The organism is Pseudomonas sp. UBA4617, assembly GCF_002386445.1.
Classification (GTDB): Bacteria; Pseudomonadota; Gammaproteobacteria; order Pseudomonadales; family Pseudomonadaceae; genus Aquipseudomonas.
Map to the genome: position 1 here is coordinate 1 of NZ_DGIR01000005.1, position 55888 is coordinate 55888.

The following is a 55888-nucleotide window of genomic DNA, read 5'->3' on the forward strand; positions in this document are numbered from 1 at the left end:
ATCTTCGGCGAAGCGCTGGCCACCAGTACGGTCGAAACCATCTTCAGCGAAGCGCTGGCCACCAGTACGGTCGAAACCATCTTCAGCGTAGGTCGCGGATTGGCTCTGTGCCGCTGCGAAGGTGTGAGCGCTGGTGCGGTCGAAGCCATCTTCGGCGAAGGCGCCAGCAGCGAAAACCGAGAGGGCCAGGGAGAGAATCAGTTGGTTTTTCATGATCGTTGCTCCAGTGGGTTCGAGAAGTTGGTTGTTTCCATAGGGTTAATGCTACGCCTACTAATTAGATAAAAAAGCGCAAAAAATAGCGTTCAAGTATCTACTTATTCGATGTGTTGAGGTGCACACAGTGTGAGCAGGCAGTGTTCATGCCCCCTTGAGGCGCTGTCTTCGCGGCAACGCCTTGGCAGCCATTGCAGCTTGGAAGGGAAGAATTAATGGGACGTTAAAAAAGAAAAGCGCCTGGCCCGGCGCCTGAGCGGTAACCCGCTGGAGGCCACCCGCATCAGCAAGGGCGAGCTGTTCTACCGGGCTGGTACTGCCTTGGGCGATTACCTGGCAGACGATTCGGAGCTCGGCTTGGCCGACGGCGCCCTGCTGATCCGCAGCGCCAGCGCTCGATGGTCAGCGCCGTGTACCGCGTCAGGCGTTGGAGATGTGCAGAACTGGGTGATGAAAGGTCGGTGCATGGTGAGTGACGAACGAAGAAGGGCGCCCCGCCAACGGTGCGCCCTTCTTCATTACGGCAAGCTCACGCTCATTCGGTGGTAATCCGCGAGTGCTGCTTGGTGTCTTTCATGGTTGCGTATACCAGCAGCGAGCAGGCGATGCAGGCGGTGACATACCAGTAGAAGCCGCTTTCCATGCCAATGCTCTTGAACCACAGGGCCACGTACTCGGCGGTGCCGCCGAAGATCGACACGGTCAGGGCGTACGGCAGGCCCACGCCCAGGGCGCGGATTTCGGTGGGGAACAGCTCGGCTTTGACCACGGCGTTGATCGAGGTATAACCGCTGACGATGATCAGTGCGGCCATGATCAGGAAGAACGCGCCCCACCAGGTCTGGATGGTGTGCAGGGTGCTGAGGATCGGTACGGTGAACAGGGTGCCGAGTACCCCGAAGGCGATCAGGATCGGGCGACGGCCGATCTTGTCGGACAGCCCGCCGATCACCGGCTGCAAGCACATGAACAGGAACAGCGTGGCGGCCGAGATGGTGGTCGAGTCGCTGATACTCATGCCCACGGTGTTGACCAGGTATTTCTGCATGTAGGTGGTATAGGTGTAGAAGGCCAGGGTGCCGCCCATAGTCAGGCCGACCACGGTCATCAGCTCCTTGGGATGCCGCAGCAGGGTGCGCATCAGGCTTTCCTTGGCCTTTTCCTTCTTGGTGAAGGAGGCGGTTTCTTCCATGCCGCGACGCAGGTACAGGGCCACCACGGCGCACAGCGCACCGATCACGAAGGGTACGCGCCAGCCCCAGGCATACAGTTGCTCGGTGGTCAGGGTCTGCTGCAGGACGATCAGTACCGCCAGGGCGATGAGCTGGCCGGAGATCAGCGTCACGTACTGGAAGCTGGAGAAGAAGCCACGGCGGTTCTTGCTGGCCATCTCGCTGAGGTAGGTGGCCGAGGTGCCGTATTCGCCGCCCACCGACAGGCCCTGCATCAGACGTGCGACGACCAGCAGGATTGGCGCGGCGACACCAATGGTTTCGTAGCCCGGGGTAAGGGCGATGACCAGCGAGCCGGCACACATCAGCAGCACCGAGGCCATCAGCGCGGCCTTGCGGCCTTTGCGGTCGGCGTACAGGCCCATCAGCCAGCCACCGATCGGGCGCATGAGGAAGCCCACGGCGAAGATCGCGGCGGTATTGAGCAGTTGTGCGGTGGCGTCGCCGGCCGGGAAGAAGGCCTTGGCGAAGTACAGCGAGAATGCTGCGTAGACGTACCAGTCGTACCATTCGACCATGTTGCCGATGGACCCGCTGAAGATCGACTTCAGGCGGCTGGCGGTGGTTTTTTCCGCGGCGGGCGCAGTGGCCGCCCCGGCGGGCAGGGTGGTGGCGTTATCCATCAGGGGATACCTTCTCGTTGTTTTTGTGGAGCGCGCCGAAACGCGACTTGCACAGGCAATTGCAGAAGGTGTGCCAAATGGGGGCGTGCTGATCCAGATCGGGGCGCTTGGCCCTTCGCGGGCCTGCCCGCTCCTGCGAAGACCGCGTCACGCTTGGGTGCGCGTTTTTCATGTGGACGCGGGCGGGCTCATCAAGGGCTGCAACGCAGCCGCAAAAACAACTCGCCGTGAGCGGTTTTTTGCTTATGCGCACAAGTCGATAAGCGGATTTCCGCTCATTCCCGCCCGATAAAGTCCTCACGCACCAACCCGTGCCGCTGCATCTTCTCGTTAAGGGTGCGCCGGGGCAACTGCAACGCCTCCATCACTGCCTTGATCTCGCCGCCATGCTGGCGCAGCGCCGCCCGCAGGCATTGCGCCTCGAACGCCTCCATCTGCGCGCCCAACGATTGCCCGGCCGGCGCCGCCTCGCTGCTCGGCGAGCCCAGCCCCAAGGCGTGGCGTTCCGCCGCATTGGCCAGTTCGCGCACATTGCCCGGCCAGTCATGCGCCAGCAACTGCGCCAGTTGCACGCCCGACAAGGGCGGCGTCACACGGCCAAGTTTTTCCGCGGCGGCACGGGCAATGTGCTCGAACAGCAGTGGGATATCCTCACGCCGCTCACGCAGCGGCGTCAGGCGCAGCTCGGCCACGTTCAGGCGATAGGCCAGGTCTTCCCGGAAACGCCCGGCGCGGGCTTCCTCAAGCAGGTCGGGCTTGGTCGCGGCGATGATGCGCAAATCCACGGTGATGCTCTGGTTGGCCCCGAGCCGCTCCAGCTTCTGCTCCTGGATGACCCGCAACAGCTTGGCCTGCTGCGCCAGTGGCATGCTCTCGATTTCGTCGAGGAATACGGTGCCACCGTTGGCGTATTCCAGTTTACCGATGCGTTTGCCCTGGGCACCGGTGAAGGCGCCGCTTTCATGACCGAACAGTTCGGCTTCGAACAGCGTTTCGGGGATGGCCGCGCAATTGAGGGCTACGAACGGCTTGCCCGCGCGTGGGCCGAAATCGTGCAGGCAACGGGCCACGCGCTCCTTGCCGCTGCCGGTTTCGCCACGGATCAGTACATTGACTGGCAGGTTGGCCAGGTCCAGCACTTGCCGACGCAGCTGTTGCAGGCCCTGGGACATCCCCAGCAGCGTGCCTTCCAGGCGTGACTTGAGGTCGGCCTGCTCGTGCAGCCTGCGGTTCTCCAGCACCAGCTGGCGTTTTTCCAGGGCCCGGCGCAGGCTGCCCAGCAGGTGTTGCGGGGTGAAGGGTTTTTCCAGAAAGTCGTAGGCCCCGCTGCGCATGGCTTCCACTGCCATGGGCACGTCGCCGTGGCCGGTCAGCAGGATTACCGGCAGGTCGGGGTCGTCGGCCTGCAGGCGTTCGAGCAGTTGCAGGCCATCCATGCCGGGCATGCGCACATCGCTGACGACCACCCCGGGAAAGTGCCGTGGCAGGTGTGCCAGGCATTCTTCGGCGCGGGCGAACAACTGCACGCTGAAGCCGGACAGGCTCAGCCATTGTTCGACCGCCGTGCGGATACTGGCTTCATCGTCGACAACCATCACCGAATTCAACATACAGGCTCCAGGTCTCGGGGCAGGGTAAGGCTGAGGCGCGCACCGCCGGGCAGGTTTTCGGCCTGCAGTTGGCCACCTGCCTCGTGGACGATGCCATAGGAAATGGCCAGGCCGAGTCCCAGGCCTTCACCCACCGGCTTGGTGGTGAAGAATGGGTCGAAGACCTTGGCCAGGTTGGCCTCGTCAATGCCGCCGCCGGAATCCAGCACGCTCAGGCGCCACAGCTCGCCGTCGGGCTCGATGCGGATCTCCAGGCGTTTGTAGCGTTTGTCGGCCATGGCGTCGAGGGCGTTGCGCAGCAGGTTGATCAGCACCTGCTCGAGGCGAATGGCATCACCGCGTACCCAGGCCGGGCGCGCCAGGTACAGGGCCACTTCCACAGCTTCGCTGCGCATTCGCGCGTCCAGCAGGTGCAGAGCCTGGTCGACCACGGTGGCAAGGTCGAGGCGCTCGCGCAGCCCGACCGGGCTATTGCGGGCGAAGGTTTTCAGGTGGCCGGTGAGCGCAGCCATGCGCGTGAGCATCTGCTCCAGCGGTTCCAGGGCTCGGCGCGCTTCGTCGTAGCGGCCATGATCGAGCAGCAGGCGCAGGGTTTCCAGTTGCATGCGCTGGGTGGTCAGCGGCTGGTTGATCTCATGGGCCATGGCCGCCGACATCTGCCCCAGGGCGGCCAGCTTGGCCGACTGCACCAGGCCCTCCTGGGCCGTGCGCAGCTCGCGGGTGCGTTCTTCGACCTGACGCTTGAGTTCTTCCCGGCTGCGCTGGCGCAGGCGAGCCAGGCGCAGGCGCTGGCTGAGGAACAGCGCGGCGAAAACCAGGCTCAGCCACACGGCGGCGGCGGCCAGCGCCGCATTACGGCCGTCGGCCACTACCTGTGGCTTGCGCAGCAGGTGCAAGGTCCAGGCCTCACTGCCCAGCGGCAGGCTTTCCCACAGGTATTCACCAGTGCCCGCCGGGCCGTGCACGCGGCTGAGGGTGCTGTTTTCGGCAAAGCGGGTCAGCACCTCATGCTGTAGCGGCACCAGGGGTTGCTTGTCGTACTGACGGGTTTCGGCCAGCTCGGCGCGATCGGCGCCGCCAAGCGGCTGCAGCTCGCGGTAGCGCCAGCCGTCCTGGTTGGCGATGAAAGTGATGCCGCGGGCGTCGCTGACCAGCAGGATGTCGCTGCCCTGGCGCCACTCGCGTTCCAGTTCGGGAAACTCCAGCTTCACCACCATCGCGCCAAGGAAGCGGCCGTGCTCATCATTCACTGCGCTGGCGAGGAAGTAGCCCGGTACTCCGCTGGTCACCCCGACGGCGTAGAAGCGGCCACTGCCCTGGCTGCGGGCTTGCTTGAAGTAGGGCCGGAAGCCGTAGTTGGAACCCACGTAGCTGCTGGGCAGGCGCCAGTTGCTGGCAGCGATGGCCAGGCCGGTGCGGTCGAGCAGTTCGAGGGTGGAGGAGTTGGCCGCGCCATTGATACGCTCGAGCTTGCGGTTCAGGGCGTGCTGCAGCGGTTCGCTGACCGGGCCCTGCAGGGCGGCGATCAGCTCCGGGTCCAGCGCAAGCACGGCGGGCAACGCGCGATAACGGTCAATCAGGGTGTGCAGGGCATTGGCATACAGGCCCAGCTGCTGGCTGGCGCGCCGCGCGTCGGCGGCCATGGCCTGGCGCTTGGCCTGGTGCATGGCCCAGCCGGCGCTGAGGGCGGTGCCCAGCACGATCAGCAGCGTGATCAGCCCCAGACGCAGGGCGCGAAAGGAAAAGGGCATGGGGTGGATCCGGGTGATTGGATATCGGGGCCGGCCCGTTTCGCGGGGTTACCCGCGAAAGGGCCGGCACAGGCGACTCAGTTACAGCAGTTGAAAACTCTGCTGCTGCACCGCCTGGGAGTCCAGCCCCACCTGGACATTGAACTCGCCTGGCTCGGCCACCCGCTGCAGCTGGCCATTGTAGAACTTCAGGTCTTCCTCGCTGATGCGGAAGCTCAAGGTGCGCGACTCGCCCGGCTTGAGCATGAGTTTCTGGAAGTTCTTCAGCTCCTTGACCGGCCGGCTCATCGACGCCGACACATCCTGCAGGTACAGCTGCACCACGGTCTCGCCTGCCAGCTTGCCAGTGTTCTTCACCGTCACCTGGGCCTGCAGCGTGTCGCCACGCTTGAGGTCCTTGCTCGACAGCTTCAGGCCCGACAGCTCGAAGCTGCTGTAGCTCAGGCCATAACCGAAGGGATACAGCGGGCCGTTGGGTTCCTCGAAGTACTGCGAGGTATAGTTGCCGGGCTTGCCCGGGGTGAAGGGGCGGCCGATACGGGTGTGGTTGTAGTACATCGGGATCTGCCCGACCGAGCGCGGGAAGGTGATGGCCAGTTTGCCGGACGGGTTGTAGTCACCGAACAGCACGTCGGCAATCGCATTGCCGCCTTCGGTACCGGCGAACCAGGTTTCGAGAATTGCATCAGCCTGCTCACGCTCCCAGCTGATCGACAGCGGACGGCCGTTCATCAGCACCAGCACCAGCGGTTTGCCGGTGGCTTTCAGGGCCTTGATCAGCTCACGCTGGCTGGCCGGGATTTCCAGGGTGGTGCGGCTCGACGACTCGTGGGACATGCCGCGCGATTCGCCGACTACTGCGATTACCACGTCGGACTGCTGCGCCGCCTTCACCGCTTCGTCGATCAGCACCGCAGGCGGCCGTGGGTCATCGACGATTTCCGGGGCATCGAAGTTGAGGAAGTTCAGGTAATCGAATATCGCCTTGTCGCCGGTGATGTTGGAACCCTTGGCATAGACCAGCCTGGCCTTGCCTTCGACGGCGCGGCGCAGGCCTTCGCGTACGGTCACCGAGTGCTTGGGTTGGCCGTCAGCTGCCCAGCTGCCCATCATGTCGATCGGCGCATCGGCCAATGGGCCGACCAGGGCAATGGTGCCGGCCTTTTTCAGCGGCAGGGTCTGGTTGCGGTTTTCCAGCAGCACCAGGCTGCGACGCGCCACGTCACGCGCGGCTTCGCGGTGCAGGCGGTCGTTGCCGTAATAGTCCTTGAGGTCGCTTTCGGCCTTGCCGATGCGCACGTATGGGTCCTTGAACAGGCCCATGTCGTACTTGGCACCCAGCACTTCGCGCACCGCCTGGTCGAGTTCGCGCTGGGTCACCTCGCCGGACTTCAACAAGCCTGGCAGCTCTTCACCGTACAGCGTGTCGTTCATGCTCATGTCGACGCCGGCCTTGATCGCCAGCTTGGCGGCTTCGCGACCGTCGCGGGCGACGCCGTGGCGAATCAGCTCCTCGATGGCGCCGTGGTCGCTGATGGTCACACCCTTGAAGCCCCACTCCTTGCGCAGCAGGTCATTCATCAGCCAGGTGTTGGAGGTGGCTGGCACGCCGTTGATCGAGTTCAGCGCCACCATCACCCCGCCAGCACCGGCGTCCAGCGCGGCGCGGTAGGGCGGCAGGTAATCGTTGTACATCTTCGGCAGGCTCATATCGACCGTGTTGTAGTCGCGCCCGCCTTCCACGGCGCCGTACAGGGCGAAGTGCTTGACGATGGCCATGATGCTGTCGGGGTTGGCCGGGCTGCTGCCCTGGAACGAGCGGACCATTACCTGGCCGATCTTCGAAGTCAGGTAGGTGTCCTCGCCAAAGCCTTCGCTGGTGCGGCCCCAGCGTGGGTCGCGGGCGATGTCGACCATCGGTGCAAAGGTCATGTCGAGGGCGTCGGCCGCTGCTTCGATAGCGGCCGTGCGGCCTACCTTGGCCACGGCGTCCATGTCCCAGGTCGCGGCCATGCCCAGGCCGATCGGGAAAATGGTGCGCTCGCCGTGGACGGTGTCGTAGGCGAAGAACATCGGGATCTTCAGCCGGCTGCGCATGGCCGCGTCCTGCATGGGGCGGTTTTCCGGTGCGGTGCGCGAGTTGAAGGTACCGCCGATGCGCCCGGCGGCAATTTCCTCGCGGATCTTCTCCCTGGGCATTTCCGGACCAATGCTGATCAGACGCAACTGGCCGATTTTCTCGGCTTCGGTCATCTGGCTGATCAGATGGTCGATGAACGCCTGCTTGTCCTGCAGGGGCGGAGCGGAGGGGGCGGCGAGGGCCGCCTGACTGGCAAGGCCCATGGCCAGGCCCAGCAAAGACAGTTTCATCATCAATTCCGTTTTGGGGCCTCTGCCGTATCGACAGTGATACGCGCGCGGCCGAGGTTTTCAGGCGGCTATTGTTGTACGATTCGCAAGCATATTTTCCTGCGGCGGATTATGCCTGAATCTGTCGCCAGCGGACGAAGCCCCGAATGCCGGGACAACAACTATAAGAATGCGCAAGAGACCGACGGCATGACTCCCCTTGACGAATACCATCAGCGGCTGGTTGCCGAAGCCATTGCCCGTGCCGAAAGGCGCACCGATGCCGAACTGGTGACGGTGCTGGCCCGGCGTGCCGACGATTACGCCTATTGGCCTCTGTTCTGGGCGGCGGTGCTGGCGCTGGTCGTGCCGGGCCTGCTGCACTGGCTGCTGGGCTGGCCCGGGGGGCGCGGCTTGCTGGTGGCCAACGTGGTGCTGTTCGTCGGCTTGTGCCTGTTGCTGCGTAACCCGCGCCTGGCCGGCTGGCTGATCCCCCGCGCGCTGCGCCGTTGGCGAGCGTCGCGCCTGGCCCGACAGCAGTTTCGCGAACAGAACCTGCAGCGCACGGCAGGTGCGACGGGGGTGCTGATCTTCGTCTGCGAGGCGGAGCGGCATGTCGAGATCCTGGTCGACCGCGGTATCGAGCACTGCCTGGATGCCACGGCCCGCGCGGCCATCGTCGCCCGGCTTGCCGAGCAGGTGCGCCAGGGGCGGACTTTGCAGGGCTTTGTCGAGTGCATCGACGCGTGCGGCGAACTGCTCAGCGAACATGTGCCGCCGACCCATGCACGCAATGAGCTACCTAATCGCCTGGTGATTCTCGATTGATGGGGGACTCGCCGCCAGTCCGTGTTCCCACAGGATCGGTACCACCCTGTAGAATGCGCGCATTGCGCCCTGCGCTTCCCGCTATCCGAGGCACCGCTTTCCCATGTCCGCCAGTCCTTCCTCCCCCGCCGCGCCGGATGCCCGCGCCCAGTTTCTCGACCTGCTGAACACCGCCCTGCAGGGCAAGACCCTGGTCAAACTGGTGCTGGCGCGGCATGTCGGTACCGACCAGACCCTGCAACGGATCATTGCCAAGCCGCTGCAGGTCAAGGGCCAGGCGTGCCTGTCGCTGGTCTATCGCCACCAGACCCGTGACATCACCCGTAACCTGGCGCTGGAGCAGGCCCAGGCACTGGTTGCCGAACTGCTGCCGGGCAGCTTCCGCAACGCCCACCTGTTCGACGGCGACGGCGAAGTGCAGCTGACCTTCAGCAAGAAGGGCAAAGCCATGCTCCAGCGCCACGGCGCGCAGGCGCCACGCGAGGCGGCCAGCAGCGGCCATGACCGCGAGAAGAAGCGCTACCTGGAGCTGTCGCGGCCATTTCTGCGTGACCTGGGCGTGACCGACGGGCAAGGCGCGCTGATTCCGTCCATGTCGCGCAAGTGGAAGCAGATCAACAAGTTCATCGAGGTCTTCGACCATGCCCTGGCCAGCGCGCCGGTGGCCGCAGAGCAGGCGCTGCGGGTGGCCGATTTCGGTTCTGGCAAGGGCTACCTGACCTTCGCCATGCACGATTACCTGCGCAACAACCTGGGCCGCGAAGCCCAGGTGACCGGGGTTGAACTGCGCCAGGACATGGTCGACCTGTGCAATGCCGCCGCCTCGCGCCTGGAACATCCCGGCCTGGAGTTCCAGTGTGGCGATGTCCGCAGCGTGGTGCCGGAGGCCATCGACGTGATGATCGCCCTGCATGCCTGCGACATTGCCACCGACTACGCCATCCATACCGGCATTCGCTGTGACGCCGCGATCATCATGTGCTCGCCGTGCTGCCACAAGCAGATCCGCCCGCAGCTGCACAGCCCGGGGTTGTTGCAACCGATGCTGCAGTACGGCCTGCACCTGGGCCAGCAGGCCGAAATGCTGACCGACAGCCTGCGCGCGCTGTACCTGGAAGCCTGCGGCTATGAAACCAAGGTGTTCGAGTTCATCTCGCTGGAGCACACCAACAAGAACAAGATGATTCTTGCGGTGAAGCGGCGGCAGGTGGCGGAAAACACGGCATTGCTGGAGAAGATCGGCCAGCTCAAGGCGTTCTATGGGGTGCAGGAGCACTGCCTGGAGACCTTGTTGCGGGCGGACGGGTTACTGCCGGGCGCATGATCGGTCAGCGGGGCTGTGAAACGGCGTATTGGGTAATGCGCTGTGCAATACCCGCGCAAGTGCGCTCTACAGTTTTTCCGCAGCCCAATCGAACCGTTGCGCGCCTGGGAAAACCTGAACAGGGTCCAGCAGGTGCGGCAGATTCGCCAGTTGGGCGGCAATGCAGCAGTGGCAGAGCCCGTTGCGGTGGGCCCGGTGGTGCAGGTGACGACCGCATCGGCGCCCTGAGGGGCGTGTGGTCAGCGGGTTGACGGCAACCCTGTCGCCAATTCCGCGTCACCCAACGGATGCGTACCGGCATCGAAGAAATGCAGATCCGTGCCAGGCAAATCCCCCAACCGATCGACGAAATGCTGCTTCTGGTTGATCACCGAAGCCTCGCTCAATGGCCGTATTGCCACCGCCAGCTGCTTCGGCCTGGCTTGCCGAATGGCTTCGAGCAGGTGCTGGTCAGTGCTGTCCAGATGCTGCCCGAACAGGCACAGCCCCTGGCTTTCCCGGGCCAGTTGCCCCAGGCACCAGCTCAGGTAGTCCGAGTTGCGGATCGCGCGCAGTTTCTCGTCGCTGCGGTCTTCGTTGACGAACAGCGGTACTTCGCCGGGGATGTTCACGGCAAAGCCTTCGAGCAGTTCGGCGCTGTCGGCGCTGCGCTGGCGGGTGCTGCCGTCGGGCAGCTTGAGCAGGTGCAGGCCGCCGTGCAGGTACAGCAGCCGGGGGCCCTCACTGTGGGTGCAACGCACGTCGAAGAAACCTTGCTCGTCGAACAGTTCGGCGAAGCCGTCAGGTGCGTGTTGCACGGCCCATGGCAGCAGCAGGTCGTAGTTGCTGGTATAGATGCTGCGGTAGCCGCGCAGGGCCTGGTTGAGCGCTGCCAGGGTGGCGACCGGCATGCGTGGCCACGGCAGATGGACGGTGCGAACGGCGTGGATCAGCGCTTCCTTGATCGAGTAGTAGCGGTTCAGCGGCGCAGTGGAATTGATGGCCAGCGCGGCATTGGCCCGTACTGTGGTGTTGAGGGTGCTGAGCACGGGCTCGAACAGTTCCGTGCCCAACGACTTGAACAGGGCCTGGTCGCTGACGGCCAGGCCTTTCTTGCGGCCGGCGCGCTGCGCTTCCTCGAACAGCGAGAAGTAGCCGAACGGCTTCCACAGCGCCCGGCTGAGGCCATTGCCCAGCAGCAGGGCGTCACAGGGATGGCGGGCGGCGAGGGCTGGCCAGGGGGTGAGGGCGGCGTCGAGTGCGGGCATGCTGGGGTCCGTTGGGTGGAGCGGGAACGGGGGCGACTTTAGCATGTCCTGCACGCTGTGTAGCTTGTACCGGCCCTGTCGCCGGCAGCAGCCACTCGACGGTTCAACCTTGCGCAGCCACCTGCACACGGCGATTGCGGTTACGCCACACCCTGTACGCGCGGATGCCCGCCCGGACCGAACCGAACAGCAGCTGGTCTTCCATCTCCCGTGCCATTCCCGAGCGCACCAGCATGCGCAGGAAGGTGCCGCGGGCCCTGGCGATCGCAAACAGGATGCCCTGGGCTGCCAGGGTGTCGCGTACCTCACGCAGGGCGGCGATGCCGCTGACATCAATGCTGGTGACCGCTTCGGCATCGAACAGCACGGCCTTGGGGTGTGCCTGGCTTTGCACGGCTTCGAGCAAGCGCATCTTGAAGTAGTCGGCGTTGAAGAACAGGATCGCGTCGTCGAAGCGGTATACCACCAGGCCTGGCACGGTGTGCGCATCCTTGTGCTTGCGGATGTCCACCTGGCCTTCGGTGCCCGGCAGCCAGCCCAGCACCGCGTCGGTGGGTTGGTAGATGCTGTACAGCAGGCGCAGGATCGCCAGGGTCACGGCAAACACGATGCCGGGCAGCACGCCCAGGCCCAGCACGCCCACCGTGGTCAGCAGGCACAGCCAGAACTCGAAGCGGCTGAGGCGGCGGATGTGCCCCAGCGACCTGATGTCGATCAACCCCCAGCCGGCCATCAGCAACACGGCACCCAGCGCGGCCTGCGGGATCCACGCCATCGGCGCGGTGAACAGCAGCAGGATCAGGGCGATGACCAGCGCGGCGATGATACCCACCAGCTGGCTTTTGCCACCGACCATGTCGTTGACGGCGGTACGCGAGTCGGCGCCGCTGATGGCGAAACCCTGGGACATTCCGGCAGCCAGGTTGCTGACGCCCAGGGCGACGAATTCGTGGTTGGCATTGATGGCGTAGCCATGCCGGGCGGCAAAGCTGCGTGCAGTGAGCATGGCGCTGCAGAAACTGACGGTGGCGATACCCAAGGCGTCGCGCAGCAGGCTTTTCATTTCTGCCAGGTTACTGTGTGGCCAGGCCAGTTGCGGCATGCCGGCGGGCACCGGGCCTAGGATGGCGACACCGAAGCGGTCGAGGCCGAACACGCCGACCAGCAGCATGAACAGCGCCACGACGGTAAGTGCCGCCGGCAGGCGCGGGTAGCGTCGTGGCAGCCATATCAGCAGGCCCAGCGCGCTCAGGCCGATGAAGAGCGTTACCCAGTGGATTTCCCCCAGGCGTTGGAAAAAGTCGATCACGCTGAGAATGAATCCGTCGCCTTCGATCCTGAACCCCACCACCTTGGACAGTTGCCCGGCGATCAGGCTCAGGCCGATGCCGTTGAGGTAGCCGATCAGGATCGGTCGCGAGAAGAAGCTGGCGATGAACCCGGCCCGGGCCAGGCCTGCGGCAATCAGCATCACCCCGACCAGCAGGGTGACGATCACCGACAGCTCGGCAATCCGCTGCGGCTCGCCCATGGCCAATGGTGCCACGGCGCCGGCGATCATGGCGCAGGTGGCGGCATCGGGGCCGACCATCAACTGGCGCGAGCTGCCGATCAGGGCGTAGACCATCATCGGCAGCACACAGGCGTACAGGCCGTACTGCGGCGGCAGGCCGACGATCTGCGCGTAGGCGATGGCGATCGGGATCTGGATCGCGGCCACCGACAGGCCGGCCTGCAGGTCGGCGTGGAACCACTCGCGGCGGTAGTGCAGCAGGTTGGCAAGGCCCGGTAGCCAGCGGGAGAGAAACATGCGTCGTCCTTTCGAAATGTTCCACGGAACCCTCTGCGCATTGAAGCGGATCAGCGGGCAAATGGCCATGGTGCAAGTCAAGGAAGAGCAGAAACGAAAAAAGGAGCCGAGGCCCTTTTTGACAGCGATGACGTTGCTGGAACGGCATGCGGAAATGCGATGTGGAGCGGGTAGAGGGAATCGAACCCTCAACTAAAGCTTGGGAAGCTTTCGTTTTGCCACTAAACTATACCCGCGTCTGCGCAGAGCTTTTTACCAGAACCCTCCACGAATTAGAAGCCCGAGTTATAAAAAAGCTTGTCGGCACCCCATAGCTGCGGGTATCGGCTACAGGGCGCCGAAGGCGCTCAAATGGCAAATGCATGTTGCCCCTGTTGTACCGGCTGGTAGTGTTGACGCGGTTCGCGCATGGTCGGCTTGAGGAAGTTGAGCAGGACACTGCGGGTGTCTTCGGAAGCGGCCTTGTGTTCCATGTCGAGGAAATGGCCAGCTTCACGTATCACGCTGAACTGGCTCCTGCCTACATGCTTGCTGAACTGCCGGGCATCTTCGACGGTGGTGTACTCGTCGCGTTCGCCGTTGATGAACAGCACCGGAATGTCGATATGGCGCGCGCCGTTCAGGGCCCGTTCCAGGTCATGCTGCAGCACTTCATTGATGTGGAAGTGCATCTGCGCGTACTCGTGGCTGTCCAGGCTGCTGACGTGCCGGTAGTTGAAACGCTTGAACAGCGACGGCAGGTACTTGCCAATGGTGTCGTTGACCAGGTTGCCGACCTGATAGCGATCACAGGCGGCCAGGTACTGGCAGCCCCGCTCCAGATAGTCGCGCATCGGTTCGTTGATCACGGGCGAGAACGAACTCACCACCGCTTTCCTGACCTGCCGCGGCCGGTGCGCCAGCGCCAGCAACGTACTTGCGCCACCCCACGAGAACGACATCACGTGGTCTGCCTGGAAGTGCTCGATCAGCTCCAGCAGGATATGCGCTTCGGTCTCTTTGCTGATCAGGCGTTCGTGACGGTTGTGCGGCTTGGACTTGCCAGCGTAGGGCTGGTCGAACAGTACCACGTTGAACTGCGGGTGCAGGTTACGTACCGTCTGGGCGAACGATGCGGTGGTGGCCAGCGAGCCGTTGATCAGGATGATCGTTTTTTCGGCCGCGTCAGCGCGATAGAACTCCGTGTAAACCCGATACTGACCTTGGATATCAAGTACAGCAATTTCTGGCCTCATCTCATCGACTCCTGGCGCAAAAAGGGTATTCGCGTCACCTAGGGTGCACGTTCTTTATGACAGGTAGGCATTTGCCTGAAGAGAAACCGGGGCCCTGTGTCGATCCTTGGCACGTGTGTCGACGGGTGTTGTTTTTTGGCGGGCAATTTGCCGTGCCCCAAGGCATCGAGGCTCTGGGTGGCCGGCAAAAGGCGTCTTCGTCCACAAGTGTGACTTGGTAGTCACGTGCAGACTGACGTTTTCGATTCAAGCAGCGGGTAGCGGATCCTGCAAGTGCCGTTCGGGGGGAAATGTGACTTTTCTCGCTGAGCGGTCGTGTGGCGATGCTGGACTGCCTGTCGCAGCCTAGACCGTGGCTATTTCATCCGCCGTCAGCTCGCGAAACGCCCCTGGTGCCAACCCCGGGTCCAGGTGGATGGCGCCCATGCGCTCACGGTGCAACCCCACCACCTTGTTGTCGAAATGGCCGAACATGCGCTTGACCTGGTGATAACGCCCTTCGACGATCGTCAGCCGCGCCTGACGCGGGCCCAGGATATCCAGCCGGGCAGGTTGCGTAGTCAGATCCTCGAAGGCGAAGTAGAAGCCCTCGCGGAATTTGGCCACATAGTGCTCGCCGATCTCGTCCTCGGTTTCCACCAGGTAGTGTTTGGGCAACTTGGTCGCGGGCTGGGTAAGCCGCCGTGACCATTGGCCATCGTTGGTCAGGATCATCAGGCCCGTAGTGTTGAAGTCCAGGCGCCCAGCTATGTGCAGGTCTCCACGCAGCGCAGCGGGTAGCAGGTCAAGCACGGTGCGATGCTGCGGGTCCTGGGTGGCACTGACGCAGCCCGCAGGCTTGTGCAGCATCAGGTAGCGCGCCGGGCGGCCGGCTTGCAGCAACTGCTGGTCCAGCTCGACGCGGCTGAACTCGCGAACCTCGGTCAGCGGGTCGCTGGTCGCCTGGCCGTCCACACGCACGCGGCGTTGCGCCAGCATCAGACGCACTTGCTGGCGGTTGTAGCTGGGCAGGTTGGCAAGGAAGCGGTCGAGACGCATTGGGGACTGTCAGTCGGCGGATGATCGAAGTTGTTCTTCAACAGCCGCGCAGCGCGGGCAAAGGCAGGCTTTGTCGCGCAGTTCGGCGGGCAGTGCCTGAAGCACGGCCGGGTCGATGGTCACGGCGTAGCACCAGCAGGCCTGGGTAGCGCGGCGCGGGTCGGCAAGGGCGCACTGGTTGGACGCGCCACAGGCGGGGCAGTGTTGGGTATCAGGCATGGCTGCCGCTCAGCTGTGTCAAATTGTTGCAGAAATGGCACTGCACCTCGGCGCCACGGTCTTATCACATGTCGATGATCGCATTTCGTGTCGACGCTCGCCAGCGCCGCTGTTCGGGCACTCCAGCGGTCCAGGAGGCCGCCATGTCCTATCGAATCCTGTTGATCGCCCTGCTGGGGCTGATGACTGCCGGCTGCGTTCCGTACTACGAGAGCGGGGGCTACCATCGCTCGGATCACTACTACACCGACCGTTACGTATCGCCCGGTTATTACCGTCATGACCGCTATTACGTGACGCCACAACCGCGCTATTACTACCAGCCGGCGCCGCGTTACTACTACCGCTCGGCGCCAGCGCCGTATTACCGCTCGCCGCCGCCGCCAGCGATGCGGCAGTGGCATGGCAACCCACGCTATGACTATGGCAACCGCCAGCGCTACGACTATGGGCGCGACCGGGACCGCCATGACTATCGCGGTGGTAGCCAGCGCTACCAGCAAGATCGATGGCATTCAGACAGGCGAGGGGATGGTGGCCGTCGCTGGGATGGGCGGCGTGGGCAGGGGGGGAACTGGCAGCGGTAGGTGGATTGAAGCGGGGGCGCATTGCGCCCCTTTTCACCACGGGCGTGCAAAACGCGCGCTCTCGCCGCTAACCCATATCAGCCAGCGGGTGGCGCCCTTCCCAGACCTTGGCAAAATGCGCCTCGACCACCGCCGCCGGTACCTGCGTCACGTCGGGCCAGTGCCAGCGCGGCTGGTTGTCCTTGTCCAGCAGCCGGGCGCGTACCCCTTCGCTGAATTCCGGATGGCGACAGCAGTTCAGGCTCATGCTGTATTCCATCTGGAACACCTGCGCCAAAGACAAATGGCGAGCACGGTGGATCTGCTCCCACACCAGGTGTGCCGTCAGCGGGCAGCCTTCATGCAAGCGCTGGCCGGCCTCTGCCAGCAGCGGGTCGTCGTCCTGCTTGAGCCCTTCCAGTGCACGCCACGCAGCGGCAGCATCGGCCACATCGAGCAATTGATCGATCGCTGGCCGCAGCGGCAACCATTGGGCCTCGGGCAGCTCGGCGCAGGCACGGCGCTGTTCGGCCTTGAGCAGGCTGTTCAGTTGCAGTGCGGTCTGCTCCTGCCAGTTCAGTTGCAGCAGTTCCTCGATCAGCGCTTCCTGCTGGTTCTCGCCCAGGAAGCGGTCGGCCAAGCCCAGGTCAAGGGCGTCGTGGGCATTGATCGGCGCGCCTGTCAGGCCGAGGAACAAGCCCAGCTTGCCCGGCAGGCGGGCCAGGAACCAGCTGGCGCCCACATCCGGGTACAGGCCGATGCTGATTTCCGGCATGGCCAGCCGACTGCTGGGGGTGACGATGCGCACGTTGGCGCCTTGCAGCAGACCCATGCCACCACCCAGCACATGCCCGTGCCCCCAGCACAGCAGCGGCTTGGGGTAGGTGTGCAGGGCGTAGTCCAGACGGTATTCGGCGGCGAAGAAGGTGGCGGCCAGCGGAGGTACACTGCCGGGCTGGTCGCGGCAGGCCTCCACCAGCGCTCGCACATCGCCCCCTGCACAGAACGCCTTGCTACCGCTGCCGCGCAGTAGCACGCAGACGATCCCGGGATCACGGGCCCAGCTGTGCAGTTGCTCGCCCAGTACCTCGATCATCGGCAGGTTCAGGGCGTTCATCGCCTTCGGCGCATCCAGGGTGGCAATGCCGATGCGGGCGCCATAGGCGCCGGTGAGTACCTCGCAATGAATGGCCATGGGCTACCTCGCGCAAGTCATCGCACAAGTATGGCTTGCCTGGCCGAACATGCCGGTCGTCGGTCGGATCGTTTGACAAGCGCACGGGGCTTACCTAGTGTCGCGCCATTGTTTACGGAAGGCCCCATGACTGACGACGATCGCATCAAACTCGAACCCAGCTGGAAAGCCGCCTTGCGCGCCGAATTCGACCAGCCCTACATGCATCAGTTGCGTGAGTTCCTGCGCAGCGAATATGCCGCCGGCAAGGAGATCTACCCGCCAGGACCGCTGATCTTCAATGCGCTGAATTCGACGCCGCTGGACCAGGTGAAGGTGGTCATACTCGGCCAGGACCCGTATCACGGGCCGGGCCAGGCCCATGGCCTGTGCTTCTCGGTGCAGCCGGGCGTGGCCGCGCCACCGTCGCTGGTCAACATCTACAAGGAATTGCAGCGTGACCTGAATATCCCGATCCCCAACCATGGCTACCTGCAGAGCTGGGCCGAGCAGGGCGTGCTGTTGCTCAACACGACCATGACCGTGGAGCGCGCGAATGCGGCATCGCATGCCAAGAAGGGCTGGGAGTTGTTTACCGACCGGATCATCCAGGTAGTCAGCGAGCAATGCCCGAACGTGGTGTTCCTGCTATGGGGCTCGCATGCACAAAGCAAGCAGAAGCTGATCGACGGGACCCGGCACCTGGTGCTGAAATCGGTACATCCGTCGCCGTTGTCAGCTTATCGGGGCTTCCTGGGTTGTGGCCATTTCAGCCGGGCCAACAGCTTCCTCGAGCAGCGCGGGCTGGCGCCGATCAACTGGGCATTGCCACCGCTGTGATGGCCTGACAGGCCGCGCAGAACGCGACACGATCATTCCGGCTTGGCATTCCATAGCCGGAACAGCGGCTCTGCCAGGAACAGCACCAGCAGCAGCCGCATTACCTGCAGCGCTGTCACCAGCGGCACCGATAGCTGCAAGGTCTCGGCAGTCAGGCTCATCTCGGCAATTCCCCCGGGCATCATGCCCAACGTCAGCGACCGCAGGTCCAGCGCGGTCATCACGCTCAGCACCCAGGCCGCGCTGGCGGCGATCGCCATGCATAACGCCGTTGCGACCAGGGTGCGCATGAGGAACGAAGGCGCACGGCGGAAGAACGCGCGGTTGAAGTGACAGGCCAGGCCGCTGCCGATCAGCCACTGGCCGATCTGGCTGGCGCCATTGGGCAGGCCAATCTGCAGGTTGGCCGCCAGGCTCACCGTGGCGGCTACCAGCAACGGCCCGAACAACCATGGATTGGGTTGGCGCAAGCGTTGCCAGAGCAACGCAACGGCAATGCCCAGCGGAGCAATCATTGCCAGCCAGCCCCAACTCACGCTGCCGGCATGATTCAGCGGCACCCCTTCACCCAGCAGGAACTTGAACAGCGCGGGTACACACAGCACCACCGCGAGCACGCGCAGGCTCTGCGCCGCTGCCACCTGGCTGAGCACTGCGCCATTGCGAGCGCCAAGGTTGACCATCTCACCCGAACCACCAGGCATGCTGGCGAAGAACGCAGTGGCGCGGTCTTCACCGGTACGTCGCAGCAGCCATACGCTGAGCACGCTGGACACGGTGGTGAACAGTGCGCCGAAGAAGATCAGCGCGAAATGGCTGGCCACCTGCTCGATCACCGCCGGGGTGAAGTGCAGTCCGATGCCGATGCCGATGATCCACTGCCCGCATTTGCGGCCATTGGGGATTTCCGGCAGTTGCCAGGGCGTCAGGCAGCGCACCAGGATGATCGCCAGCAACGAGCCGACCATCCACGGCAACGGCCAGCCGACCTGGCTGGCGGCAAAACCACCGGCAAGGCCGACCAGCCCGGTCGCGACAAACAGCGGCGAGGAACGATCAGGCATCGGCCATCGCACGGCGCTGCAGGCTACGCTTGCGCCAGCTGCGCAGCAGCGGCAGGGTCAGCATGCAGATGGTCAGTACCCATACCGACAGGCTGATCGTGCTCGACCAGAGGATGCCCAGTTCACCGTTGGAGATCGACAGGGCGCGGCGCAGGTTCTGTTCCATCAGCCCGCCAAGGATGAAACCGAGCAGGATCGGCGACAGCGGGAAGTCCAGCTTGCGCAGGATGTAGCCCATGATGCCGATGCCGACCATCAGGAACAGGTCGAAGGTGGTGGCATGCACGGCATACACGCCGATCGCGGTGATGATGGCGATCACCGGCACCAGTGCCCAGTTCGGTACGGCCAGGATACGGGTAAAGATGCGGATCATCGGAATGTTGAGGATCACCAGCATGATGTTGGCGACGAACAACGAAGCGATCAGGCCCCAGACGATGTCCGGCTGCTGTTCGAACAACAGTGGGCCGGGGGTGATGTTGTACAGGGTCAGTGCACCGATCATTACCGCCGTGGTACCCGAGCCAGGTACGCCCAAGGTCAGCATGGGTACCAAGGCACCGCAGCAGGAGGCGCCGATGGCGGTTTCCGGGGCCGCCAGGCCGCGGGCATCACCCTTGCCGAAATTGCCTTTTTCTCCCGCCATGCGTTTCTCGGTCATGTACGCCACGGCGCTGGCCAGGGTTGCGCCGGCGCCTGGCAGCACGCCCATGACGAAGCCCAGCAGGCCGCAGCGGATGTTGACCACGAACACCGAGGCGGCTTCCTTGAGGTTGAACAGCATGCGCCCGGTAGCCTTGACCGCCTGGTGACCATGATGGGTTTTTTCCAGCAGCAGGAGGATCTCGCTGATGGAGAACAGGCCCAGCACCAGCACCACGAACTGGATGCCGTCGGCCAGGTGCACGCTGTCGCCGGTGAACCGGTACACGCCACTGTTGGCGTCGATGCCGACGGCCGACAGGAACAGGCCGATCAGTGCGGCGATGAAGGTCTTCAACGGTTTGTCACCGGCCATGCCGCCAAGGGCGACGATGGCGAACACCATCAGCACGAAGTATTCCGCCGGGCCGAAGGCAATCGCCCATTTTGCCAGCAGCGGTGCGAACAGCACCATGCCGCAGGTGGCGATCAAGGCACCGATGAACGAACTCCATGCCGACAGTGACAGCGCCACGCCAGCCAGGCCATTGCGGGCCATCGGGTAACCATCGAGGGTGGTCATCACGGTCGAGGCCTCGCCCGGGATGTTCAGCAGGATCGAGCTGATCCGCCCGCCGTATTCACAGCCCAGGTACACCGCTGCCAGCAGGATCAGCGCCGACTCCGGCGGCAGGCCGAGGGCAAACGCGATGGGGATCAGCAAGGCCACGCCGTTGATCGGGCCGAGGCCAGGCAGCAGGCCGACCACGGTGCCGATCAGCGTACCGGTGAGGGCGGTGACCAGGTTATAGGGGGACAGGGCGACGCCGAAGCCCTGGCCCAGGTAGCTCAAGGTATCCATGTGTCAGTTCTCCAGTACGCTCAGCAGGCCAAGGGGCAAGGGCACGTCCATCACGCGGTCGAACAACCAGTAGAGGAACAGGCTCATGCCTGCCACCACGATGAAACTGTGCAGCCAGCGGCCGCCGTACAGGCGGGCCATGGGTACACCGATCAGGATGCTACTGAGGATGAAGCCCAGGGCTTCGAAGGTGCTGGCGAATACGATCAGCAGGCCGACGCAGGCGCTGATCTTGGTCAGGGTTTCGCGGTCCAGCTCCGGCTCGTCGTCCTTGCGCACGATGGGTGTGGGGCGGAACACCAGGTACAGCAGGCCCAGAGCCATCAGGCCGAGCATCAGCAGCGGATAGGCGCGCGGGCCTACCGGTTCATAGGAAAATGCCGCCTGATAGGGCCAGGCCATGACGGCCAGGGCTGCGCACACTGCCAGCAGGACCAGGGCAAAGATGCGTTGCAGGATCATGAAGGAATCCTCGTTCGTGGGAGCGGGGTTACCCGCGCAAGCGTCAGGCGCCAAAACGGTGCTGCCCGAGCTGACGCATTGGCGGGTAAACCCGCTCCCACAGGGGGCTGTAGAAGGTCGTGGTGGCTTACTGGATCAGGCCGAATTCCTTGGCCAGGGTCTTGTAGTCAGCCACCTGCTTCTTCACATAACCGTCCAGCTCTTCGCCGGTCATGGCGAACGGGAACAGCTCGCGCTGGTCACGCAGCTTGGCGAAGTCTTCCGAGGCCAGCATCTTGTCGAACGACTGCTTCCACCAGGCGTAGTCTTCGTCGCTCACCTTTGGCCCGAGGTAGAAGCCGCGCACCACTGGCCAGACGATGTCGTAGCCCTGTTCCCTGGCGGTGGGAATGTCTTTCATTTCCGGCTCGTCCAGGCGGTTTTCCGAGAACACCGCGAGAATGCGCATGTTGCCGCTCTGGATGTGTGGCATGGAGTCGGAGATGTCGGTCGAGCCCACCTGGATATGCCCGCCCAGCAGTGCCGTGGCGATTTCGCCACCGCCCTCCAGGGCCACGTAGCGCAGGTCGCGCGGATTGATGCCTGCCGCCTTGGCGATCAATGCGGTCTGCATCCAGTCCTGGCTGCCGACGGTACCGCCCGAGCCGATCACTACCTTGCTCGGGTCTTTCTTCAGCGCCGCGACCAGGTCGTCGAGGGTCTTGTAGGGTGAGTCGCTCTTCACCGCGATGGCGCCATAGCTGGTGCCGACGGCGGCCAGCCATTTCACCGCGTTTTCATCAAAGCGGCCGAACTTGCCCTGGGCCAGGTTCAGCAACGAGCCGCTGGACCAGGCGACCAGGGTTCCGGCATCGGCCGGCCGTTGGGCTACCACGGCGTTGTAGGCCACTGCGCCGACACCACCTGGCATGTAGGTGACGCGCATCGGCTTGCTGAGGATCTTTTCCTCCACCAGGGCGCTTTGCACCAGTTTGCAGGTCAGGTCGAAGCCGCCGCCGGGTGAGGCGGGGGCGATGCATTCAGGGCGTTTCGGTTCGCCAGCCAGGGCGTTGCCGGCCAGCAGCAGGCAGCCGGTAGCGAGGACGAGGCGGCGCAGTGAAAAGGTCATCGGTTATCTCCGTAAGCGTTGTTGTTATCGGTTTACCGCTGTTGGGTTGTCGCGAAGGCTTACCACAGCGCCACGCTGTAGCTCACCAGCAGCCGGACTTCGTCGGCATCACGGGCGAAATTGGAGCGGAAGGTGGCGTTGCGCAGGCGTACGGCGACGTTTTTCAACGGGCCGCTTTGCACCACGTACTTCATTTCGGTATCGCGTTCCCATTCCTTGCCCTCGCCACCAGCGGCGCGGCTGACATTGTCACCGCTGATGTAGCGGGTCATGAAGGTCAGGCCAGGCACGCCGAGCGCGGCGAAGTTGTAGTCGTAACGCGCCTGCCAGGAACGCTCGTCGGCATTGGCGAAGTCGTTGATCTGGACGAAGTTGACCAGGTACGGGTCGGCTCCATCGACATAGGGGAAGGCGCTGTCGCCGGACAGCTGCTGCCAGGCGGCGCTGATCTTGTGCCCACCCAGGGCGTAGCTGAGCATGCCGTTCGCGGTGGTGTTGTCGATGTTGCCGGCCTTGGCGGCACCGGCATCGTCACTCACGGCCAGGCGCAGGTCGGCGCCGAAGGTGCCCGGGCCCCATGGCTGGGTGGCGAGCAGGCCGATGAAATGCTGGCGGTAGATGTCATCCAGCTGGGCGAAATGGTAGCTGCCGGTGATGCGGTCGGTGAACTGGTAGTCGAGGCCGGCCAGGTCCAGGTTGTCGGCACTGAACGAGCCACCGAAGCGGCCGTTCTTGTTGTTCAGGGCCAGGTCTTCCCAGTTGGTGTCGTTGCGATCCTTGGCTTTGTCCAGGCGGCCGCCGGTTAAGGTCAGGCCCTTGATCTCCTTCGAGGTGAGCAGGCCACCTTCGAAGGTTTGCGGCAGGATGCGCCCGTCGTTGGGTTGCAGGGTCGGCAGTTCCGGGATAAGGGTGCCGATCTTCAGTTCACTCTGCGACACCTTCACCTTGCCGGTCAGGCCCAGCTTGGAATACTCGTCGGCAGCCTTGCCGTCATCATGGGTGGGCAGCAGGCCGGTATCGGTGCGGTCGGGGCTGGAGTCGAGCTTGATGCCGAGCATGCCCAGCGCATCCAGGCCGAAGCCCACGGTGCCATCGGTATAGCCGGACTCGAAGTTGACAATGAAGCCCTGGGCCCATTCGTCGCGCTTGGATTGCTGGGCACTGGTGCCGTCGCGGAAGTCGCGGTTGAAGTACATGTTGCGGGTTTCGAAGGTTTCCGTGCTGTCTTCGAAAAAGGCGGCCTGGCTGATCGGGGCGACACCGGCAAGCGCAAGGGCGCTGGCGATGGCAGAGGGGCGTGCGGCAAAGGAACGGGGAGGCGTGAACGCCTGCGGCTGCAATGACAGCATCACTGTTGGCTCCGATTATTGTTCTTATTGGTTGCACCTTGCTGGTGCTTTTGTTCGGCGCGAAGGGCGACCGTGGTGCGATGCTAGGTAATCAACCTTTCGCTAACCTTTCAGCGTGAAAGGTTTGTCGACAGGGCTTCACAGGCCTGCCGACAGCGGTACACTCCGCGCCACCGCCCCACCCGAGCAGGGAGAAACCGATGCGTGTGCTGCTGGTCGAAGACCACCTGCAACTGGCCGAAAGCGTGGCCCAGGCCTTGAAGAGCCATGGCCTGACCGTGGACGTGCTGCACGACGGCGTGGCCGCCGACCTGGCCCTGGCCAGCGAGGAGTACGCCGTGGCCGTGTTGGACGTCGGCTTGCCACGCATGGACGGTTTCGAGGTGCTGGCGCGCCTGCGCGGTCGCGGCAAGACCTTGCCAGTGCTGATGCTGACCGCGCGCAGCGACGTCAAGGACCGTGTCCACGGCCTGAACCTGGGCGCCGACGACTACCTGGCCAAGCCGTTCGAGCTGACCGAACTGGAAGCCCGGGTCAAGGCCCTGCTGCGTCGCAGCGTACTCGGCGGCGAACGCCAGCAACGCTGCGGGCCGCTGGTGTACGACCTGGACACCCGGCGCTTCGCCCTGGGCAGCGACAACCTGACCCTGACTTCGCGCGAACAGAGTGTGCTCGAAGCGTTGATCGCGCGGCCGGGGCGGGTGATGAGCAAGGAGCAACTGGCCGCCCAGGTGTTCGGCCTGGACGAAGAGGCCAGCCCCGACGCCATCGAGATCTATATCCACCGCCTGCGCAAGAAGCTCGACGGGCACCCGGTGGCCATCGTCACCTTCCGCGGCCTGGGCTACCTGCTCGAGCACCGCGATGCGTGACAACGGCAGCCTGCGCGGGCGCTTGCTCGGCAACCTGGCCTTGCTGCTGGTGGTGCTGATGCTGGCCAGCGGCCTGAGCGCCTACTGGAATGGCCGCGAGGCCGCCGACACGGCCTATGACCGCACCTTGCTGGCCTCGGCGCGGACCATTGCTGCAGGCCTGTCCCAGCGCGACGGCTCGCTCAGCGCGGACGTGCCGTATGTGGCCCTGGACACCTTCGCCTACGACAGTGCCGGACGCATCTATTACCAGGTGCTGGACATCCAGCAGCGGTTGATCTCCGGCTACGAGAACCTGCCTGCGCCGCCGCCCGGCACGCCGCGAACCGATGACTACCCGGCACTGGCGCGGTTCTACAACGCCACTTACCTGGGCCAGGACGTACGCGTGGTCAGCCTGTTGAAGCCAGTGAGCGAACCCAACATGAACGGCATGGCGGAAATCCGCGTGGCCGAGACCGAGGAAGCCCGGGTGCGCATGGCCCGCGGCTTGATGGCCGATACCCTGTTGCGCCTGGGCATGCTGGCGCTGGGGGCGCTGGTGCTGGTGTGGTTTGCCGTGAGCGCCGCGCTGCGGCCGCTGGAGCGCTTGCGTACGGCGGTGGAGGAACGCCAGCCGGACGACCTGCGGGCTTTGCCAGTAGTGCAGGTGCAACACGAGCTGGGCCCGCTGGTACGGGCCTTGAACCACTTCACCGAGCGCTTGCGCGGCCAATTCGAGCGCCAGGCGCAATTCATTGCTGACGCTGCTCACGAATTGCGCACGCCGTTGGCCGCGCTCAAGGCGCGGGTCGAGCTGGGCTTGCGCTCATCGGAGCCACAGGAATGGCGACAGACCCTGGAATCCGCGGCCCAGGGTACCGATCGGCTGACCCACCTGGCCAACCAGCTGTTGTCGCTGGCGCGGGTCGAGAACGGCGCGCGGGCGATTGCCGAAGGCGGCGCGCAGCGCCTGGACCTGAGCCAGTTGGCGCGCGAGCTGGGCATGGCCATGGCCCCGCTGGCGCACAAGCGTGGAGTGGCGCTGGCCCTGGAAGCCGAAGCCCCGGTGTGGCTGAAAGGGGAGCCGACGCTGCTCAACGAACTGTTGAGCAACCTGGTGGACAATGCGCTGGCGCATACGCCTGCGGGCGGCAACGTGATCCTGCGGGTGCTGGCGCCGGCGGTGCTGGAAGTGGAAGACGACGGGCCGGGGATTCCCGAGGCCGAGCGTGAGCGGGTGTTCGAGCGCTTCTATCGGCGCAGTGCGCAGGGGAGCGGGCTGGGCTTGGCCATTGTCGGTGAAATCTGCCGGGCGCACCTGGCGCAGGTGAGCCTGCATGATGGCGCCAAGGGCGGCTTGCGGGTGCGGGTGAGTTTCATCGCGGATTGATGTGTTGCCTGTACCGGCCTTTTCGCGGGTGAACCCGCTCCCACAGGGACCGCGCCGCTGCAGAAGGCTACGCCATACCTGTGGGAGCGGGTTTACCCGCGAAGAGGCCGGCACTGGCTGGCGCCGGTCAGCGCAGCATGCTCCGCGCATCGATCAGTTCATCCACCTCCAGCTCGGTGCCGAACGGCAGGCCCAGGTGGCGATACGCCGGCAGCGCCGCCAACGGCCGGTGACGACCGCGCTGGCTGATGCAACGGGCGATCTGCACGATGTCGATATAGTCGATCCGGTCGGTCTGCCGGTCCAGGTCCTGTACCTGGCTTGGCAGGTTGACCAGTTGCTCAGGGAAATCCCAGGCCTTGAGGATCTTGTCGCCCAGCACTGGCTGGATGTGTTCGATCACGTAATGCAGGCACACCGGGTCGGACAGCAGTTCGTTGTGCTCTTCGGCATAGATCAGTACCGGTAACGCACCGATCTGGTTGACCAGCCCGCCGAGGGTGGCCTGGTCGGGCTTGAGCTGCGTGAAGCGCCGGCAGATCTCGTAGCTGATACCCGCCACATCCAGGCTGTTGGCCCAGATATCACGGAGCTTCTGCTCAACCGCCGGAGCGCGGGCGTGAAAGATCTGCTCGATCACCAGGCCAATGGCCAGGTTGCAGCTGTAGTTGATGCCCAGCCGCGTGATGGCAGTGTGCAAGTCGGTGACTTCGACCGCCGCGCGCAGCAGCGGGCTGTTGACAACCTTGATCAGGCGCGCTGAAAGCGCCGCATCGCGACTGATCACCTTGCTCAGGGCCGCTACGCTGATTTCGCTGTCTTCCGCTGCCTCGCGGATGCTCAAGGCAACCTCGGGCAGGGTTGGCAGGACCAAGTCATCCTTTTCGATGGCATCGAGCAATTGTGCTTGAACCATCTCGGCCAGCTTGTTCATGGGCGTGTCTACCGCAGTGGTGGTGCGGCCCCGCCACGGGGCGGGGCAGGCTGGTCAGCGCTGGATTTCCCGGTCGCGGTCCAGTTCGTAGGGCAGGGTCAGTACCTGCAGGCGCGGGCCGCCGAGGCTGCCCAGGTGCAGGTTGTCATCGTCCACTGCTTCGGCGCTGAGCACCGCGAGCAGCTCGCAGCCCGAACCCGTGCTGGCGGCAAGGACCACCTCACCGACCGACGAACCATGGGTGGGCGAGAAAATCTCCTCACCCGGAGCCGGAATGTCTCGCTGGTCCAGGGCCAGGCGGTACTGGCGGCGCTTCAGCTTGCCCAGGTACTGCATGCGGGCAACGATTTCCTGCCCGGTGTAGCAGCCTTTCTTGAAGCTGACGCCGTCGACGGCCTGCAGGTTGATCATCTGCGGAATGAACAGCTCACGGGTCGGCCCCATGACCTGGCCGATACCGGCACGGATCTGCCCCAGCAGCCAGTCGTTGAGGCTGCCTTCGGGCAGGGCGGCGGCCAGCGCCTGGCGTACCTTTCCGGCGTTGTCGGCTGGCACCCACAGCTCCACGCGTCCTGCGGAAACGGCGACGGCCACCATGCCTTCATGGCGAACGGTGCTGCCAGCGGCAGCGGGCACATCGAGCCCCAGCGTCTGCAATGCCGTATCGCCACCCTGCAGGCCGAAGCGTGCCCAGGCGCTACTTTCATCGGTCAGTGTGGCCTTGGAAAACACGGCGTATTTCTTCAGGTCGGCCAACTGCGGCTCGAGCAACTCGCTGGCCATGGCCATCAGGTAGCCATTGCCTTCGGGCAGGATGCGGAAGCTTGACTGCATGCGCCCCTTGACCATGCAGCGGGCGCCGAGGCTGGCGTGTTCCGGGCTGAGGTAGTTGATGTTGCAGGTCAGCTGGCCTTGCAGGAACTTGCCTGCATCGGAGCCGCGGACGGCGAGGATACCCTCGTGGGACAGGGGGCAGAAGAAAGCGGAATCGGCCATGGGTCATCGCGGTGGCTTAAAGACTGGCGGCCATCATAGAACGCCGGTAACAAAATAGGTAGGTGACTAGACCAACGCCCGGTGTCGCTTCGCTCGCCTGGCTGTATACTGGCGGGCCATTCGAGGAGGGCCCCATGGTCGAACAAACTGAACTCAACCGGCTTTTCTGGCACAGCCGCCGCGGCATGCTGGAACTGGACGTCCTGCTGGTACCTTTCACCCAGGAAGTCTACCCCACGCTCAACCAGACAGACCGCGAACTCTACGTGCGCCTGTTGAGCTGCGAAGATCAGGACATGTTCGGCTGGTTCATGGAGCGCACCGAGTCTGAAGACCCGGAGCTGCAACGCATGGTCCGCATCATCCTGGACCGTGTCCAGCCCAAGTGAGTGTTTCGAGTGCCGCTGGCACGGCTCGCGCCGGCTGCTGACGGCCTACCTGGGTTGCCAGGTGCTGGCGTGGCTCGCCGTTTGGACAAGCCCGCTGCCCGGGTGGCAGGCCCTTGCCGTTGTCGCCACCTGTATCGCCCATGCTGGCTGGGTCATCCCCCGACGTATCCTGCTGACCCATGAGCATGCCGTGACTGGCCTGCGCCGTGATGCGCACGGCTGGTGCGTGTTCAGCCGTGCCCGTGGCTGGCAGCCGGTGCGTCTGTGCCGGGACAGCGTGGCGTTGCCGGCACTGGTGGTGCTGCGCTTCGAGCGGGCGGGGCAATGGGTGGGGGAGAGCCAGTGTGTGCCGCGGGATGCGCTGGGGGTTGATGAACACCGGCGCTTGCGGGTGCGGTTGAAGTTCAGTCGGCGGCGCTGGGCTGATAGCAGCCGGGCATAGATCGGGGCCGAATTGCCTTCTTCGCGGGCGAACCCGCGAAGAAGGCGACGCCGGCCTCAGACCGGGCTGAGGATGGTGTCCTTGGCCTCGGGCAGCATCCCTGGGTAGTCCAGTGTGTAATGCAGCCCGCGGCTTTCCTTGCGCTGCATGGCCGAGAGGATCATCAGCTCGGCCACCTGCGCCAGGTTGCGCAGCTCGATCAGGTCGCGGCTGACCTTGTAGTTGCTGTAGAACTCGTCGATTTCGTCCAGTAGCAGGCGAATGCGGTGCTGGGCCCGCTGCAGGCGCTTGCTGGTGCGCACGATGCCGACGTAGTCCCACATGAAGCGCCGCAATTCATCCCAGTTGTGCGCGATGATCACGTCTTCGTCCGAGTCGGTTACCTGGCTGGCGTCCCAGCCGGGCAGGGCCTTGGGCATGACCACTTCATCCAGGTGCGCCTGGATGTCGGCCGCGGCAGCGCGACCATAGACGAAGCATTCCAGCAGCGAATTGCTGGCCATACGGTTGGCGCCGTGCAGGCCGGTGAAGCTGGTTTCGCCGATGGCATACAGCCCCGGCACATCGGTGTGGCCGCGGTCGTCCACCATGACCCCGCCACAGGTGTAGTGTGCCGCCGGTACCACCGGGATCGGCTGGCGGGTGATGTCGATGCCAAAGGTCAGGCAGCGCTCATATACCGTGGGGAAGTGGTTTTTGATGAAGTCGGCCGGCTTGTGGGTGATGTCCAGGTAGACGCAGTCCACACCCAGGCGCTTCATTTCATGGTCGATGGCGCGGGCCACGATGTCACGCGGGGCCAGCTCTTCGCGAGGGTCGAAGCGTGGCATGAAGCGTTCGCCATTGGGCAGGCGCAGCAGGGCGCCTTCGCCGCGCAGAGCCTCGGTGATCAGGAAGCTCTTGGCTTGCGGGTGGTACAGGCAGGTCGGGTGGAACTGGTTGAATTCCAGGTTCGCCACCCGACAACCGGCCCGCCAGGCCATGGCGATGCCGTCGCCGCAGGCACCATCGGGGTTGCTGGTGTACAGGTAGACCTTGGCCGCGCCGCCCGTGGCCAGCACGGTGAAGCGCGCACCGAAGGTGTCGACTTCGCCGGTATTGCGGTCAAGCACATAGGCACCCAGGCAGCGCTCGCCGGGCAGGCCGAGGCGGCGTTCGGTAATCAGGTCGATAGCCACGCGCTGCTCCAGCAACTGGATGTTCGGGCGCAGGCGGGCCTGGGCCAGCAGCGTGGTGAAAATGGCGGCGCCGGTGGCGTCGGCCGCATGGATGATGCGCCGGTGGCTGTGGCCGCCTTCGCGGGTCAGGTGGAACTCGAAGCCACCATCGTCGACGCTGTAGTGCTCATCGCGGGTAAAAGGCACGCCTTGCCCGATCAGCCATTCGATGGCTTCCCGGCTGTGCTCGACGGTAAAGCGCACCGCCTGTTCATGGCACAGGCCACCGCCGGCGTTGAGGGTGTCCTCGACATGCGACTGCACGGTATCGCTATTGTCCAGCACCGCTGCGACCCCGCCTTGGGCCCAGAAGGTCGAGCCGTTGGCCAGGTCGCCCTTGCTGAGCACGGCGACGCGCAGGTGACTGGGCAGGTTCAGTGCCAGGCTGAGACCGGCGGCACCGCTGCCGATCACCAGGACATCATGTTGGAATTGTTGGCTCATGTCGGGACACTAGTAATCTTCGGAAGGGGCGCGGCACAATAGTCACGCGCCGATGGCATTGTGAAACTATCGTTAAAGCTGGCCGGGTTGCCTTTATAGCAGCCCAGGGTGGCCAATTTCCATGCCACTTGCCTGGTCGCGACAACCTTTGTGGGAACTTTCCGATACGGCCGGAAATCCTATGAAGGCTGCCCGTACGCCACAATTTGCCGCGGCGACGCAGGGCGGCAGGCCTGTCCAGGCTGTCCCTGCGTACTCGAAACCTTGATTATCGACGTAGCCGGCCGTGACCGTGCAGCGTCTTCCGTGCAAGCCGACCAAGGGCTGCAGGAAACTTGCTTGGAGGGGAGAACTTTTGCGAAAAGCCCGAGTCTATGGTTGCAAGCCTGAACGATGGCTGCTGCAACGCTCCTTCGAGTTCACTGAGGAGTGTTCATGCTAACCCAGGAAGAGGATCAGCAGCTTGTCGAGCGTGTTCAGCGCGGCGACAGGCGAGCGTTCGATCTGTTGGTGCTGAAGTATCAGCACAAGATTCTCGGGTTGATCGTGCGGTTCGTTCACGATACCCACGAGGCCCAGGATGTAGCACAGGAAGCCTTCATCAAGGCCTACCGTGCGCTTGGCAATTTCCGCGGAGACAGTGCGTTTTATACGTGGCTTTACCGCATCGCCATCAACACGGCGAAGAACTACCTGGTGTCCCGTGGAAGACGGCCACCAGACAGCGATGTGAGCTCTGAGGATGCGGAGTTTTACGACGGCGATCATGGTCTCAAGGATCTCGAGTCCCCAGAGCGCTCGTTGTTGCGGGATGAAATCGAAGGCACTGTCCATCGCACCATCCAGCAACTGCCGGAAGACCTGCGCACGGCCCTGACCCTGCGCGAGTTCGACGGACTGAGTTACGAAGACATTGCCAGTGTCATGCAATGTCCGGTGGGTACCGTGCGCTCTCGAATCTTCCGCGCTCGGGAGGCCATAGACAAAGCCCTGCAACCTTTGCTGCAGGAAACCTGAGACAGCGGCGACAGCCAAGAGAGGAACCGCCATGAGTCGTGAAGCTTTGCAGGAATCGCTGTCCGCGGTAATGGATAACGAAGCGGACGAGCTTGAACTGCGTCGGGTATTGAATGCCGTCGACGATGCTGAAACCCGTGCCACCTGGTCGCGTTACCAGGTTGCCCGCGCAGCCATGCACAAGGAGCTGCTGCTGCCGAACCTGGATATCGCTTCGGCGGTTTCTGCCGCCCTGGCTGACGAGGCCGTGCCGGCCAAGGTCAAGAAGGGGCCATGGCGCAGCATCGGCCGCCTGGCGGTAGCTGCTTCGGTCACCGTTGCGGTGCTGGCCGGTGTACGCATGTACAACCAGGACGAGATCACTGGCGCCGAGCTGGCTGCCCAGCAACCTGCCCAGCAGGGGGTGACTGTGCCACAAGCACAGGGCCCTGCCGTTTTGGCAGGCTATAGTGAAAGCGGTGAGCAACCGACCGGGCCGATGGCCAACGGCGTGCTGCAGAACCAGGCCGGCTGGGATCAGCGTCTGCCAGGCTATCTGCGCCAGCATGCCCAGGAGTCTGCGCTGAAGGGCACTGAAACCGCATTGCCGTATGCCCGCGCCGCCAGCCTGGAAAACCGTTAAGTAAGGAGGATCATGCGCGCGCTACCTCTCCTGTCGCTGCTGATTGGCAGCTGCATGACGGTGCCAGCATTGGCGGCCAATTCCTCGCCCGAGGCGGGCGAGTGGTTGAACAAGCTGGCACAGGCCGAGCAAAAGCAGAGCTACCAAGGCTCTTTTGTCTACGAACGTAACGGCAGTTTCTCTTCCCACGAGATCTGGCACAAGGTCGAAGACGGCAAGGTCAGCGAGCGGCTGTTGCAGCTCGATGGCGCCGCCCAGGAAATCGTGCGCGTGGATGGCAGGGTAGAATGCGCCAGCGGTGCTTTGGCCGGTGGCGTGACGCCACCTACGGACGCCCCCCAGCGCCTGCTGGATCCCCTGAAACTGATGGGTTGGTACAATTTGAGCGTGGCGGGCAAGTCGCGGGTCGCCGACCGCGATGCCGTGATCGTGACGCTCACCCCACGTGACCAGCACCGCTATGCCTTTGAATTGCACCTGGATCGAGCAACCGGGTTACCGCTGCGCTCGTTGATGGTCAATGACAAGGGGCAGTTGCTGGAGCGCTTCCAGATGACCCGTCTCGATACTGAAGTGCCCAGCGACGAAGACCTGCGTGCCAGTGCTGCCTGCAAGCCCGTGCAGCATGTGGCCGCTGCCAGCAATGACAAGGTCGCCGGTTGGCGTTCGGACTGGCTGCCGCCAGGGTTCGAGCTGGTCAACAGTTCGGTGCGCCGTGATCCGAAGCAGGGTGGTGCGGTCAGCAGCCTGATGTATGACGATGGCCTGGCACGCTTCTCGGTGTTCCTCGAGCAGGTGAACGATGACGGTGGCAATGACGTGCGTACCCAGCTTGGCCCCACGTCGGCAGTGTCGCGGCGCCTGAACACGCCCAAGGGCAAGGTGATGGTCACCGTGGTCGGCGAAATTCCGCTGGGTACTGCAGAGCGTGTGGCCCTGTCCATGCGTCCCCAGGACGCTCAGGCGCGCCAGTAATTGCGCGCCTTTGCTGGCTGTGTCCAAGCAAGCGGACATGTGCCTGAAATGAAATTAAAGCATTGTCATTTGCAATCTTTCGGCAAATTTTCTATAGGTCAGGCTTCTTGGAGCCTGGCCTTTCCTGCTTTGGGCAGGGCCTTTCTAAACTACCGCTCGTTGTGACGGGAGCCGTATGTCAATACCACGCTTGAAATCCTACCTATCGATGTTCGCCGCCGTGCTGATGCTCGGCCAGGTGCTCACCGCCCAGGCCGAGGAAGCCCTGCCGGACTTCACCACCCTGGTCGAGCAGGCCTCGCCAGCCGTGGTCAACATCAGTACCAAGCAGAAGCTGCCGGACCGCCGCATGGCCGCCGGGGAGATGCCTGACCTGGAAGGCCTGCCGCCGATGTTCCGCGAGTTCTTCGAGCGCAACATGCCGCAGCAGCCACGCTCGCCACGCGGTGACCGCCAGCGCGAGGCTCAATCGCTGGGTTCGGGCTTCATCATTTCCAGCGATGGCTACGTACTGACCAACAACCACGTGGTCGCCGATGCCGACGAGATCATCGTCCGCCTGTCGGACCGCAGCGAGCTGCAGGCCAAGCTGGTCGGCACCGACCCGCGCACCGACGTAGCCCTGCTCAAGGTCGAGGGCAAGAACCTGCCGACCGTGAAGCTGGGGGATTCGGAGAAACTGAAAGTGGGCGAGTGGGTGCTGGCCATCGGTTCGCCGTTCGGCTTCGACCACTCGGTGACCAAAGGCATCGTCAGTGCCAAGGGCCGTACCCTGCCCAACGACACCTATGTGCCGTTCATTCAGACCGACGTGGCCATCAACCCGGGCAACTCCGGTGGCCCGCTGTTCAACATGAACGGTGAGGTGGTGGGTATCAACTCGCAGATCTTCACCCGTTCCGGTGGGTTCATGGGCTTGTCGTTCGCCATCCCGATCGATGTAGCGATCGATGTTTCCAACCAGCTGAAGAAAGACGGCAAGGTCAGCCGTGGCTGGCTTGGCGTGGTGATCCAGGAGGTCAACAAGGACCTGGCCGAGTCCTTCGGTCTCGACAAGCCGGCCGGCGCGCTGGTCGCCCAGGTGCTGGAAAACGGCCCGGCAGCCAAAGGCGGCCTGCAGGTCGGTGACGTGATCCTGAGCATGAACGGCCAGCCGATCATCATGTCGGCAGACCTGCCGCACCTGGTGGGCAGCCTCAAGGATGGCGAAAAGGCCAAGCTGGAAATCATCCGCAATGGCAAGCGCCAGACCCTGGACATCAGTGTCGGGGCCTTGCCGGACGACGATGCCGACATCACCACTGGCGCCGAAGGCAGTGCTGAGCGTAGCAGCAACCGCCTGGGCGTATCGGTGGCCGACCTGACCGCCGAGCAGAAGAAATCCCTGGAGCTCAAAGGCGGGGTGGTAATCAAGGAAGTCCAGGATGGCCCCGCCGCAATGATCGGCCTGCGTCCAGGTGACATCATCAGCCACCTGAACAACCAGGCCATCGGCTCGGCCAAGGAATTCACCGAAATTGCCAAGGAGCTGCCGAAAAACCGTTCGGTGTCGATGCGTGTGCTGCGTCAGGGGCGTGCGAGCTTCATTACCTTCAAGCTCGCTGAATAAACGGCTTGTCGCATCAGTGAAAACCCGGCGCATGATGCGCCGGGTTTTTTATGTTTCCCATGCCTGGGCTGCGCCGTTTGGTCCAGCCATCGAAAGCCGGGAGTGCTGTAACGCCCCCAGTGCCAAAATCAGGATTCAACGCACCAGCTTGTCGTGCATGTTTCATTGGATAGCCCTTGGCATTGTCTAAGCATCCATTCCAGGAGGGCACATCAATGGGCTCTACTGATAGAACTGATAGGCCGATGTCGCAGCCGAAGACTGTGCGCGCCGTTTGGTCGGTCAGTGGTCGTGGCGGCATGCTGCGGCTTAAGGTACAATTCCCGGCTATTTTTCGGCGGGCGTCCGGCTCGCAGCCTTTTCGAGTGTTGACCCGTGAGTGATTTGAGTCATATCCGCAATTTCTCCATCATCGCCCACATCGACCATGGCAAGTCGACGCTGGCCGACCGTTTCATCCAGATGTGCGGTGGCCTGTCGGCGCGCGAAATGGAAGCCCAGGTGCTCGATTCCATGGACCTGGAGCGCGAGCGCGGTATTACCATCAAGGCCCACAGCGTCACGCTCAACTACAAGGCGCAGGACGGCAAGGTCTACCAGCTGAACTTCATCGATACCCCCGGCCACGTCGACTTCACCTACGAAGTCTCGCGCTCGCTGGCGGCCTGTGAGGGTGCGCTGCTGGTGGTTGACGCCGGCCAGGGCGTCGAGGCGCAGTCCGTGGCCAACTGCTACACCGCCATCGAGCAGGGCCTGGAAGTCATGCCTGTGCTGAACAAGATGGACCTGCCCCAGGCTGACCCGGACCGCGTCAAGGACGAGATCGAGAAGATCATCGGTATCGACGCCACCGACGCCGTGGCCTGCAGTGCCAAGAGTGGCATGGGCGTGGACGAGGTGCTCGAGCGTCTGGTGCAGACCATCCCCGCGCCGGAAGGCGATATCGAGGCGCCGCTGCAGGCGCTGATCATCGACTCCTGGTTCGACAACTACCTGGGCGTGGTCTCGCTGGTGCGCGTGCGCCATGGCCGCGTCAAGAAAGGTGACAAGATCCTGGTCAAGTCCACCGGCAAGGTGCACCTGGTCGACAGCGTCGGCGTATTCACCCCGAAACACACCCAGACCGCCGACCTGAAGGCCGGTGAGGTGGGCTTCATCATCGCCAGCATCAAGGACATCCACGGTGCCCCGGTTGGTGACACCCTGACCTTGTCCTCGACCCCTGAAGTCGAAGTGCTGCCAGGCTTCAAGAAAATCCAGCCGCAGGTCTACGCCGGCCTTTTCCCGGTCAGCTCCGACGACTTCGAGGATTTCCGCGATGCCCTGCAGAAGCTGACCCTGAACGACTCGTCGCTGCAATACATGCCGGAAAGCTCCGATGCACTGGGCTTCGGCTTCCGTTGCGGCTTCCTCGGCATGCTGCACATGGAGATCATCCAGGAGCGCCTGGAGCGCGAATACGACCTGGACCTGATCACCACCGCGCCAAGCGTGATCTACGAGCTCGAACTGAAAACCGGCGAAACCATTACCGTCGACAACCCGTCGAAGCTGCCAGACGTCTCGGCGGTCGCCGATTTCCGTGAGCCGATCGTTACCGCCACCATCCTGGTGCCGCAGGAGCACCTGGGTAACGTCATCACCCTGTGCATCGAAAAGCGTGGCGTGCAGCGCGACATGCAGTTCCTCGGCAGCCAGGTGCAGGTGCGCTACGACTTGCCGATGAACGAAGTGGTATTGGACTTCTTCGACCGCCTCAAGTCCACCAGCCGCGGCTATGCTTCGCTGGATTATCATTTCGATCGCTACCAGTCGGCCAACCTGGTCAAGCTGGACGTACTGATCAACGGCGACAAGGTCGATGCCCTGGCCCTGATCGTGCACCGCGACAACGCGGCTTACAAAGGCCGTGCGTTGACCGAAAAGATGAAGGAACTGATCCCTCGGCAGATGTTCGATGTGGCGATCCAGGCAGCTATCGGCGGCCAGATCATCGCACGTACAACCGTCAAGGCACTCAGAAAGAACGTACTGGCCAAGTGCTACGGTGGTGACGTCAGCCGTAAGAAGAAACTGCTGGAGAAGCAGAAGGCCGGTAAGAAACGCATGAAACAGGTGGGCAACGTGGAGATTCCACAGGAAGCCTTCCTCGCCGTGCTCAGGTTGGATAGCTAGGTCCTATGTCGCTAAATTTCCCGCTGTTGCTAGTCATCGCTGTCTTCGTCTGCGGTCTGCTGGGCTTGATCGACCTGCTGTTCCTGGCCCCGCGCCGGCGGGCGGCAATCGCCAACTACCAGGGCAGCGTCAGCCAGCCCGAAATTGCGGTGGTCGAGCGCCTTGGCAAGGAGCCATTGCTGGTCGAATACGGCAAGTCGTTCTTCCCGGTGCTGTTCATCGTGCTGGTGCTGCGCTCGTTCCTGGTCGAACCATTCCAGATTCCTTCGGGGTCGATGAAACCGACCCTGGAAGTGGGCGACTTCATCCTGGTGAACAAGTTCTCGTACGGCATCCGCCTGCCGGTGATCGACAAGAAGGTCATCGAGGTGGGGGACCCGCAACGCGGTGATGTAATGGTGTTCCGCTACCCGAGCGACCCGAACGTCAACTACATCAAACGGGTGGTCGGCCTGCCGGGCGACCAGATCCGCTATACCAACGACAAGCGGTTGTTCGTCAACGGCCAGCCGATTGCCGAACAACTGGTGGGCACCGAGCCGGGCACCCTGGGCAGCGCCCAGCTGTACAAGGAAAAGCTCGGCGAGGCCGAACACCTGATCCGCAAGGAAATGAGCCGTTACCGCATGCCACCGGACCAGCAATGGACCGTGCCGGCGGGCCATTACTTCATGATGGGTGACAACCGCGACAATTCCAACGACAGCCGTTACTGGGATGACCCGAACATTCCCAGGGAACTGCACGGCATGGTTCCGGACCGGAACATTGTCGGCAAGGCATTTGCAGTGTGGATGAGCTGGCCAGAGCCCAAGCTCAGCCACCTGCCCAACCTGTCGCGGGTCGGTCTGATCCATTGATACCCATCGGCGCTGGCCAGCAGGCAGCGCCGAATGCATTTCTGACATAGGCTGTGTTCTCAAGGATCGGGAGATTCGTCGCACGTTGCGACGGGCCACAGCCAAACAGTCTTTCAGGATGTTGATTTGAACAACGCGTTGAACAACGAACGGGTGGTTGCATGAGTGCTCCCCTTGCCCGTCTGGAGCGAAAGCTCGGTTACACCTTCAAGAACCAGGACCAGATGCTCCTGGCGCTGACGCATCGCAGCTACGCTGGGCGCAACAACGAGCGCCTGGAGTTCCTCGGTGACGCCATTCTCAACTTCGTCGCCGGCGAGGCGCTGTTCGAGCGCTTCCCGCAGGCCCGCGAAGGCCAGCTGTCGCGTTTGCGCGCGCGCCTGGTCAAGGGTGAGACCCTGGCCCGCCTGGCCCGTGGTTTCGACCTGGGTGACCACCTGCGCCTGGGCTCCGGCGAGCTCAAGAGCGGTGGCTTCCGCCGAGAGTCGATCCTCGCCGACGCCCTGGAGGCGCTGATTGGTGCCATTTACCTGGACGCGGACATGGAAACGGCTCGGGAACGCGTGTTGGCCTGGCTGGCCGATGAGTTCGAAGGCCTGACCCTGGTCGATACCAACAAGGATCCGAAAACCCGCTTGCAGGAGTTCCTGCAGTCACGCAGCTGCGAACTGCCGCGCTACGAAGTGGTGGATATCCAGGGCGAACCGCACTGCCGGACCTTCTTCGTCGAATGCGAAGTGGTGCTGCTGAACAACAAGAGCCGTGGCCAGGGCGTCAGCCGGCGTATCGCCGAGCAAGTCGCCGCCGCGTCTGCACTGATCGCCCTGGGCGTGGAGAATGGCAATGACTGATAGCAACCCGACCCGCTGCGGCTACGTAGCCATTGTCGGCCGCCCCAACGTCGGCAAGTCGACCCTGCTCAACCACATCCTCGGCCAGAAGCTGGCGATCACGTCGCGCAAACCTCAGACCACCCGCCACAACATGCTTGGCATCAAGACCGAGGGTGATGTGCAGGCAATCTATGTCGATACGCCCGGTATGCACAAGGCCAACGACAAGGCCCTGAACCGCTACATGAACCGCAACGCCTCGGCGGCCCTGAAGGACGTCGACGTGGTGATCTTCGTGGTTGACCGCACCCGCTGGACCGACGAGGACCAGCTGGTGCTGGAGCGCGTGCAGTACGTGAGCGGCCCGGTGATCCTGGCGGTCAACAAGACCGACCGTATGGACGAGAAAGCCGAACTGATTCCGCACCTGCAGTGGCTGCAGACACAACTGCCGAATGCCGAGATCGTACCGATTTCCGCGCAGCAGGGGCACAACCTGGAATCGCTGGAAGCGCTGATCGCCAAGCACCTGCCGGAAAACGAACACTTCTTCCCGGAAGACCAGATCACCGACCGCAGCAGCCGTTTCCTGGCCGCCGAGCTGGTACGCGAGAAGATCATGCGCCAGCTCGGCGCGGAGCTGCCGTACCAGATCACCGTGGAGATCGAGGAGTTCAAGCAGCAGGGCCATGTGCTGCACATCCATGCGCTGATCCTGGTTGAGCGTGACGGCCAGAAGAAGATCATCATTGGCGACAAGGGCGAGCGCATCAAGCGCATTGGCTCTGACGCGCGCAAGGACATGGAAGTGCTGTTCGACGCCAAGGTGATGCTCAACCTGTGGGTCAAGGTCAAGGGCGGCTGGTCCGACGACGAGCGCGCCCTGCGCTCGCTGGGCTACGGCGACCTGTAAAATCTGCCTGCCGGCTCAGGCTACTCTGTGGGAGCGGGTTTACCCGCGAATGCGTCAGTGGGTCACCACCGTATTCGCGGGTAAACCCGCTCCCACAGTTGTTTGGGGCTTCTAGAGATCGTTTATGGAACAACCTGTCGGCCAGCCAGCCTACGTACTGCACAGCCGTGCCTACAAGGAAACCAGTGCGCTGGTGGACTTCTTTACCCCACAGGGTCGCGTGCGTGCCGTGTTGCGCCGGGCGCGCGGCAAGGGCGGCAGCCTGGTGCGCCCGTTCGTGCCGCTGGAGCTGGAACTGCGCGGGCGCGGTGAGCTGAAGAATGTGGGGCGAATGGACAGCGCCGGCATCGCCGCCTGGTTGCACGGTGACGCCTTGTTCAGCGGGTTGTATCTCAATGAATTGCTCATGCGCCTGCTGCCTGCCGAAGCGCCTTACCCGGCATTGTTCGAGCACTACAGCCTGACCCTGCAAGCCTTGGCCGCCGGGCGTCCGCTGGAGCCACTGTTACGCGCATTCGAATGGCGGCTGCTGGACGAGCTCGGTTATGCCTTTTCGTTGCAGCATGATGTGAATGACCAGCCGATTGCAGCCGATGGCCTGTACCGTCTGCGCGTGGATGCAGGCCTGGAGCGGGTTGAACTGGCGCAACCGGGATTGTTTCACGGTGCCGAGTTACTGGCCCTGGCCGAAGCTGACTGGGACGCCCCCGGTGCATTACTCGCCGCCAAGCGTCTGATGCGCCAGGCGCTGGCAGTGCACCTGGGAACAAAACCGCTGGTCAGCCGGGAACTGTTTCGCAAGCGCTGATCACGACGTATGCTGTTGGGCTCAATCTTCAGGAGAGCCTTTCGTGACTCACAGCAACCGCATGCTTCTCGGCGTAAACATCGACCACGTGGCGACCCTGCGCCAGGCCCGGGGCACGCGTTACCCTGACCCGGTCAAGGCTGCCCTGGATGCCGAGGAAGCGGGCGCCGATGGCATCACCGTGCATTTGCGGGAAGATCGCCGACATATCCAGGAGCGTGACGTGCTGCTGCTCAAGGATGTGCTGCAGACCCGCATGAATTTCGAGATGGGCGTCACCGAGGAGATGATGGCCTTTGCCGAGAAGATTCGCCCGGCACATATCTGCCTGGTACCCGAAACCCGCCAGGAGCTGACCACCGAAGGTGGCCTGGACGTGGCGGGCCAGGAGGCGCGAATCAAGGCAGCGGTGGAGCGCCTGGCACGTACCGGTGCCGAAGTATCGCTGTTCATCGATGCTGATGAGCGGCAGATCGAGGCTTCGCGCCGAGTGGGGGCACCAGCCATCGAGCTGCACACCGGGCGTTACGCCGACGCCCAAACTCCGACCGCAGTGGCCGAAGAGCTCAAGCGTATTGCCGATGGCGTGGCGTTTGGCGTGAGCCAAGGGTTGATCGTCAATGCCGGCCACGGGCTGCATTACCACAATGTCGAAGCAGTGGCGGCGATCAAGGGTATCAATGAACTCAACATCGGCCATGCGCTGGTGGCGCACGCCCTGTTCGTTGGGTTCAAGGCCGCGGTCGCCGAGATGAAGGCGCTGATCGTGGCGGCTTCGCGCTGATCCACAGGGCAACCTGTAACGGCCTCTTGGTGCGCTTGCCCGCAAAGAGGCCGGCACGGGCAGCCGATTATTCGCCAGGAAACACCAGCGTAAAGCGGCTAGGCCCCGAGGGAGTGCTGCTGACTTCGACTCGTCCTCCATGCAGATGCATGATCGACTTCACGATCGCCAGCCCCAACCCTGTTCCGCCCTCCAGCCGCGAGCGCCCCGAGCCCACCCGGTAGAACCGCTCGAACAGGCGCGGCAGGTGTTCTGCCGCAATGCCAGGCCCCTGGTTCTCCACCGACAGTCGAACTTCACCACCCAGCCGTTCGATGTGCAGTTCCACGGCGGTACCCTTGGGGCAGTGGCGAATGGCATTGCTCAGCAGGTTCGACAATGCCCGTTGAAACATCAGCCGATCCGCCATCGCCGTGCCCCAGCCCTGGACGCGTAATTCAACCTCTTTCAGCTCGGCGCTGAAGGCGAACAGTTCGACCACCCGCGCTGTTTCGTCGGCCAGGGCCATGGGCTTGAGCGCGATCTGGGCCTGGGGCTGGCTGACCTGGGCGAGAAACAGCATGTCGTTGATGATGCGGTTGAGCCGGGTCAGCTCTTCAATGCTGTCTTCCAGCACTTCGCGGTAATTGGCGTTGTCCCGTTCACGCGCCAGGGTCACCTGCGCCTTGCCCATCAGGTTGCCTAGCGGGGTGCGCAGTTCATGGGCCAGGTCGTCGGAAAACTGCGACAGCTGGCTCACGCCCTGATCGAGCCGGTCGAGCATCACGTTGATGCTGCGGGCCAGCTCTGCCAGTTCCAGCGGCAGACCGCTGGCAGGCAAGCGATGCTGCAGGTCCTGGGCCGACACTTGCCCGGCAATCCGTCGAAAGTGCCGCAACGGCTTCAGGCCGCGTTGCATGAGCCACCAGGCACCCGCGCCGATCAGCAACAGCAGTATCGGTAGCGCGAACAAGGTGGAGCGCAGGTAGGCTTGCAGCAGGGCGTTATCGTCGGCACGGTCGAATGTCATCATCACCTTGACCGGGGTGTCGTCACGCAGGCGCATCAGGCGGGTCGCGGTGAGCAGCTGGTTGCCGCTGCTGTCGCGCCAGGCGTGGAAGGCCAGGCGGTTGCCGGTACGCAGCTCGCCCATACGCGATTCCAGAGCCGGGCCGAGGCTCAGCAGGTGTGGGTGGCGCCCATCGATGGCCAGCACGCTGAGGCTGAGGTTGTCATGCCCCATCACCAGGTCGAGCAGCGGATGGGCGCGCGTGCCCAGGTCTTCGTTGCGCAGGTCGACGCGCAAATTGTGCTCGACCTGCAGCATCTTGCGCGTCAGGTCCTTGCGTGCGCGGCTGTCCAGCTCGTGATCCAGGGCGAACACGGCCAGGCAGGCCAGCAGCAACACCAGCGCGGCGCCCATCAGCGTCACGCCCAGGCCCAGGCGCAATGACAGGCTGGCGTTGTTCAAAAGCGCGCCTCGAGCACGTAGCCGACACCCCGCAGGGTGTGGATCAGCTTGTTGTCGAACGGGTCGTCGATCTTCGCCCGCAGGCGGCGGATTGAAACCTCGACCACGTTGGTGTCGCAATCGAAGTTCATGTCCCACACCAGAGAGATGATCTGGGTGCGCGAAAGCACCTCGCCGGTCTGGCGCATCAGCAGGTGCAGCAGGGCGAATTCCTTGGCGGTCAGGTCGATACGCTGCCCGGCGCGGTAGGCGCGGTGGCGACCGGGGTCCAGCTCCAGGTCGGCGACGCGCAGGGTGCTGGGCTGCAGTTGCTGGTCGTTGCGCCGTAGCAGGCTGCGAATGCGCGCCAGCAGTTCCGGGAACTCGAAGGGTTTGAGCAGGTAATCGTCAGCGCCGAGGTCCAGGCCCTTGACCCGGTCAGCCAGGCGACCGTGTGCCGTGAGCATCATGATGCGTGTGGCCGCTTCGGCACGCAGCCGCTGTAACACGGTCCAGCCATCGAGTTCGGGCAGGTTGACGTCGAGGATGAGCAAATCGTAAGGCTGCTGGCGAGCCAGGTACAGGCCGTCGGTGCCGGTGTGGGCGCAGTCGACAATGTAACCGTTCTCACGCAGGCCTTGTTGCAGATAGTCGGCCGTACGCAGTTCGTCCTCGATGATCAGTAGGCGCATGAGCGGGCTCGGTTTGATGAAGGGGCGAATTGTCGACCCTGTAGTGACATCAGGGTCAAGCGGCAGGATGTTACTTCATGAGGAAGGGCATGCGGTGCAGATGACGGATTTGTAATTCTGCTGTCATCTGCCTGTCTGTCCCGGCCTTTTCGCGGGTGGAAACCGCTCCCGCAGGGTCACCCTGCAGCTGGAGTCCGCCGCGGCGGAGGCCGTGACGAGCAACGGAAGGCCGCATTGCAAGACTGTAATCTCAGCCTCACCTTGTCGTTAGCCAGCACTCGCTAGGATGGGCCCGTCTGATCGGTTATCACGAGGCAAACACGATGAACCTGACCAAATACCTGCTGCTGGCCATCCTTGCCTTGGGCAGCGCAAGTGTTTACGCCGAAGGCGGTGCGGAGCGCTCCAGGCAGTTCTGGCAAGCGTTTCGCGAGGAGCAGCAGCGCCTGCAGGGTGACAGGCAGCAGGCTGTTGCCGAGCGCGAACGCAAGGCGCAGGAAAAGGCCCGCGAGCTGGCCAAGGACTGAAGCAACAGCACCGGCGGCGTGAAAGCTCCTCGCCGCAAGTGCCTTCGGGCGCCCGACCGGGCGCCTTTTTTATTTGCGCGCCAGCAGGGTGGCGCGGCGTGGAGCCGGCAGACCTTCGATGGTCTTGCTGTGGTCGTTCGGGTCGAGGAAGTCGCTGAGGGATTGGTAGCGCATCCACTCGGTGCTGCGCTGTTCCTCGACGCTGGTCACGCTGACATCGACACAACGCACATCATTGAAACCGGCACGGCGCAGCCAGCGCTCCAGGGCGGGTACCGACGGCAGGAACCAGACGTTGCGCATCTGCGCGTAGCGGTCTTCCGGTACCAGCACCTGGTTTGCGTCGCCCTCGATCACCAGGGTTTCCAGCACCAGTTCGCCGCCTTTGACCAGGCAGTCCTTGAGCGCAAGCAAGTGTTCGATGGGTGAACGACGATGGTAGAACACACCCATCGAGAACACTGTGTCGAAGCCTTCGAGGTTGGCCGGCAGGTCTTCCAGGGCGAACGGCAAGTGCCAGGCGGGCAACTCGGGCAAGTACTGCTGCACGGCCTGGAACTGGCAGAAGAACAGCCAGTTGGGGTCGACACCGATGACCATGTCCGCCCCAGCACCGAGCATGCGCCACTGGTAGTAACCGTTGCCGCAACCCACATCCAGTACGCGCTTGCCCTTAAGGTCCAGGTGGGGCCCGACCCGGGACCATTTCCAGTCGGAACGCCATTCGGTTTCAACATGCACGCCGAACAGGTCGAACGGCCCCTTGCGCCAGGGCGACAGCCCCATCAGCGCCTGGCGCATCTGCGCACGGGTCGCGTCGTCGCACTCGCAATCCAGGCGCAGCCCATTGACCAGGTCGACTTCACTTGGCCGCAAGGCGGGCAATGCATCGAGCGCACCGCGCCAGCGGTCGAGGTCACCGTGGCCCTTCTCCAGCTTGGCTTCCAGTTGTGCTTGCAGGCCTTGCGACCAGGAAGCCAGGGGCGTGCCCGCCAGGCGGCGGACGAGGGGGGACAGATCGATCATGGCAGGGCTATCAACGAGGCGAAGTTAAGGCACTGGAACCAGGGCACGACTTTCGAGAAGCCGGCGGCGCGCAGACGTTGTTGATGGGCTTCGAGGGTGTCGGGGCGCATCACGTTTTCAATGGCGCTGCGCTTCTGGGCGATTTCCAGTTCGCTGTAGCCGTTGGCCCGCTTGAAGTCCAGGTGCAGTTCGTTGAGCAGGGCATGCTCTTGCTCATCGGCGAAGCGCAGCTTCTCCGAGAGGATCAGCGCGCCGCCAGGCAGCAGCGCCTGGCGGATGCGGCCCAGCAACTCCAGACGTTGGTCGGGGGCGATGAACTGCAGGGTGAAGTTCATCGCAACCACCGAGGCGGGCTCGAGCGGCAGGGCCAGGATATCGGCCTCCAGCACTTGTACCGGCAGCAGCTCCTGGAACATCGAGTCCTGGGCGGTGAGGTACTGGCGGCAGCGTTCGACCATGGCAGCGGAATTGTCCACGGCAATCACCCGGCAGCCGTCGCTGCGCACATGGCGTCGCAACGACTGGGTGACAGCACCCAGCGATGCGCCCAGGTCGTACAGCGCGGTGTGCGGCTGGGCGAAGCGTGCGGCCAGCACGCCGAGGTTCTCGACAATGGTCGGGTAGCCCGGCACCGAGCGCTTGATCATGTCCGGGAATACCCGCACCACGTCCTCATTGAAGACGAAGTCGGGCACCTGCTCCAGGGGCTGGGCGAAGAGGCGGTCGGGTTGTTTGCTCACGGGGAGGGCTCGGGCCGGAAAAACGGGGCCATATTCTAACCAAACCGGGCCACGGTTGCCTATTTGTCGGGCCGAAATGTCACCAGCGTAACAGAGGGGGCGTTTCCCGTACTCATAGGTCTGGCACCTGCTGCAGATATTTCTATGAGCTTGTCGATAAAGTCCTGACTATTTTAATGCGCTGCAGACACTAAAGTGGCCAGCAACGTCGTGCCATAGGTTTGATAATGGGAGGTGTTATATGGGAAATGATGTCGCTGCGCCCGAAGCGTTGCCATACGATAAGCTTACTGAAGATCAACGTATTGAACTTGTACCGGGTCAGATTTTTGAACTGAAGAAAAATGAGCCGGCCTTCATCTTTAGTCGGGACAATCTACGAACAATCAAACGCTATGAAGATGCTGTTCGGCAGTTGCCACATGACTACAAAGACAAGCTGAGTGAGACGTTTGCTGCACTCGGTCTGGACGTAGCGGATGTCAATGTTTTTTTTGAGAATCTTCGGAAGCATGTCAACTCTTGGGATCGCGTAGAAGATGCATGCAAGACCATGGGCGCCGATCTGCAGGTTTTCGCTGAAGACCTGATTCGCGAAGCGGAAAGTTTGATAGGCACGATCAAGACCATGGACGCCTGGGAGGCTGCAGCCAGTGGCGCTGATGATGGTGACAGTGCAGTGCTTTCTGAAGACGAAACGAGCACATTCCGCGAAACAGTTGACCTTCACCTGAGCGTAATCACGGAAGATATTCAAGAGAAACTCACGGGTATCAGAACTGTGAAAGCGCTGATTGACCGGTTTGGCGATGATATCACCGAAACTCTCCACCCCATGGCCAAATCTTTGCTGAATCGCATCGGCGATGGGCAAGTCTCTGAAGCATTGGCGAAGGTGGAGGCGGATATCGAAGCGTTGGATATCCAGATCGAGGAAAAACTGGCTGAATATCATGGACTTGTGGGCACTGCTTTTTACGGGCTGGTTTTTGGAGCGATAGGACTGGCGATTACCGGAGGCATATACGGCAGTAAAGCCGAGAATGTGCGGGCAGCAAAAAACAAATTGATTAGTGAGAGACAGGAACTGGCGGAAAATAGAGCAGTGTTGCTCGGCGGTCAGTCGGACTTTGAGATTATCAGGACGCATATTGTTGATATGCAGTTTCGCCTGGTTGATGTCGGGACGGCCGTCAAGAACCTGGAAGACGTTTGGGTGTTGATGGAGGCCTATGCCAAGAACTCAAGAAATCGCGTTGATAGTGTTTCTACGCAGTTGGAACTCAAGAAATTTGTTGACCGATTCCAACGTGTTATTTCGCCGTGGGAAAATATCCTTGGGATTTCGAGTAATATATCCAGGCTTTTCAATGAAGTATTGAATGAATACTGAGAGGGCGTATTATGAATACTGGAAATTACAGTGATAACTTGCCTGATGTCAAGGTTCTGTTAGCGATCGAGGCAAGCATGGCAGAGCTCTATTACGACAGCACCACCGGTTTGCTCCCATCTTTGCGCGAACGATTGCTCGATTTGACCGACTTGGTCAAGGCAGGAAACGATACCCTTCGGGAAAACGTGCTCTCCAGCTTGGTTGCATTGAACCTTGATCTGGATAACAGTGCAGCCGGTTTGGACGAGGAAGATCTATTGCGTCTTCGCCAAGGTTTGCAGGCTGATATGGAGAACATTGCCACGGCTGTCGCGCAGGTCTCGGGTTTCCGTGCCCCCGATGTCGCGAAACTCAGGCAAGATCAGGAAGAGGTTGTCGTGAAGCTCCGCAGTTCGGTGACGCAGCTCGAACAGTCAGTGGCAGAGAAGCAGGCTCGTATCGCTGAAGTCGATGGACTGTTCAAGACCTTGAATCAGCCTTCTGTGCGCGCTGCGCTGCGTAACGTCATTCCTCAAGAGAAGGATATCGAAAGCGTATTTGCTACGATCAAAAATCCTGTTGTAAGTCCGGAGCTGGTCAAAGCGGCTTTGGTAAAACTAAATAGGAACGTTGACTTGCTGGAGCAGGGGCGCGAATTTGCGGATATTGTCGTCGCTCGTGAGCGGCTCGTCAGCGTTTTGAATCAGCAAACGCAGACGTTGCGCACAGTGCAAAGGCAACTGGAGGAGGCGCAGGGTAAAAGCGGCCAGTTCAATCATGTCGAGGAACTGCTCGGGAAGCGTTCACCCTGGGTGGAGCAGGCGGACAAGTTTGTCTGCCACTGGCAAAAGATTTCCAGCGCGATTGCTGCAGCTGCCCAGCTAACCGAGTTGCAGGCAGCTCTGGAGACCGCTCGCGACTATCTGGCTGCCTTGCGCCGCCGCTTTGAAATGGCGTGAAGAGTGATTATCTCACCTTGATGGCACAATCAAATGTTTGCACGGGCGATACCTCCGGCGCCCAGGGTTGCTGATAGACCAGCACCAATCGGGCTTCACCTGCACTGTTGGCCTGGTAGCGCCAGGTGGAGACGCCGGCGCTGCCAACCACATCCTCTTCTTCAGGGGCGCTGTACACCTCCGGGCCGAGGCTGCGCAGCACGTTGGCGGCGGGGTTCTCGACCCGCCAGCGATAGCCGGTGGACGGATTGCTGGGCAGGGTCAGGGTCAGGGTCTGGCCCACCTGAAGGCGTGTCGGGCATTCGCTTTCGGCGTTCAGTTCGATGGGCTGTGTGGGCTGTTGGGCACAGGCAGAAAGCAGGGCGAAGCTCAGGGGAACGAGCAGACGGGGGTTGGTCATGTTGGCTCCGGAGGCTGACGATGGCCTGAGGATAACCGATGATCGAGGAGATTTGTGTTACCTGCACCGGCCGCTTCGCGGTTCTAGCCGCAAAGAGGCCGGAACAGCTCAGAACAACACTTTTGCCACGTCGGCAAAGCGCTTGGCGAAATGCACCGTCAAGCCCTCACGCAGGTAGTCCGGTAGCTCTTCGAAGTCACCCCGGTTAGGCTCCGGCAGGATCAGCTCGAAGATCTTCTGCCGCCGCGCCGCTATCACCTTCTCGCGCACCCCGCCAATCGGCAGCACCTGCCCGGTCAGCGTCAGCTCGCCGGTCATGGCCACGCCTTTCTTCGGTGCCTGGTCCCGGGCCAGCGACAGCAAGGCACTGGCCATGGTGATGCCGGCACTCGGACCGTCCTTGGGGGTAGCCCCTTCGGGCACATGCAGGTGAATGAAGGCTTCGTTGAAGAAGCCCGGGTCGCCGCCAAACTGCTTGAGGTTGGAGCTGACGTAGCTATAAGCGATTTCGGCGGATTCCTTCATCACGTCACCCAGTTTGCCGGTCAGCTTGAAACCGCGGTTGAGCGTGTGGATGCGGGTGGCTTCGATCGGCAGCGTGGCACCACCCATGCTGGTCCAGGCCAGCCCGGTGATCACGCCTTTGCCAGCCAGCACCTGCTCGCTACGGAACACCGGCATGCCGAGGGCGGCTTCCAGGTCCTTGGTACCGATCTTCAGCTTGGCCTCGGGGTTTTCCAGCAGCTTGACCACCGCCTTGCGCACCAGCTTGCCCAGTTGCTTCTCCAGCTGGCGTACACCGGCCTCGCGAGCATAGCCTTCGATGACCGTGCGCAGGGCGCTGTCGCTGATGGCGAGGCTGGTCTTGGCCACACCGGCCTTGTCCAGTTGCTTGGGCCACAGGTGGCGCTTGGCAATGGCCAGCTTCTCCTCGGTGATATAGCCGGACAGGCGGATCACTTCCATGCGGTCGAGCAACGGCCCCGGGATCGAGTCGAGGGTATTGGCGGTGCACACGAACAGCACTTTGGACAGGTCCAGGCGCAAATCGAGGTAGTGGTCGAGGAAGTCGACGTTCTGCTCCGGGTCGAGGGTTTCCAGCAGGGCCGACGCCGGGTCGCCCTGGTAGCTCTGGCCCATCTTGTCGATTTCATCGAGCATGATGACAGGGTTCATCACTTCGACGTCCTTCAACGCCTGCACCAGCTTGCCGGGCTGGGCGCCGATGTAGGTGCGGCGGTGGCCCTTGATCTCGGCTTCGTCGCGCATGCCGCCGACGCTGAAGCGGTAGAACGGTCGACCCAGCGATTCGGCGATGGACTTGCCGATACTGGTCTTGCCCACCCCGGGCGGCCCCACCAGCAGCACGATCGAGCCACTGATCTCGCCTTTCCAGGCCCCCACGGCGAGGAACTCGAGGATGCGCTCCTTGATGTCGTCGAGGCCGGCGTGGTGCTGGTCAAGGACTTTGCGCGCGTGCTTCAGGTCGAGCTTGTCCTTGCCATAGATGCCCCAGGGCAGGGCGGTGGCCCAGTCCAGGTAGTTGCGGGTGACGGCGTACTCGGGCGAACCGGTTTCGAGGATGGCCAGCTTGCCCATCTCTTCATCAATGCGCCGGCGTGCCTGGTCCGGCAGGGTCTTGCCTTCCAGGCGCTGTTCGAATTGCTCGAGGTCGGCGCTGCGGTCATCCTTGGTCAGGCCCAGCTCCTGCTGGATGACCTTCAACTGCTCCTTGAGGAAGAACTCGCGCTGGTGTTCGCCGATCTGCCGGTTGACCTCGGCCGAGATCTCGTTCTGCAGGCGCGCGACTTCGACTTCCTTGCGCAGCATTGGCAGGACCTTTTCCATGCGTTTGAGCATGGGCACGCAATCGAGCACTTCCTGCAGCTGGCTGCCGGTGGCCGAGGTAAGGGCGGCGGCGAAGTCGGTGAGCGGCGACGGGTCGTTGGGGCTGAAGCGGTTGAGATAGTTCTTCAGCTCTTCGCTGTACAGCGGGTTGAGCGGCAGCAGTTCCTTGATCGCGTTGATCAGCGCCATGCCGTAGGCCTTGACCTCGTCGGTCGGCTCGGCGGGTTGGCGCGGGTACTCGACCTCGACCAGGTAGGGCGGGCGGTGGTGCTTGAGCCAGGTGCGGATGCGTACCCGGCTCAAGCCCTGGGCGACGAACTGCAGCTTGCCGTTCTCGCGGCTGGCATGGTGCACCTTCACCAGCGTGCCGTACTCCGGCAGGGCCGAGGTGTCGAAATGGCGGTGGTCTTCTGGCGGGGTGTCCATGAAGAACAGGGCCAGGCAATGGTCTGGCGACTTGGCCACCAGGTCGAGGGTTTCTGCCCAAGGCTCTTCATTGACGATGACCGGCAGTACCTGGGCCGGGAAGAACGGGCGATTGTGGATCGGGATCAAGTAGACCTTGTCCGGCAGCTGCTGGCCGGGCAGGGCGAGGGCGTGGCCGTGGCTGGTTTCGGCCTGGTGAGTGGTGTGTTCGACTTCGCTGTGTTCGTCGGGATGTTCCGGGAAATCCTGCTGGTCGCTCATGGGGCACCTGCGTGAATGACTATGGTGCTTAGATGGGGCGGGAAAGAAGGGGTTTCAAGCTTCAAGCGTCACGTGTGCAGTGGCAGGAAAAAAGCGGGACCGCACAGGCCCCGCTTTCGTTCGTAGCTTGCCGCCTTGAAGCTTAGTCGGCGAGTTTGTAAGCGATGATGTAATCGCCCATGCGGGTGCCCAGCGAGCCGTGTCCGCCGGCGGTCACCAGCACGTACTGTTTGCCATCCTTGCCGGTGTAGGTCATCGGCGTGGCCTGGCCACCCGCTGGCAGGCGGGCTTTCCACAGTTCCTTGCCGTTGTTCACGTCATAGGCGCGCAGGTACTGGTCGAGGGTACCGCTGAGGAAGCCGACGCCACCGGCGGTAACGATCGAGCCGCCCATGCTTGGCACGCCCACCGGCAGGCCGATCGGTACCGGAGTGCTGTCGCGGGTGGTGCCGTTCTTGTGCTTCCACACCACTTTGTTGGTGAACAGGTCGATGGCGGCAACATAGCCCCAGGCCGGGGCCTGGCACGGTACGCCAAGCGGCGACATGAACGGGTGCATGATCACTGCGTAAGGAGCGCCGGTGTTCGGCTGCACGCCGCTGGTCTCGCTTTCGCGCTTGCTGCCTGCGGCCACCTGCTCACGCGGGACCATCTTCGACACGAAGGCCATGTAGTTGGGCGAGGTGAACAGCAGTTGCCGCACCGGGTCGACCGACACGCTGCCCCAGTTGAACACGCCGACGTTACCTGGGTAGACCAGCGACCCTTGCTCGGATGGCGGGGTGTACTGGCCTTCGTAACGCAGCTCGCGGAACTGGATACGGCACAGCATCTGGTCGAACGGCGTGGCGCCCCACATGGCCTGTTCGGTCAGCTCAGGGCCGAGCAGGTTGAGATCGGAGCGGGCCTGGGTCGGCGAGGTGTGGTCGCCCTTGACTGCGCCCTGCGGGGTAGGGATTTCGCGGATCGGTACGATCGGCGTACCGTCACGACGGTCGAGCACGTACAGGCTGCCTTGCTTGGTCGGCACGATGATCGCCGGTTTCACGCCGTCATCGGTCTTCAGGTGGACCAGGGTCGGCTGGCTACCGACGTCCATGTCCCACAGGTCGTGATGGGTGAACTGGTAGTTCCAGCGGGCCTTGCCGGTGGCCAGGTCGAGGGCGACCACGCCGGCGCTGTACTTCTCCGCGCCTGGGGTACGGTTGGCGCCCCACTGGTCCGGGGTCTGGTTGCCCAGCGGCAGGTAGATCATGCCGAGGTCTTCGTCGACGCTGGCAATCGACCACATGTTCGCCGAGTTGCGGCTGTACATCTTGCCGGGGGCCAGGGGCTTGGTGTCGTCCGGGTTGTTGCTGTCCCAGTTCCACACCAGATGGCCATCATGCACGTCGTAGGCGCGGATCACGCCGGACGGCTCGTTGGTCGACTCGTTGTCGGTGACGTGGCCACCGATGATCACCAGGTCGCGGGTGATTGCGGCCGGCGAAGTGGAGTAGTAGCCGCCAGCGGTGAACGGGCCGATGCCGGTGGTCAGGTCGATCACGCCCTGGTTGGCAAAGCCTTCACAGACCTTGCCGTTGTCGGCGTTGATGGCGATCAGGCGGGCATCCGCCGTGGGCAGGTACAGACGGCGTGGGCAGGCCTGGGCCACGGCCTGGCCGGCGTCGGAGATTTTCGGGGCCGGGCTGCCATCGCGGCTGACATAGCGGTTTTCGTCATAGTACGAAACGCCACGGCAGGTCATGTGGGCAAAGCCCTTGAAGGTGCCGACCGGGCTCTTGACCTGCGGGTCGTAGCGCCAGATTTCCGCGCCGGTGTCCGGGTCCAGGGCCAGCAGGCGGCTGTGCGCCGTGCAGGCGTAGAGCATGCCGTTGACCTTCAGCGGGGTATTCTGGTTGGTCAGCTCCACCGGGTCGTTTTCGGTTGGCAAGTCACCCGTGCGAATACGCCAGGCCTCTTCCAGGCGGTAAGCATTCTGCGGGGTGATCTGGCGCAGCGGCGAATAGCGGTCGCCATGCTCGGTACGGCCATAGGCCTGCCATTCGCCATCAGGCATGGCCGGTGCGGCGCTGGCCATTTCGCTGCTGTCGCGGCCCAGTTCACCGAACACTTCGCCCGGGTGAGTGAACTGGCTGGCCAGGGCGCAAGCGCCGGAAGCCACCACGGCAACGCTGAGCAACGCGGTATTGGCCTTGTTGGCCGGGCCGATCAACGGGCGTCGTGCCCAAGGCAGCAGCAGCACCACGCCGATGGCAAACCAGATGGCCAGGCGCGGTACCAGTTGCCACCAGTCCAGGCCCACTTCGAGCAGGGCCCACACGGTGCTGCCCAGCAGTATCAGGCCGTACAGGCCCAGGGCGATGCGGCGCTGGGCCAGCAGCAGGATGCCCGCCAGGGCAAAGCCGATACCGGCAATCAGGTAGTACAGCGATCCGCCCAGCTGGCTCAGCTTGATGCCGCCGGCCAGCAAGGCCAGGCCCATCAGCAACAGCAGCGCGCCAATCAGGCGCGGTAGCCAGCGGCTTCCAGTGTTGGCACCTTCAGTGCTCATCTCAGGTTCTCCGTCAGGTCAAAAAGGGGGTTAGAAAGTGCTCTGGATCTTCAGGCCGCCGATCAGGGCGTCATCGACCTGCGACACCCCGCCCGGGTGGCGGATGTACTGCAGGTTGGGGCGTACCGTGAGCCAGTCGGCCAGATGGATGCCGTAGTACAGTTCGGCGCTGTACTCGGTGTCCTGTACGGGCAGGAAACCAGGGTTGTCGTAGTCATCAAGGCCGGCGGCCTGGTTGGCCAGGCGGGCGTTCTTGCGGTAGCCCGGGTTGACGTGCACACGGGCCAGGGCGAAACCGATGTCGTCCTTGGCGCGGGCGTCGAAGGGCCCTTTGAATACCAGTCCAGCCTGCACATAGTTGTCGATGGCATTGGTCTTCTTGTCGTGTACCGTGGCATTGGCGAACAGGCTCAGGCCACGCGACTGGTCGGACGCCAGCGAAGTCACCTGCTGCTGCGCACCGAGCCACAAGCCGTGCTTGCTCGAGCTGCTGCGGTAGCTGGCGCCGCTGAGCGCTGCCGGCTGGCCGTTGTTGTCCTTGAGAACATCCTGTGCCTTGGCATTACTGTAGTAGTAGCCGGCGCGATATTCCCCTTCAAGGCCATTGACCCGTGGGCTCCACACCAGTTCGATCGGCATCACCGCACCCTGGGTGCCGCTGCCGCTGAGCTTGAAGCCGTTGCCCGATTCGAGGTTGGAGGGGTTCTGCTCGAACACGCCGACCTGGGCGTAGAGGGCGTCGCTGAAGTTGTAGCGTACGCGCAGGGCCCATTGGCTGACCGGCCAGTTGTACCAGATGCCACCGACCCAGTTGCCTACCTGAGAGCCGCAGAAGGCCAGGTTCTGGAAGTCGCAGGGGAAGCTGTTGAAGTCCTCGCCTTCGCCGAAACGGCCGAGTTTCACGTCCAGCGCGCCGTCGAAGTACTTCTGCTTGATCCACATCTGGGTCAACCGCCAGGTTTCGCCACGGCCCCAGACTTCCTGGGCCGAGGTGAAACCGCCGACGCGTGGGTCGTTGATACGGTCGTTGCTGATGTTGTCGCCGTGGCGCTCGGTGATGGTCAGCTGGAATTCGCTGTCGTGCCAGCCGAGGATCTTCTCCAGGTCCAGATGGCTGCCGAAGGTGAACTGGTCGCTGTAGCGCGCGGTGCGATCGTGGTCGTAGCCGCCGTGCAGGTTGCTGCCCATCTCGCCGGTGTAGCCGAGGGTGAAGTCATAGCCTTTTTCCAGCAATTCGTTGCGGCTACCGCCCCAGTCGCCGAGCATCCATGGGGAGTCGCTGGCGAACATATCGCTGGCAGTGGCGGGGATTGCCAAGGCACTGAGGGCAAGGCCGATGTAACAGGTTTTGGGCAGTTGGAACATGAGATAGCGCTATCTTCTGATTATCGAATAAACGGCAAGCGCATCGAAGGGCAGGGCCCTCGATGGAAATGGCGACAGGATCAGTCAAATGAAGCGTTTCAGCTTGCGGCGCGGAGGATATAGGGGAAGTTGCAAGAAAAAAAGACAAATTGTCGCAGTGGATTATTCCGCTGCCGGTAACAATTGACGGCGGAGGGGCTCTGCCGGCGATCGGGGCGCAAGGCGCCCCGCTATTTCAGAAGGAGGTACGCAGCCCGACTTGCACGCTACGCCCAGGGGCCGGCGCGATATCCCGCAGGATCGAGCTGGCATAGCGCACGGTCTGGTCGGTCAGGTTCTCGCCGCGGATGAACGCCAGCCATTGGCTCTGGCCGATGTCGAAGCGGTAGCCGACACTCGCCGCCAACGTGGTGTAGCCATCGGTGCTGGTTTCGTTGGCCGGCTTGCGATGCTGCGATGCGGCGTGCTGCACGTCCACTCGCGCCTGCCAGCGGTCCAGCTCCCAGACCAGGCCGCTGTTCAGGCGCAGTGGGGCGATGCGGGGCAGCGGCTCGCCACTGTCCAGGTTCTTCGCCCGCGTATAGTCGCCCGACAGTTCCAGTGCGAAGCTGCCGTAACGGTTTTCCAGCAGTTGCCAACGGTCCTGGGCCTCGATGCCATAGAAGCGCGCCCGCACGCCTTGATACTGGTATTCCGGTAAGCCGTCGTGGCCATGATCGTGGTCATGGTCATCTTCGTCATGATCATGACCCTCGCGCAGGTTACCGGTACCGATCAGGCCGATGTAGTTGCGGAAGTGGCTGTAGAACAGCCCGACGCTACCCTTGTGGGTACCATTGTCGAAGCGCAGTGCCAGGTCCGTGGAAATGGCTTTTTCCTTGTTCAGGCCGGCATCGCCGACTTCGAAGGCACCCGTCGCCACGTGGGCGCCATTGGCGTACAGCTCGTAGAAGGTCGGGGCGCGTTCGGTGTAGCCAAGGTTGGCGGCCAGCGACCAGACCGGGTCGAGCTGGTACACCGCCCCTGAAGACAGGCTGAATGCGTTGAAAGTGCTGGCGCTGTCGGCTGCCAGGAAGTTCTCGTTGCCCTTGGCGTCCGGGTCCACGCGGGTGTGCTCCATGCGGGCGCCCAAGCTCAGGTTCAGGCGCTCGGTGGCTTGCCACTGCTCCAGCATGAACAGCGCCAGGCTGTCGGTGTCGGTGTGCGGGACGAAAGCCTCCTCACCCAGGGCAGAGAACTGGTTGCGGCTGACCTGTGCGCCGACTACGCCTTGCACCGGCCCGAGCGGCTGGTGGCGGGCTTCGATGCGTGCTTCGTAGCCCCGGTTCCTGAAGGTGGTATGGACCTCGCCTTGTTCAACTTCGCGGTGTTCGTAATCGGTGTAGCCAGCATCGACCTTGACCGAACTGAACGGGCCGTCGAGGTCGCGCAGTTCGCTGGCGAAGGCATAGTGATCCTGCTGCATGTCCAGG

General features: G+C 63.0%; 50 protein-coding genes and 1 tRNA gene (1 of these 51 cut by a window edge). 22 read left to right on the forward strand and 29 right to left on the reverse strand.

Features of this window, described 5'->3' with window-relative positions; all coding sequences use genetic code 11:
- From B4L76_RS01060 to bglX, 5 genes are all read right to left on the reverse strand, one after another.
- Window positions 1-213: heme utilization protein (locus tag B4L76_RS01060; protein ID WP_296229895.1), on the reverse strand; the 213-nt coding region annotated here is incomplete at its 3' end.
- Between the two features lie 538 nt (window positions 214-751).
- Window positions 752-2071: an MFS transporter gene (locus B4L76_RS01065; RefSeq protein ID WP_296229896.1), complete on the reverse strand. Its 1320-nt coding sequence runs from the start codon at window positions 2069-2071 to the stop codon at window positions 752-754.
- Between the two features lie 275 nt (window positions 2072-2346).
- Window positions 2347-3681: a sigma-54-dependent transcriptional regulator gene (locus B4L76_RS01070; protein ID WP_296229898.1), complete on the reverse strand. Its 1335-nt coding sequence runs from the start codon at window positions 3679-3681 to the stop codon at window positions 2347-2349.
- Window positions 3675-5432 (reverse strand): ATP-binding protein, encoded by a 1758-nt coding sequence (locus B4L76_RS01075; protein ID WP_296229899.1) that lies wholly within the window; start codon window positions 5430-5432, stop codon window positions 3675-3677. The genes B4L76_RS01070 and B4L76_RS01075 overlap by 7 nt, the downstream gene beginning before the upstream one ends.
- A gap of 81 nt (window positions 5433-5513) precedes the next feature.
- Complete coding sequence (gene bglX, locus B4L76_RS01080; RefSeq protein ID WP_296229900.1) at window positions 5514-7805, reverse strand: beta-glucosidase BglX; 2292 nt, start codon at window positions 7803-7805, stop codon at window positions 5514-5516.
- A 186-nt stretch (window positions 7806-7991) separates the two neighbouring features.
- On the opposite strand from bglX, the gene B4L76_RS01085 reads away from it, so the two are divergent.
- Complete coding sequence (locus B4L76_RS01085; protein WP_296229901.1) at window positions 7992-8609, forward strand: TPM domain-containing protein; 618 nt, start codon at window positions 7992-7994, stop codon at window positions 8607-8609.
- Window positions 8610-8712: 103 nt separating this feature from the next.
- A complete protein-coding gene (locus B4L76_RS01090) occupies window positions 8713-9933 on the forward strand; it encodes a class I SAM-dependent methyltransferase (protein WP_296229902.1) in 1221 nt (406 codons plus the stop codon).
- A gap of 239 nt (window positions 9934-10172) precedes the next feature.
- On the opposite strand, the gene B4L76_RS01095 is transcribed toward B4L76_RS01090, so the two are convergent.
- Both B4L76_RS01095 and B4L76_RS01100 read right to left on the reverse strand, forming a co-directional pair.
- Complete coding sequence (locus tag B4L76_RS01095) at window positions 10173-11180, reverse strand: DUF4917 family protein (RefSeq protein WP_296229904.1); 1008 nt, start codon at window positions 11178-11180, stop codon at window positions 10173-10175.
- 103 nt (window positions 11181-11283) lie between these two features.
- The gene (locus B4L76_RS01100) at window positions 11284-12990 is read right to left on the reverse strand and encodes a SulP family inorganic anion transporter (RefSeq protein WP_296229907.1); all 1707 of its coding nucleotides are present in this window, start codon (window positions 12988-12990) and stop codon (window positions 11284-11286) included.
- Here B4L76_RS01100 and B4L76_RS01105 point away from each other — a divergent pair.
- Window positions 12989-13186 carry a hypothetical protein gene (locus B4L76_RS01105; RefSeq protein WP_296229909.1) on the forward strand — a complete coding sequence of 66 codons (198 nt, stop codon included), beginning with the start codon at window positions 12989-12991 and terminating at the stop codon, window positions 13184-13186. The genes B4L76_RS01100 and B4L76_RS01105 overlap by 2 nt on opposite strands.
- On the opposite strand, the gene B4L76_RS01110 is transcribed toward B4L76_RS01105, so the two are convergent.
- The 4 genes from B4L76_RS01110 to B4L76_RS01125 all read right to left on the reverse strand — a co-directional run bounded on the left by B4L76_RS01110 (window position 13153) and on the right by B4L76_RS01125 (window position 15482).
- A tRNA-Gly gene (locus tag B4L76_RS01110) sits at window positions 13153-13226 on the reverse strand. The genes B4L76_RS01105 and B4L76_RS01110 overlap by 34 nt on opposite strands.
- A 111-nt stretch (window positions 13227-13337) precedes the next feature.
- Window positions 13338-14225 carry an alpha/beta fold hydrolase gene (locus B4L76_RS01115; protein ID WP_296229911.1) on the reverse strand — a complete coding sequence of 296 codons (888 nt, stop codon included), beginning with the start codon at window positions 14223-14225 and terminating at the stop codon, window positions 13338-13340.
- Between the two features lie 345 nt (window positions 14226-14570).
- On the reverse strand, window positions 14571-15263 hold the full coding sequence (locus B4L76_RS01120; RefSeq protein ID WP_296229912.1) for a pseudouridine synthase: 693 nt from the start codon (window positions 15261-15263) through the stop codon (window positions 14571-14573).
- Window positions 15264-15272: 9 nt separating this feature from the next.
- Window positions 15273-15482: a cysteine-rich CWC family protein gene (locus tag B4L76_RS01125; RefSeq protein ID WP_296229913.1), complete on the reverse strand. Its 210-nt coding sequence runs from the start codon at window positions 15480-15482 to the stop codon at window positions 15273-15275.
- Window positions 15483-15625: 143 nt separating this feature from the next.
- Between B4L76_RS01125 and B4L76_RS01130 the strand changes: the two genes are divergently transcribed.
- Window positions 15626-16069 (forward strand): hypothetical protein, encoded by a 444-nt coding sequence (locus B4L76_RS01130; RefSeq protein WP_296229915.1) that lies wholly within the window; start codon window positions 15626-15628, stop codon window positions 16067-16069.
- A gap of 67 nt (window positions 16070-16136) precedes the next feature.
- Here the strand turns inward: B4L76_RS01130 and B4L76_RS01135 are convergent, their stop codons facing one another.
- The gene (locus B4L76_RS01135; RefSeq protein WP_296229916.1) at window positions 16137-17243 is read right to left on the reverse strand and encodes an enoyl-CoA hydratase/isomerase family protein; all 1107 of its coding nucleotides are present in this window, start codon (window positions 17241-17243) and stop codon (window positions 16137-16139) included.
- 126 nt (window positions 17244-17369) lie between these two features.
- On the opposite strand from B4L76_RS01135, the gene ung reads away from it, so the two are divergent.
- On the forward strand, window positions 17370-18062 hold the full coding sequence (gene ung / locus B4L76_RS01140; protein WP_296229918.1) for a uracil-DNA glycosylase: 693 nt from the start codon (window positions 17370-17372) through the stop codon (window positions 18060-18062).
- A 32-nt stretch (window positions 18063-18094) separates the two neighbouring features.
- Here ung and B4L76_RS01145 read toward each other — a convergent pair whose 3' ends face one another.
- From B4L76_RS01145 to B4L76_RS01165, 5 genes are all read right to left on the reverse strand, one after another.
- Window positions 18095-19126, reverse strand: coding sequence for an AbrB family transcriptional regulator (locus tag B4L76_RS01145; protein ID WP_296229919.1), 1032 nt, complete (start codon window positions 19124-19126; stop codon window positions 18095-18097).
- Window positions 19119-20633 (reverse strand): tripartite tricarboxylate transporter permease, encoded by a 1515-nt coding sequence (locus B4L76_RS01150; RefSeq protein WP_296229921.1) that lies wholly within the window; start codon window positions 20631-20633, stop codon window positions 19119-19121. The genes B4L76_RS01145 and B4L76_RS01150 overlap by 8 nt, the downstream gene beginning before the upstream one ends.
- Window positions 20634-20636: 3 nt before the next feature.
- A complete protein-coding gene (locus tag B4L76_RS01155) occupies window positions 20637-21095 on the reverse strand; it encodes a tripartite tricarboxylate transporter TctB family protein (RefSeq protein WP_296229922.1) in 459 nt (152 codons plus the stop codon).
- A 127-nt stretch (window positions 21096-21222) separates the two neighbouring features.
- Entirely contained in the window at window positions 21223-22203 is a 981-nt protein-coding gene (locus B4L76_RS01160; RefSeq protein ID WP_296229923.1) for a Bug family tripartite tricarboxylate transporter substrate binding protein, read from the reverse strand.
- A 59-nt stretch (window positions 22204-22262) separates the two neighbouring features.
- Window positions 22263-23552, reverse strand: a complete 1290-nt coding sequence (locus B4L76_RS01165) for an OprD family porin (RefSeq protein WP_296229924.1) — start codon at window positions 23550-23552, stop codon at window positions 22263-22265.
- Between the two features lie 200 nt (window positions 23553-23752).
- On the opposite strand from B4L76_RS01165, the gene B4L76_RS01170 reads away from it, so the two are divergent.
- Both B4L76_RS01170 and B4L76_RS01175 read left to right on the forward strand, forming a co-directional pair.
- Window positions 23753-24424, forward strand: coding sequence for a response regulator (locus B4L76_RS01170; protein WP_289130462.1), 672 nt, complete (start codon window positions 23753-23755; stop codon window positions 24422-24424).
- Entirely contained in the window at window positions 24417-25796 is a 1380-nt protein-coding gene (locus B4L76_RS01175) for a sensor histidine kinase (protein WP_225779045.1), read from the forward strand. Before B4L76_RS01170 ends, B4L76_RS01175 begins: the two co-directional genes overlap by 8 nt.
- A 127-nt stretch (window positions 25797-25923) precedes the next feature.
- Here the strand turns inward: B4L76_RS01175 and B4L76_RS01180 are convergent, their stop codons facing one another.
- Window positions 25924-26730, reverse strand: coding sequence for an HDOD domain-containing protein (locus tag B4L76_RS01180; protein WP_225779044.1), 807 nt, complete (start codon window positions 26728-26730; stop codon window positions 25924-25926).
- 54 nt (window positions 26731-26784) lie between these two features.
- Complete coding sequence (locus tag B4L76_RS01185; protein WP_296229926.1) at window positions 26785-27726, reverse strand: YgfZ/GcvT domain-containing protein; 942 nt, start codon at window positions 27724-27726, stop codon at window positions 26785-26787.
- 134 nt (window positions 27727-27860) lie between these two features.
- Here B4L76_RS01185 and B4L76_RS01190 point away from each other — a divergent pair, with 134 nt between their 5' ends.
- Both B4L76_RS01190 and B4L76_RS01195 read left to right on the forward strand, forming a co-directional pair.
- Window positions 27861-28115 carry a succinate dehydrogenase assembly factor 2 gene (locus B4L76_RS01190; protein ID WP_296229928.1) on the forward strand — a complete coding sequence of 85 codons (255 nt, stop codon included), beginning with the start codon at window positions 27861-27863 and terminating at the stop codon, window positions 28113-28115.
- Window positions 28099-28557, forward strand: a complete 459-nt coding sequence (locus B4L76_RS01195; RefSeq protein WP_296229930.1) for a protein YgfX — start codon at window positions 28099-28101, stop codon at window positions 28555-28557. Before B4L76_RS01190 ends, B4L76_RS01195 begins: the two co-directional genes overlap by 17 nt.
- A 56-nt stretch (window positions 28558-28613) precedes the next feature.
- Here the strand turns inward: B4L76_RS01195 and nadB are convergent, their stop codons facing one another.
- The gene (gene nadB, locus B4L76_RS01200; protein WP_296229931.1) at window positions 28614-30218 is read right to left on the reverse strand and encodes an L-aspartate oxidase; all 1605 of its coding nucleotides are present in this window, start codon (window positions 30216-30218) and stop codon (window positions 28614-28616) included.
- A gap of 435 nt (window positions 30219-30653) precedes the next feature.
- Here nadB and rpoE point away from each other — a divergent pair, with 435 nt between their 5' ends.
- The 10 genes from rpoE (at window position 30654) to pdxJ (ending at window position 40814) form a co-directional block, all read left to right on the forward strand.
- Entirely contained in the window at window positions 30654-31235 is a 582-nt protein-coding gene (rpoE, locus tag B4L76_RS01205) for an RNA polymerase sigma factor RpoE (RefSeq protein WP_003252049.1), read from the forward strand.
- A 31-nt stretch (window positions 31236-31266) separates the two neighbouring features.
- Entirely contained in the window at window positions 31267-31857 is a 591-nt protein-coding gene (locus B4L76_RS01210) for a sigma-E factor negative regulatory protein (protein WP_296229932.1), read from the forward strand.
- A gap of 12 nt (window positions 31858-31869) precedes the next feature.
- A complete protein-coding gene (locus tag B4L76_RS01215; protein WP_296229934.1) occupies window positions 31870-32832 on the forward strand; it encodes a MucB/RseB C-terminal domain-containing protein in 963 nt (320 codons plus the stop codon).
- Window positions 32833-33040: 208 nt separating this feature from the next.
- Window positions 33041-34441, forward strand: coding sequence for a DegQ family serine endoprotease (locus B4L76_RS01220; protein ID WP_414707146.1), 1401 nt, complete (start codon window positions 33041-33043; stop codon window positions 34439-34441).
- A gap of 375 nt (window positions 34442-34816) precedes the next feature.
- Window positions 34817-36616 carry a translation elongation factor 4 gene (gene lepA, locus B4L76_RS01225; RefSeq protein WP_025340425.1) on the forward strand — a complete coding sequence of 600 codons (1800 nt, stop codon included), beginning with the start codon at window positions 34817-34819 and terminating at the stop codon, window positions 36614-36616.
- 5 nt (window positions 36617-36621) lie between these two features.
- Window positions 36622-37476 carry a signal peptidase I gene (gene lepB, locus B4L76_RS01230; RefSeq protein ID WP_296229937.1) on the forward strand — a complete coding sequence of 285 codons (855 nt, stop codon included), beginning with the start codon at window positions 36622-36624 and terminating at the stop codon, window positions 37474-37476.
- A gap of 161 nt (window positions 37477-37637) precedes the next feature.
- On the forward strand, window positions 37638-38327 hold the full coding sequence (gene rnc, locus B4L76_RS01235) for a ribonuclease III (RefSeq protein WP_003258487.1): 690 nt from the start codon (window positions 37638-37640) through the stop codon (window positions 38325-38327).
- Entirely contained in the window at window positions 38320-39222 is a 903-nt protein-coding gene (era, locus tag B4L76_RS01240) for a GTPase Era (RefSeq protein ID WP_296229938.1), read from the forward strand. The genes rnc and era overlap by 8 nt, the downstream gene beginning before the upstream one ends.
- 124 nt (window positions 39223-39346) lie before the next feature.
- Window positions 39347-40030, forward strand: a complete 684-nt coding sequence (gene recO, locus B4L76_RS01245; protein WP_296229939.1) for a DNA repair protein RecO — start codon at window positions 39347-39349, stop codon at window positions 40028-40030.
- 61 nt (window positions 40031-40091) lie between these two features.
- Window positions 40092-40814: a pyridoxine 5'-phosphate synthase gene (gene pdxJ / locus B4L76_RS01250; protein ID WP_414707147.1), complete on the forward strand. Its 723-nt coding sequence runs from the start codon at window positions 40092-40094 to the stop codon at window positions 40812-40814.
- A gap of 67 nt (window positions 40815-40881) precedes the next feature.
- Here the strand turns inward: pdxJ and B4L76_RS01255 are convergent, their stop codons facing one another.
- Both B4L76_RS01255 and B4L76_RS01260 read right to left on the reverse strand, forming a co-directional pair.
- Window positions 40882-42264 carry a heavy metal sensor histidine kinase gene (locus B4L76_RS01255; protein WP_296229941.1) on the reverse strand — a complete coding sequence of 461 codons (1383 nt, stop codon included), beginning with the start codon at window positions 42262-42264 and terminating at the stop codon, window positions 40882-40884.
- Window positions 42261-42935 (reverse strand): heavy metal response regulator transcription factor, encoded by a 675-nt coding sequence (locus tag B4L76_RS01260; RefSeq protein WP_296229942.1) that lies wholly within the window; start codon window positions 42933-42935, stop codon window positions 42261-42263. Before B4L76_RS01260 ends, B4L76_RS01255 begins: the two co-directional genes overlap by 4 nt.
- Window positions 42936-43258: 323 nt before the next feature.
- Here B4L76_RS01260 and B4L76_RS01265 point away from each other — a divergent pair, with 323 nt between their 5' ends.
- A complete protein-coding gene (locus B4L76_RS01265) occupies window positions 43259-43462 on the forward strand; it encodes a hypothetical protein (protein ID WP_296229943.1) in 204 nt (67 codons plus the stop codon).
- Window positions 43463-43531: 69 nt separating this feature from the next.
- Here B4L76_RS01265 and cmoB read toward each other — a convergent pair whose 3' ends face one another.
- Both cmoB and cmoA read right to left on the reverse strand, forming a co-directional pair.
- On the reverse strand, window positions 43532-44488 hold the full coding sequence (gene cmoB, locus B4L76_RS01270) for a tRNA 5-methoxyuridine(34)/uridine 5-oxyacetic acid(34) synthase CmoB (protein ID WP_296229944.1): 957 nt from the start codon (window positions 44486-44488) through the stop codon (window positions 43532-43534).
- Window positions 44485-45228, reverse strand: a complete 744-nt coding sequence (gene cmoA, locus B4L76_RS01275; RefSeq protein ID WP_296229945.1) for a carboxy-S-adenosyl-L-methionine synthase CmoA — start codon at window positions 45226-45228, stop codon at window positions 44485-44487. The genes cmoB and cmoA overlap by 4 nt, the downstream gene beginning before the upstream one ends.
- 241 nt (window positions 45229-45469) lie before the next feature.
- On the opposite strand from cmoA, the gene B4L76_RS01280 reads away from it, so the two are divergent.
- Window positions 45470-46621, forward strand: coding sequence for an alpha-xenorhabdolysin family binary toxin subunit A (locus B4L76_RS01280; protein WP_296229946.1), 1152 nt, complete (start codon window positions 45470-45472; stop codon window positions 46619-46621).
- 77 nt (window positions 46622-46698) lie between these two features.
- Window positions 46699-47562, forward strand: coding sequence for an alpha-xenorhabdolysin family binary toxin subunit B (locus tag B4L76_RS01285; RefSeq protein ID WP_296229947.1), 864 nt, complete (start codon window positions 46699-46701; stop codon window positions 47560-47562).
- Between the two features lie 7 nt (window positions 47563-47569).
- On the opposite strand, the gene B4L76_RS01290 is transcribed toward B4L76_RS01285, so the two are convergent.
- From B4L76_RS01290 to B4L76_RS01310, 5 genes are all read right to left on the reverse strand, one after another.
- Window positions 47570-47962 carry a protease inhibitor I42 family protein gene (locus B4L76_RS01290; RefSeq protein ID WP_296229948.1) on the reverse strand — a complete coding sequence of 131 codons (393 nt, stop codon included), beginning with the start codon at window positions 47960-47962 and terminating at the stop codon, window positions 47570-47572.
- A 108-nt stretch (window positions 47963-48070) separates the two neighbouring features.
- Entirely contained in the window at window positions 48071-50497 is a 2427-nt protein-coding gene (gene lon, locus B4L76_RS01295) for an endopeptidase La (RefSeq protein ID WP_296229949.1), read from the reverse strand.
- 142 nt (window positions 50498-50639) lie between these two features.
- The gene (locus B4L76_RS01300) at window positions 50640-53051 is read right to left on the reverse strand and encodes a glucose/quinate/shikimate family membrane-bound PQQ-dependent dehydrogenase (RefSeq protein WP_296229950.1); all 2412 of its coding nucleotides are present in this window, start codon (window positions 53049-53051) and stop codon (window positions 50640-50642) included.
- A gap of 30 nt (window positions 53052-53081) precedes the next feature.
- Window positions 53082-54416 carry a carbohydrate porin gene (locus tag B4L76_RS01305; RefSeq protein WP_296229951.1) on the reverse strand — a complete coding sequence of 445 codons (1335 nt, stop codon included), beginning with the start codon at window positions 54414-54416 and terminating at the stop codon, window positions 53082-53084.
- A gap of 235 nt (window positions 54417-54651) precedes the next feature.
- Window positions 54652-55888 carry the 3' portion of a TonB-dependent receptor gene (locus B4L76_RS01310; protein ID WP_296229952.1) on the reverse strand. 803 nt of this gene lie beyond the right edge of the window, so the window shows 1237 of its 2040 coding nt (coding positions 804-2040); the start codon falls outside the window, past its right edge; its stop codon occupies window positions 54652-54654.

What these genes read in the sequence shown, in the direction of transcription:
- B4L76_RS01210 (WP_296229932.1), top strand. Translation starts at nt 31,267, where the DNA reads ATGAGTCGTGAAGCTTTGCAGGAATCGCTGTCCGCGGTAATGGATAAC.
- B4L76_RS01180 (WP_225779044.1), bottom strand. Translation starts at nt 26,730, where the DNA reads ATGAACAAGCTGGCCGAGATGGTTCAAGCACAATTGCTCGATGCCATC.
- B4L76_RS01170 (WP_289130462.1), top strand. Translation starts at nt 23,753, where the DNA reads ATGCGTGTGCTGCTGGTCGAAGACCACCTGCAACTGGCCGAAAGCGTG.
- B4L76_RS01145 (WP_296229919.1), bottom strand. Translation starts at nt 19,126, where the DNA reads ATGCCTGATCGTTCCTCGCCGCTGTTTGTCGCGACCGGGCTGGTCGGC.
- B4L76_RS01220 (WP_414707146.1), top strand. Translation starts at nt 33,041, where the DNA reads ATGTTCGCCGCCGTGCTGATGCTCGGCCAGGTGCTCACCGCCCAGGCC.
- B4L76_RS01185 (WP_296229926.1), bottom strand. Translation starts at nt 27,726, where the DNA reads ATGGCCGATTCCGCTTTCTTCTGCCCCCTGTCCCACGAGGGTATCCTC.
- B4L76_RS01065 (WP_296229896.1), bottom strand. Translation starts at nt 2,071, where the DNA reads ATGGATAACGCCACCACCCTGCCCGCCGGGGCGGCCACTGCGCCCGCC.
- B4L76_RS01150 (WP_296229921.1), bottom strand. Translation starts at nt 20,633, where the DNA reads ATGGATACCTTGAGCTACCTGGGCCAGGGCTTCGGCGTCGCCCTGTCC.
- era (WP_296229938.1), top strand. Translation starts at nt 38,320, where the DNA reads ATGACTGATAGCAACCCGACCCGCTGCGGCTACGTAGCCATTGTCGGC.
- cmoB (WP_296229944.1), bottom strand. Translation starts at nt 44,488, where the DNA reads ATGATCGATCTGTCCCCCCTCGTCCGCCGCCTGGCGGGCACGCCCCTG.
- B4L76_RS01085 (WP_296229901.1), top strand. Translation starts at nt 7,992, where the DNA reads ATGACTCCCCTTGACGAATACCATCAGCGGCTGGTTGCCGAAGCCATT.
- B4L76_RS01075 (WP_296229899.1), bottom strand. Translation starts at nt 5,432, where the DNA reads ATGCCCTTTTCCTTTCGCGCCCTGCGTCTGGGGCTGATCACGCTGCTG.
- pdxJ (WP_414707147.1), top strand. Translation starts at nt 40,092, where the DNA reads ATGCTTCTCGGCGTAAACATCGACCACGTGGCGACCCTGCGCCAGGCC.
- B4L76_RS01285 (WP_296229947.1), top strand. Translation starts at nt 46,699, where the DNA reads ATGGCAGAGCTCTATTACGACAGCACCACCGGTTTGCTCCCATCTTTG.
- B4L76_RS01070 (WP_296229898.1), bottom strand. Translation starts at nt 3,681, where the DNA reads ATGTTGAATTCGGTGATGGTTGTCGACGATGAAGCCAGTATCCGCACG.
- B4L76_RS01155 (WP_296229922.1), bottom strand. Translation starts at nt 21,095, where the DNA reads ATGATCCTGCAACGCATCTTTGCCCTGGTCCTGCTGGCAGTGTGCGCA.
- B4L76_RS01135 (WP_296229916.1), bottom strand. Translation starts at nt 17,243, where the DNA reads ATGGCCATTCATTGCGAGGTACTCACCGGCGCCTATGGCGCCCGCATC.
- B4L76_RS01215 (WP_296229934.1), top strand. Translation starts at nt 31,870, where the DNA reads ATGCGCGCGCTACCTCTCCTGTCGCTGCTGATTGGCAGCTGCATGACG.
- B4L76_RS01280 (WP_296229946.1), top strand. Translation starts at nt 45,470, where the DNA reads ATGGGAAATGATGTCGCTGCGCCCGAAGCGTTGCCATACGATAAGCTT.
- B4L76_RS01160 (WP_296229923.1), bottom strand. Translation starts at nt 22,203, where the DNA reads ATGACCTTTTCACTGCGCCGCCTCGTCCTCGCTACCGGCTGCCTGCTG.
- B4L76_RS01300 (WP_296229950.1), bottom strand. Translation starts at nt 53,051, where the DNA reads ATGAGCACTGAAGGTGCCAACACTGGAAGCCGCTGGCTACCGCGCCTG.
- rpoE (WP_003252049.1), top strand. Translation starts at nt 30,654, where the DNA reads ATGCTAACCCAGGAAGAGGATCAGCAGCTTGTCGAGCGTGTTCAGCGC.
- B4L76_RS01120 (WP_296229912.1), bottom strand. Translation starts at nt 15,263, where the DNA reads ATGCGTCTCGACCGCTTCCTTGCCAACCTGCCCAGCTACAACCGCCAG.
- B4L76_RS01165 (WP_296229924.1), bottom strand. Translation starts at nt 23,552, where the DNA reads ATGCTGTCATTGCAGCCGCAGGCGTTCACGCCTCCCCGTTCCTTTGCC.
- B4L76_RS01290 (WP_296229948.1), bottom strand. Translation starts at nt 47,962, where the DNA reads ATGACCAACCCCCGTCTGCTCGTTCCCCTGAGCTTCGCCCTGCTTTCT.
- B4L76_RS01260 (WP_296229942.1), bottom strand. Translation starts at nt 42,935, where the DNA reads ATGCGCCTACTGATCATCGAGGACGAACTGCGTACGGCCGACTATCTG.
- B4L76_RS01265 (WP_296229943.1), top strand. Translation starts at nt 43,259, where the DNA reads ATGAACCTGACCAAATACCTGCTGCTGGCCATCCTTGCCTTGGGCAGC.
- B4L76_RS01105 (WP_296229909.1), top strand. Translation starts at nt 12,989, where the DNA reads ATGCGTCGTCCTTTCGAAATGTTCCACGGAACCCTCTGCGCATTGAAG.
- rnc (WP_003258487.1), top strand. Translation starts at nt 37,638, where the DNA reads ATGAGTGCTCCCCTTGCCCGTCTGGAGCGAAAGCTCGGTTACACCTTC.
- B4L76_RS01115 (WP_296229911.1), bottom strand. Translation starts at nt 14,225, where the DNA reads ATGAGGCCAGAAATTGCTGTACTTGATATCCAAGGTCAGTATCGGGTT.
- lon (WP_296229949.1), bottom strand. Translation starts at nt 50,497, where the DNA reads ATGAGCGACCAGCAGGATTTCCCGGAACATCCCGACGAACACAGCGAA.
- B4L76_RS01130 (WP_296229915.1), top strand. Translation starts at nt 15,626, where the DNA reads ATGTCCTATCGAATCCTGTTGATCGCCCTGCTGGGGCTGATGACTGCC.
- lepB (WP_296229937.1), top strand. Translation starts at nt 36,622, where the DNA reads ATGTCGCTAAATTTCCCGCTGTTGCTAGTCATCGCTGTCTTCGTCTGC.
- B4L76_RS01095 (WP_296229904.1), bottom strand. Translation starts at nt 11,180, where the DNA reads ATGCCCGCACTCGACGCCGCCCTCACCCCCTGGCCAGCCCTCGCCGCC.
- B4L76_RS01090 (WP_296229902.1), top strand. Translation starts at nt 8,713, where the DNA reads ATGTCCGCCAGTCCTTCCTCCCCCGCCGCGCCGGATGCCCGCGCCCAG.
- bglX (WP_296229900.1), bottom strand. Translation starts at nt 7,805, where the DNA reads ATGATGAAACTGTCTTTGCTGGGCCTGGCCATGGGCCTTGCCAGTCAG.
- nadB (WP_296229931.1), bottom strand. Translation starts at nt 30,218, where the DNA reads ATGAGCCAACAATTCCAACATGATGTCCTGGTGATCGGCAGCGGTGCC.
- B4L76_RS01190 (WP_296229928.1), top strand. Translation starts at nt 27,861, where the DNA reads ATGGTCGAACAAACTGAACTCAACCGGCTTTTCTGGCACAGCCGCCGC.
- recO (WP_296229939.1), top strand. Translation starts at nt 39,347, where the DNA reads ATGGAACAACCTGTCGGCCAGCCAGCCTACGTACTGCACAGCCGTGCC.
- B4L76_RS01125 (WP_296229913.1), bottom strand. Translation starts at nt 15,482, where the DNA reads ATGCCTGATACCCAACACTGCCCCGCCTGTGGCGCGTCCAACCAGTGC.
- ung (WP_296229918.1), top strand. Translation starts at nt 17,370, where the DNA reads ATGACTGACGACGATCGCATCAAACTCGAACCCAGCTGGAAAGCCGCC.
- B4L76_RS01305 (WP_296229951.1), bottom strand. Translation starts at nt 54,416, where the DNA reads ATGTTCCAACTGCCCAAAACCTGTTACATCGGCCTTGCCCTCAGTGCC.
- B4L76_RS01100 (WP_296229907.1), bottom strand. Translation starts at nt 12,990, where the DNA reads ATGTTTCTCTCCCGCTGGCTACCGGGCCTTGCCAACCTGCTGCACTAC.
- B4L76_RS01175 (WP_225779045.1), top strand. Translation starts at nt 24,417, where the DNA reads ATGCGTGACAACGGCAGCCTGCGCGGGCGCTTGCTCGGCAACCTGGCC.